The sequence below is a fragment of the Achromobacter sp. ACM02 genome, from assembly GCF_014851605.1.
GTDB classification, from domain to species: Bacteria; Pseudomonadota; Gammaproteobacteria; order Burkholderiales; family Burkholderiaceae_B; genus Achromobacter; species Achromobacter aegrifaciens.
The window spans coordinates 1-56974 of record NZ_JACUZY010000015.1 but is presented as its reverse complement, the minus strand read 5'-3'; the positions used below and the strand labels follow the sequence as shown (position 1 = coordinate 56974).

Here is a 56974-nt window from a genome sequence, read left to right as displayed (position 1 = left end):
TGAATGCGCGACCAGGAACCCTTCCGGGCAGGTCCCTTCTGACTTTTGTTCTTTTTGTGGATCGTCCATGAAACGTACCTACCAACCTTCCGTTACCCGTCGCAAGCGCACCCATGGTTTCCGCGTGCGCATGAAAACCCGCGCTGGCCGCGCCATCCTGAATGCCCGCCGCGCCAAGGGCCGCAAGCGTCTGGCCGTCTAAGTCCTGTTTTTCCGGCTTGTCCGGAAAAACCTGACGCCTGATTTTGCAGTCCATGCCGCGCTCCACGCTTCCGCCGGAGGCGCGGCTGCATCGCCCCTCCGAGTTCGCCGCCGCCCTCAAAGGCCGGCGTCTTGCCCGAGGGGCGTTCTTCATTGTGAGCGCGGCTCCCAATGATCTGCCTCCCGGCCAGGACACCTGTGCGCGTCTCGGCCTGGTGATCGCCAAGCGGTTCGCCGCCCACGCCAGTACGCGCAACGCCATCAAGCGGGTCATCCGCGAGGCGTTCCGCCATCGGCGCCTGGGACTGCCGGCCAAAGATTACGTCGTGCGCCTGCATAGCAAGGTTGCGCCCGCCACGCTTACCGCGCTGAAACGCGCGGCAAGAGCCGAAGTGGACGCTCACTTTGAGCGGATAGCGCGATGATCAAGGCTTTACTCATTGCCCCGATCCGGTTCTACAGGTTTTTCCTGAGCCCCTGGATCGGCAGGCAGTGCCGCTTTACCCCGACCTGCTCGGCGTATGCGATCGAAGCGATCGAGCGCCACGGCGCCTGGCGCGGCTTCTGGCTGGCAGTCCGGCGCATCGGCCGCTGCCACCCTTGGTCGCCGGGCGGATTGGACCCGGTTCCGCCCTCCAAGGGAACCAATGGCCCCTCGTGCTGTTCCCACAGCCACCGCACCGAGCATGATTGACGCTAAACTGGCGGGCTTTGCTGGCCCGTATTCACCTCAGTAGGCACCATGGATATCCGACGAACCGTCCTCTGGATGATTTTTTCCTTCTCGCTGTTGCTCCTATGGAACAACTGGCAGATCCATAACGGCAAGCCGTCGCTGTTCGGCCCCACGCCTGCCGCCACCACGAGCGAGCCGCAGGCCTCTGCCAACAACGCAACGCCTTCGGTGCCCAGCACGCCCGCCCCCGCGGCTGCCGCTGCGTCCGCCGTGCCCGGCGCCGCCGCGCCTGCTGCCGCGCGCTCGGAAGAAGTCGTCATCACGACCGACGTGCTGCGCCTGACGTTCGACACCATGGGCGCCCAGCTGGTGCGCGCCGAACTGCTGAAGTACCCGGCCACCGGCCAGCCCGACAAGCCCACGGTGCTGCTGGACCGCGCCGCTGGCCTGAACTACGTGGTGCAGACCGGCGTGGTCGGCGCCCCCAACGGCCAAAGCTTCCCCACGCACCAGACGCCTTTCCGCGTCGTGTCCTCGGAACGCCAGCTGACCGGCGACAACCTGGTGGTCGCCTTCGAGGGCGAATCCGGCGGCGTGAAGGTCACCAAGACGTTCACCCTGCACCGCGGCCGCTATGACATCGACGTGCGCCACGACCTGGCCAACGTCAGCGCCGGCCCCGTGTCGCCCGCCCTGTACCTGCAGCTCGAACGCGACGGCAACGACCCCGCCGACACGTCCAGCTTCTATCACACCTTCACCGGTTTCGCCGTCTACTCGGAACAGGACAAGTTCCAGAAGATCACCTTCAGCGACATCGAAAAGAAGAAGGCCAGCTACATCAAGCAATCGGACAACGGCTGGATCGCCGTGGTCCAGCACTACTTCGCCACCGCCTGGGTGCCCCCGCAGGGCAAGCCGCGCACCAACGAACTGCTGGAAGTGCAGAAGAACCTGTACGCCGCCCGCAGCATCGAGGCAGTGGGCGAGATCGCCCCAGGCGCCGCCACGCGCGTCGATTCGCACCTGTGGGTCGGTCCGCAAGACCAGAAGGCCATGGCCGCCCTGGCCCCCGGCCTGGAACTGGTGGTCGACTATGGCTGGCTGACCATCATCGCCAAGCCGCTGTTCAAGCTGATGACCTGGCTGCATTCCATCCTGGGCAACTGGGGCTGGACGATCGTGGCGCTGACCGTGCTGATCAAGGCCGTGTTCTACCCCCTGGCCGCCGCCAGCTACCGCTCCATGGCCCGCATGAAGCAGGTGGCTCCGCGCCTGCAGGCCCTGAAGGAAAAGTACGGCGACGACAAGCAGAAACTCAATGCGGCCATGATGGAGATGTACCGCACCGAAAAGATCAACCCGCTGGGCGGCTGCTTGCCCATGCTGGTGCAGATCCCGGTGTTCATCTCGCTGTACTGGGTGCTGCTGGCCAGCGTGGAAATGCGCGGCGCGCCGTGGATCCTGTGGGTGCACGACCTGTCGATCCGCGACCCGTACTTCATTCTGCCCGCCATCATGATGGCCACTATGTTCCTGCAGATCAAACTGAACCCGACGCCCCCGGACCCCGTCCAAGCCAAGGTCATGATGATCATGCCGCTGGTGTTCGGCGGGATGATGTTCTTCTTCCCGGCCGGCCTGGTGCTCTACTGGTGCGTCAACAACACCCTGTCGATCGCCCAGCAGTGGTCCATCACCCGCGCCATGCAGCGCAAGACGGAAGCCGCAGCCAACCGCTGATATCTGCTCCCGCGCAAGAAACCGGTCCCATGCGGACCGGTTTTTTTTCGCCTGACGGCCGCCACCGATGCCGATTCCTGATTTTCTTGATAGTTATTCTTTATCAAGTTTTATAGATCAATCAACTTCACACGGTAAGGCAAGACCCCTATGATGTGTCGGAGATAGCCCCAGGCCGGCAATGCCGGGCTATCCCAGACACGGCGCGGGCCCCTCTGCGGCCCCCGCATTCCAGGCATTTCATAGGGAGTGTGCTATGACCGACAAGAAGACGCATCTGACCACCGCCGCTGGCGCGCCGGTGGCCGACAACAACAACACGCTGACTGCCGGCCCGCGCGGCCCGGCGCTGTTGGAAGACTTCTGGCTGATTGAAAAGCTCGCCCACTTCGACCGCGAACGCATCCCCGAACGCGTGGTGCACGCCAAGGGTTCGGGCGCCTATGGCACCCTCACTGTCACCCACGACATCTCGCGCTACACCCGCGCCAACCTCTTTTCCCAGGTCGGCAAGCAAACCCCGCTGTTCCTGCGTTTCTCGACCGTGGCCGGCGAGCGCGGCGCGGCTGACGCCGAACGCGACGTGCGCGGTTTCGCCATCAAGTTCTACACCGAGGAAGGCAACTGGGACCTGGTCGGCAACAACACGCCGGTCTTCTTCATCCGTGATCCGCTGAAATTCCCGGACTTCATCCACACCCAGAAGCGCGACCCCAAGACCAACCTGCGCAGCGCCACCGCCGCCTGGGACTTCTGGTCGCTCAATCCCGAATCGCTACACCAGGTCACCACCCTGATGAGCGATCGCGGCATTCCCGCCAACCTGCGCCAGCAGCACGGCTTCGGTTCGCACACGTTCAGTTTCATCAACAAGGACGGCGAGCGCTTCTATGTGAAATTCCACTTCAAGTCGCAGCAAGGCATCGCCTGTCTGAGCGACGAGGAAGCGGCGCAAGTGGTCGCCCATGACCGCGAAAGCTCGCAGCGCGACCTGTTCGAGAACATCGAAAAGGGCAACTTCCCGAAGTGGACGCTGAAGGTGCAGATCATGCCCGAGGCCGAAGCCGCGACTTACCATATCAACCCCTTCGACCTGACCAAGGTCTGGCCGCATGGCGACTATCCGCTGATCGAAGTCGGCGTGCTGGAGCTGAACAAGAACCCCGAGAACTACTTTGCCGAGGTCGAGCAGGCCGCCTTCACCCCGGCCAACGTGGTCCCCGGTATCGGATTCTCGCCGGACAAGATGCTGCAAGGCCGGCTGTTCTCCTACGGCGACACGCACCGCTATCGCCTGGGCATCAACCACCACCAGATCCCGGTGAACGCGCCGCGCTGCCCGTTTCACAGCTTCCACCGCGACGGCGCCGGCCGTGTCGACGGCAACGTCGGGGCGACGCTGAACTACGAGCCCAACAGCGCGGGCGAGTGGAAGGAAACCCCGTCGGCAGGCGAGCCGCCGCTGGCGCTGGACGGCCAGGCGGCAGCGCGCTGGAATCACCGCGTGGACGATGACTACTACTCGCAGCCGGGCGCCTTGTTCCGCCTGATGACGCCTGCACAGCAGGAGTTGCTGTTCGGCAACATCGGCCGCCACATGGCCGGCGTCCCGGAAGAAATCCAGCGCCGCCAGCTGGAACACTTCCGCAAAGCCGATCCCGCCTACGCCGCAGGCGTGGCCAAGGCGCTGGGACTGAAGCTGTAATCCGCGACGCGCCTATGCGCAAGGCGGCCCCGAGGGGCCGCCTTTTTTTGGCTGCTGCGCGGCTCTGCGCCGAGACAATCAGCGCTGCATGCCCCAGCGCCTGACCGTGAAACGCTCCACGGTGTCGAACACCAGGTTTTCCACAAGCAGGCCGATGATCACCACCGCCGCCAACCCCGCGAACACGCGGTCTGTGTATAACTCGTTGCGGTTCTGAAAGATGTACCAGCCCAGGCCGCCCTTGCCGCTGGACGCGCCGAACACCAGTTCCGCAGCGATCAATGTGCGCCACGCAAAGGCCCAGCCTATCCTCAGCCCGGCCAGGATGGCGGGCAGGGCGGCAGGCACCAGAATCTGCAACACGTAGCGCAGACCGCTCAATCCATAGTTGCGGCCCGCCATGCGCAAGGTATCCGATACCCCCAGAAAACCCGCGTACATGTTCAGCGCCAGCGCCCACAACACCGAATGGATCAGAACGAACACCAGGCTGCCTTCGCCCAGGCCGAACCACAGCAGCGCCAGCGGCAGCAGCGCAATCGCCGGCAGGGGATTGAACATGGCCGTCAAGGTGGACAGCAGATCGCGACCGAAACGCGTCGACACCGCCAGCGTGGTCAGCACAAAGGCCAGCAGCACGCCCGCCGCATATCCCTGCGCCAGCACGCGCAACGATTGCCCGGCGCGTGCCAGCAGTTCGCCGCCTGCGATGCCCTGCACGAAGGCGACCGCCGTCTGCGATGCGCTGGGCAGCAGCAGATCATTGTCGGTGTAGCGCGCCGCCAGCTCCCAGATGCCGGCCAATAGCGCCAGGATCGCCAGCTTGCGCAGGCTGGCGTGCTGCCACAGGCGTTCATGCCAGGGCAGGGGCGCTTCGCCCGCTTGCGCGGGCAAGGGCGGCAGCTCGTACTCCACTTCGGGACGGATGGGCACGGCGCCTGCGTATGCGTTGTTCATGCGGAAGTCCTTCAGGCCGCGGCCCGTTCAGCGGCAAGTTCAGCGGACTTTTCCGCAGGCGCCACATCGAACAGCAGATCATGGACGCGCCTGGCCGCAGACTGGAACGCAGCCGAGCCCTGGCTATGCAGCCCGTAGGCATGGGCGTTCAGTTCCGCGCGCACGCGGCCCGGATGCGGCGACAGCAGCAGCACGCGGCTGCCCAGCACCAATGCCTCTTCGATGGAATGGGTGACGAACAGCAGCGTGAAACGCACGTCTTCCCACAGCGCCAGCAATTCTTCCTGCATGCGCCGCCGCGTCAACGCGTCCAGTGCCGCGAAGGGCTCGTCCATCAAAAGCACACGCGGCTGCATCGCCAGGGCGCGCGCAATGGCCACGCGCTGCTTCATGCCACCGGACAACGTATGCGGATAGGCATCGGCGAACGCGGACAACCCCACCTTGTCCAGGTAGTGCATGGCGCGCTCGTCGGCCTCGCGCCGGTTGAGCTTGCGTGAAGCCACCAGCGGAAACGCCACGTTCTGCCGCAACGTCTTCCATGGCGGCAGCTGGTCGAATTCCTGGAACACCACGATGCGGTCCGGCCCCGGGCCGCGCACGGCATTGCCATCGATGGCAATGCGGCCTTCGGTCGGTTCGATGAAGCCCGCAATTGCCTTAAGCAGCGTGGATTTGCCGCAACCGGACGCGCCCAGCAGGATGAAACGCTCTGCTTCGTGCACGTCGAAACTGACCTGATGCGTGGCGCGCACGCGCCTTTCGCGCGTCTTGTATTCGATCGACACCTTATCCACAGCCAGCAAAGGCGTGGCCTTTTCGGTGTTATCCACAGGGGAGGCAGCGCTCAATCCCATCTCAACTGCCTTGGGCCGTGACGGGGTCGTCAAAGAAATAATCGCGCCAACTGGCCGGCGCATTCTTGATCGCGCCCACCTTGTGCATGAACTCGGCCAGCGCATAGGTATTCTGCGGTTCCAGCTTGAACTGCACGTCGGGGTTCTTGATCACTTTGATCAGGAAATCGCGGTCCAGCTTTGCGCCGGTAACGCGCAGATAAGTATCCGCGGCCTTTTCCGGGTTGGCGCTGGCGAACTGCGCCGCTTCCTTCAGCGCGGCCTGGAATGCCTTGTAGGTCTTGGGATTTTCCTTGCGGAATTTCTCGGTCGCAAACAACACCGTGGACGAACTGGGCCCGCCCAGCACGTCATAGGAATTGAGCACGATGCGCGCCTTGGGATTCTCGGCCAGCTCCTGCTCCTGGAAGGGCGGGTTGCCGAAATGTCCCGTGATTTCCGTGCCGCCCGCGATGATGGCGGCGGCCGCGTCCGGATGCGGCAGGGCGACGGAAATCTTGTCCAGCTTGTTGAACTGCGCGTCGCCCCACAGTTTGGCCGACGCCAGCTGCAACACGCGAGACTGCACCGACACGCCCACCGCCGGCACCGCGATGCGGTCCTTGTCGGTGAAGTCCGCAATCGTCTTCACGTTGGGATTGTTGCTGACCAGGTAATAGGGAAAATTGCCCAGCGAAGCCACGCCCTTCACGTTCTGCTTGCCGCGCGTGCGGTCCCAGATCGTCAACAGCGGCCCCACGCCTGCCCCCGCGATATCCACAGCCCCGGACAACAGCGCATCGTTCACGGCCGAACCGCCCGACAGCTTGGCCCACTCGACCGAGATATCCACACCATCGGCCTTGCCGTGCTTTTCGATCAGTTGCTGATCGCGCGCCACGTTCAACAGCAGATACACGATGCCGTACTGCTCGGCGATGCGGATGCGGCCCTCCGCCATGGCCGGCGTCGGCGAAGCCAGCGCCAGCACGGCAAGTATCAACGCCAGGCCCGCGCCGGTGGCGGCCTGGACCAAACGATCACGTACAGCGGAGGAAAAACCCATGGCGGACCCTGTGGATAAATGGTTTTGCGCGAAATTAAGGGGCGCGCGACGTCAGAACGGCACGTCGCCTTCGATCGTCGTGCGGTACAGCTTGCGGCGCAGGTGATCCGGCGTACCGCCGGCCAGATGGATCAACGAGCGGTTGTCCCAGAACACCAGATCATGCGGCTGCCATTGGTGGCGGTAGATGTGTTCGGGCCGGATGCTGTGGGCAAACAGTTCGTCCAGGATCTGGCGGCTCTCGTCTTCGGGCAGGCCCTCGATGCGGGTGGTGAAGCCTTCGCTCACGAACAGCGCGCGGCGGCCCGTCTCCGGATGCGTGCGCACGACCGGATGCACCACTTCCTGCACCTGCGCCACCTGTTGCGCGCTGAGATTGGGACGCCACGAGCCTTCCTTCTGCAGCTGGCCGTACTTGGCCAGGTAGGAATGCACGGCACGCTTGCCTTCGATGGCGTCTCGCAATGCGGCGGGCAGAGTGTCGTACGCCACGTGCATGTCGGCGAATAGCGTGTCGCCGCCTTGCGTGGGCAGCTCCTGCGCGTGCAGCAGCGACCCCAGGCTGGGCAATTCCTTGTACGAGATATCCGAATGCCAATACTTGCCGGCATCACCCAGCCCTATCGGCTTGCCGTCTTCAACGATGTTGGAAACGATGAGGATCTCGGGATGCCCGGCCAGATGGAACTGATGCAGCACGTGGATCATCAGACGGCCAAAGCGGCGGCTGAAATCGATGTGCTGCTGCGGCGTGATGCGCTGATCGCGGAACACCAGCAGGTGATGGTCCAGATGGGCGCGATGCACCTGCGCGAAATCGGCCGGGGTCAGCTCGCGCGACAGGTCGATACCGATGATTTCCGCGCCGGTCACGGCTGCCAGCGGGCGGATCGAAAAGGCTTGCGCAGCGGGTTCGGCATACACCTCGGACCGGCGCAGCGCGTTGCTCTGGGACATGGATCGCTCCTTGCGCGAATGCCGGCCAGGCCGGCTCAGGAACGGTCCATTATGAAAACGCGCAACCCCTACGCAAACGAATTATTCGGCCTTTGTTCAAGCCTGCGCGTCATATGGCGCGCCATCGCGTTGTGGCTATAAGCTTATTCGCGCGAGAGGAACTTGCCGCGCACGGAGCCGATGTGCTGCTCCATCTTGCGCACCGCGGCCTTTTTATCGCCACGCTCGACCATCTTGTACAGGTCTTCCAGTTCGGCCACGTTGGGCTTTTCCGCCTTGCCCGCAGGCGGGCGGAACCACAGGCGCATGGAACGGTCCAGCAGGCTGCCGGCAAACTCCGCAAGGATGTCATTGCGGGCGGCTTCGTACAGCGTCTGGTGGAACCTGCGGTCGATCTCCATGCTGCCCAACCGGTCCTGGCGTTCATGGCATTCCCAGCCAGCCGCCACCAACGCTTGCAGGCGTTCCAGCAGCGCCGGGGTGGCATTGTCCACCGCCAGGCCTGTCAGATGCGGTTCGACCAGCAGGCGCGCGGCGATCAGCTCCAGGAAGCTGTCTATGGTTTCCGCTTTGACGAGGATGCCCTTGCGCGGCAGGATGTCCACCAGCCCCTCGCGGTCCAGCCGGTGTATGGCCAGATGGATGGGGCTGCGGCCCAGCGACAGCTGTTCGCTCAGTTGTGCGACATTGATCTGGTCCCCGGCGCGCAGCTCCTGCGTGAGGATCATGCGCTTGATCGCGAGATACGCCTGTTCGCCGAGCGAAGCCGCCGGCGCGGTGTCTTCCTGCTGTCGCTTGGGGGTAGGGGTTTTGGGCATGCGGTGATGGTTGCTGACCACGCGCCGCAACCGGCGCAGACCGCTGCGATTATAGCGACCGGTGCGGGCGGGCCAGCGTTTCCTCAGTCGATGCGCACGTTGCCGTCCTTGATGGCCTGTCCGTACTTGGCGGATTCGGCTTTCATGTATGCCGCGAACGCATCTGGCGTGGAGGCTGCAGCCACCATGCCCTGCTGCGCCAGGATCTGGCGCACGTCGGCATCCTGCAGCGCTTCGGAGTACATCTGGTTCAGACGCTGCACGCGATCGGCGGGCACGCCCGTGCGCGTGAGCAGCCCCATCCAGGTTTGCGATTCGAAGCCCGGCAGGCCGGCCTCGGCAAAGGTCGGCACATCGGGCAGCGCTGGCGTGCGCGCGCTTCCAGCCACTGCCAGGGCGCGCAGCTTGCCCGCCTGGATATGCGGCGCAACCACGCCCACGTCCCCGAGCGTCGCATCCACTTCGCCGCTCAGTACCGCCATGGTCGCTGGCGCCGCGCCCTTGTACGGCACGTGCATCATGCCCACGCCGGCCTGTTTTTTCAGCATCTCGAATCCCAGATGGCCTGATGAGCCATTGCCGAACGAAGAGAAGGTCGCCTTGTCGCCCTGGTCCTTGGCCCAGGCCAGGAACGCCTTGAGATCGCCAGCCGGCACCTTGGGTCCGACCACCAACACATGCGGGTTGGACGCCAGCTGCGTGACCGGCTGGAAGTCCTTCACGCTGTCATAGGGCAGCTGGTTCAACAGATAGGGATTGATGACGAAGCTTGCTGCGATCAGCAGGACCGTGTTGCCGTCAGCCGGCTTGCCCAGCAAGGTCTGTGCGCCGATCACGGTACTGCCGCCGGGACGGTTTTCGACGATGATGTTGGCTCCGGTGTTCTTCGCAATGGCCTTGGTCAGCGCCCGCGCCAGCGCGTCGGAGGAGCCGCCTGCGGTATACGGCACGATCAGCGTCATGGGCTGCGACGGGAACGTGTCGGCGGCGGCGCTCATGCTCGCCAGCGCCAGCGCGGCGGCCAATACGGTTTTCTTCATAATGTTTACCCCTTGATTTGTCATTGGTGCCGCACGGCAGGCGGCTTATTCCGCGTAGCGCAGGCCTGCGCGCACGACGTTGCGCAGTGAACCTATGCCGTCCACCCAACACTCCACGACGTCGCCATCACGCAGGAACAAGGGAGGCTGGCGGGCCGCTCCTATCCCTTCAGGCGTGCCGGTGAGGATGACGTCGCCGGGCAGCAAGGTCAGTCCCTGCGACAGCTCCGCGATCACGCGCGCCACGCTGAAGATCTGATTGCGGGTATGGCCAGCCTGCATGCGCACACCATTGACCTCGCAGCTCAGGGCGAGATTCTGCGGATCGTCGATCTCATCGGCGGTGACCAGGACCGGCCCCATCGGGCAGGTCGCGTCCAGGCTCTTGCCCTTGAACCATTGCGCGCCGTGCGCACGCTGCAGATCGCGTGCACTGAGGTCATTGGCCACCGTGTAGCCGAACACATGTTCCAGGGCATCCTCCTCAGCGATATCGCGTCCTTCCTTGCCGATCACCACGGCCAGCTCGACCTCCCAATCCAGCTTGGACGTATAGGCTTCATGCAACGGCACGCTGTCTTGCGGTCCGGCGACGGTAGTCGGCAGCTTGCTGAAGAAAGTGGGGCGTTCAGGCAGCTCGACCTCTTGGCCTTCGCGCTTGCCTTTGCTTTCGTCGTAGTGTTTCAGGTAATTCCAGCCGACGCAGAACACATTGCGTTGCGGGACGATGGGTGCGAGCAGGCGTACCGAATCCAGTGCCACAGCCGCGCCGCTGGCGTGCGCGACCTGGCTCAACAGCGTCTGTACGTCGGCCACGCCCTGAAAGGGCGTGATAGCTTGGCCGTCCAGCCGGCCCAATACCGGGCCGGATTCGCTGGCATAGCGAACGATTTTCATGGTGTCAGTCCGCAAGACGGGCCTGGCCCTGGATTTCCACCAGGATCTCAGGCTTGGCCAGGGCGGATACCTGCACCAGCGCGCAGGCGGGGAAATCGCCGCTGAAGAATTCGCGACGCGCCTTCCACACTTGCTGGTTGTCGGCCATGTTGGTCAGGAAGATCGTCAGCGTGACCATGTCGTCGATCTGGCCGCCCGCCGCTTCCAGGAGATGCTTCATCTTCGCAAAGATGACCTGGGCTTGTTCGTAGGCATTCGCGCCCTGGATGGTGCTCCCGTCGTTGGCGCGGGCGGTCAGTCCCGACAGGTAGACCGAGTCTTTCACGCGCAGGCAGTTGGACCACAGGCCGGGCTCGGCTTCGGCGACGTGGGGGCTGGTAATGCGGACTTTCTGGACCATGGGATTTCCTGTTCGAAGTTGGGTTGGAATTGCCGGTTAAAAATAACAGTGATATTTCACAGTTATATCAATGCTAGGCTGGCATGCCGGCGTCAGTCAAGGCCGTGCCGGCCTCGCAGGCATACGCATTTACCCTGGGAACGAGCGAATTTCACTGACCAATCGCGCTGCCAAGCCTGTGGATAAGTCTTGGGATAAGCCTGGTGGCAAGCCAGGGAAAAGCGGTGGATTGTCGGGGGATATCCCGGTGGATAGGCGGTGAATAGCAGGTGGACAGCCTGTGTACAACCTTGGCCGGCCATGAAAAAAGGCGCGGTCCGTAGGGAGTCCGCGCCTTTTAAATCAAAGACTTGCGTGGATCAGGACTTCGGCAGAAAAGCCTGAACCAGTTTTACCCAATATGTTGCGCCCACCGGCAGCAAGGCGTCGTTGAAGTCGTAATTCGGGTTGTGCAACTGGCACGGACCCATGCCGTGATAGGTCTCCATGCGATGGTCGCCGTCGCCGTTGCCGAGGAACAGGTAGGTCCCAGGCACCGCTTCCAGGAAGAAGGAAAAGTCCTCCGCCCCCATGAAGGGCGGCATCTCGCGCTGCACGTTTTCGGCGCCGAACGCGTCTTCGGCGACTTGGGCGGCAAAGGCGGTTTCCTTTTCCCAATTCACCAGCGGGGGATATGCGCGCACGAAATCCAGTTCGCCCGTGCCGCCGTAGACCTGCGGCAAGGTGGTCGCGATGCGGCGCATGTCCGCCTCGATCTTGTCCAGGGTCTCCACCGAATAGGTGCGCACGGTGCCGCGCAGCACGGCTTCGCCGGGAATCACGTTGTAGGCGTCGCCCGCGTGGATCTGCGTGATCGAAAGCACGGCCTGCTCCAGCGGATTCTTGCTGCGCGAGATCACCGTCTGCAGGGCATGCACCATGTCGGCCGCGACAATGATGGGGTCCACCGATGCATGCGGCTGCGCCGCGTGGCCGCCCACGCCCTTGATGACGATGTCCCAGCGGTTGCTGGAGGCCATGGTCGGGCCCGCCCGAAAACCGAACTGGTTGACCGGCATGCCGGGCATGTTGTGAATGCCGAACACCGCGTCGCAAGGGAATTTGTCGAACAGGCCGTCCTGCATCATGGCGCGCGCGCCGGCGTTGCCGCCTTCCTCGGCCGGCTGGAAGATAAACACCACCGTGCCATCGAAATCGCGGTGTGTGGACAAGTATTGCGCCGCCCCCAGCAGCATGGTCGTGTGTCCGTCGTGGCCGCAGCCGTGCATGCGTCCGCTGATGGTGGACTTGTGCGCAAAGCGGTTGTGCTCGGGCATGGGCAGCGCGTCCATGTCGGCGCGCAAACCTATGGTTTTCTTGCCGTTGCCGCCGCGCAAAATACCCACCACGCCGGTTTTCCCCAGCCCCGTGTGGACTTCCAGGCCCCAGCCGCGCAAACGCTCCGCGACCAGCGCGGACGTGCGCGTTTCCTGGAAAGCAAGTTCCGGATGGGCGTGGATATCCCGCCGCAGCGCGGTGAGGTCGCCGTGGGCGCGTTCGATTTCGTCTATGGTTTTCATGGCTGTGGATAAGGCGTAAGAGTTGAATTCACGTATCGTTCAGATGGCAGGCGCTGAACTGACCCGGGGCGACTTCACGCAGCAACGGCCGTTCTGCTTTGCAGCGCGGCATCGCATGCGGGCAACGCGGGTGGAAGGCGCAGCCCGTCGGCGGGTCCAGGGGCGACGGCAGTTCGCCCTTGATGGGCTGGTAGGTGCGTCGCCCCGGCTGCAGCGTCGGCAGTTCCTTCAGCAAGGCCTGCGTGTACGGATGGTTGGCCCGCTGAAAGACCGTGTCGGTAGGCGCCAGCTCCACCACGCGGCCCAGATACATGATGGCCACGCGGTCCGAGATGTGGCTGACCACGCTGAGGTTGTGGCTGATGAAAAGATAGGTCAGGTCCAGGTCCGCACGCAACCGTTCGAACAGATTAAGCACCTGGGCCTGGATCGACACGTCCAGCGCGGCGACCGCCTCGTCGCAAACTATGACCGAAGGCTTGAGCGCGAGCGCCCGCGCAATTCCTACGCGCTGCCTCTGGCCGCCAGAGAATTGATGGGGATAACGCTGTGCAAAAGCCGGATCCAGCCCCACCTGGCGCATCAGCCCGGCGACGTACTCGGCTTTGTCGCGCGCGCGGACCAGGCCGTGCGCCACGGGCGCCTCGCCGATGATCTCGCGCACGCGCATACGCGGGTTCAGCGAGGCATAGGGATCCTGGAAGATCATCTGCACGCCCAGCTCATAGGCACGCCGTTCCGGGCCCGCCATGGCCTTCACGGCGCGGCCCTTGTAGCTGACTTCGCCCGCCGTCGGCGGCAGGATGCCTGACACGATACGGCCCAGCGTGGATTTTCCACAGCCGGATTCGCCCACGATGCCTATCACTTCGCCCGGCCGCACATCCAGGTCCACACCCGCCACTGCATGCACGACCTGCGTCTTCAAACCGGCGCCCAGCAGGTTGGCGATTCGGCCGGCCAGGTCCACGGGCTGCACGAAGCGCAGCTCGACCTCGCGCAACGACAGGATAGGGACCGCGGGATCTCGTTCTGCGGCGTTCATTTGGTATCTGGCCCTCCGGCATGCCAGCAACGCACCCATTGCGCCGGGCGCACCTCCACGGGCTGCGGTTCGACCAGACAGGCGTCGGTGGCGCGCGGGCAGCGCCCACGGAACGCACAGCCTTGCGGCAGGTTGAGCAGCGACGGCGTCATGCCGGGGATCGGAACCAGCGGCCTGCCACGGGATTCGGGCGTGGGTATGGAAGCGATCAGGCCATGCGTGTAGGGATGCATGGGATGGCTGATGACCGCCTGCGTGGTGCCGGTTTCGACCACGCGCCCCGCATACATGACCGACACACGGTCCGCCAGGCCCGCGACCACGGCAAGGTCGTGCGTGATCCAGATCAGCGCGGTGCCGGTTTCGCGGCACAGCTTCTGCACTTCGAACAGGATCTGTCCTTGTATGGTCACATCCAGCGCCGTGGTGGGCTCGTCGGCGATGATCAGGCGCGGCGAATTCAAGAGCGCAATCGCGATCGCCACGCGCTGCCGCATGCCGCCTGATAATTGGTGCGGATAGGTGCGCAGACGCTCCTCGGGCGAAGGGATGCCCACCATGGCGAGCGTCTGCAAGGCGCGCTGGCGGGCTTGCTCGCGCGATACCTTGCTGTGCGCCTGCACCGCCTCGATCATCTGCGTATCGACGCGCAGTACCGGGTTCAGCGTCATCATGGGATCCTGGAAGATCATGGCGATCTCCTGGCCCCTGAACTCGCGCCAGCGCGCGGGTGTCGCGTTGCGCAAGTCCTCGCCGTTCAAGCGCAAGGTGCCGTCGACGATGCGGCCCGGCTCATCCAGCAGTCCCATCAGCGAAAAGCCGGTGATGCTCTTGCCCGACCCCGATTCGCCCACCAGTCCCAGGATCTCGCCTTCGGCCAGCGTCAGGTCCACACCATCCACCGCCTTTACCACGCCATTGCGCGTGTAGAAGTGCGTCTTCAGGCCATGCACCTCGAGTATGGGCGTCGCCGGGGACTTTTCCACAAGTGTCTGCATGGCGCCCGCCCTCAATTCGCGTGGCGCGGGTTGAGCACATCGCGCAGGTGGTCGCCCACCAGATTGATGGCGATGATGGCCAGCGCCAGCGCAATGCCGGGGAAGAACGAAATCCAGTACTGACCGGACAGCAGATATTCGAAGCCGTTGTAGATCAACATGCCCAGCGACGGCTCCGTCACCGGCACGCCCACGCCCAGAAACGACAGCGTGGCCTCCAGCGCAATCGCATGCGCCAAGTCGATGGTGGCGATCACGATCAGCGGCGGCATACAGTTGGGCAGCACGTGACGGAACAGCACGCGCCCCCACGACAGCGACATGCAGCGCGCCGCTTCCACGTATTCCTTGCCGCGCTCGACCAGCGCCGCGCCGCGCGCGGCGCGCGCGAAATACGCCCACTGCACCACGATCAGCGCGATGATCACCTTATCCACACCCTTGCCCAGAATCGCCAGCAACATCAGCGCAACCAGGATGGCGGGGAACGACAACTGGATATCCACAACCCGCATCAGCAAAGCGTCGATGCGGCCGCCGAAATAGGCTGCGATCAGGCCCACCGTGGCGCCGATGCCGAAGGCCGCCAGTACCGAAACGCTGGCCACCAACAGGCTGGTGCGCATGCCGTAAAGGATGGCCGAGAACAGGTCGCGCGCCAGGCCGTCTGTGCCCAACCAATAACGCATGCTGCCGTCGCCGCTTTCGCTGCCCGGCTTGAGCTTGGAGTCCATGATGTCCAGCGTCGCCAGGTCGTAAGGATTCTGCGGCGCGATCCAGGGCGCAAGCAGCGCGGCGCCCACGATCACGACCAGCATGATCAAACCCAGCGTGGCCAGCTTGCTGGCGAAGAAGTCCGACAGGAATCGGCGCCAGGGCGTCTGCTCCTTGGCCTGAACCGGGGGCGCGGCGGCGGTGGCGGGTGTGTTCATCGGCGGCTATCCAAGCGTACGCGGGGGTCCAGCACCGTGTAGATGATGTCCACCACCAGATTCAGCATGACCAGGAAGAACACGATCAAGAGCAGATACGCCACCACCACCGGACGGTCCAGGTTGATGATGGAATCGATCAGCAGCTTGCCCATGCCCGGCCAGGAAAACACGGTTTCCGTCACGACGGCGAAGGCCATCACCTGGCCGAACTCCAGGCCCGCCACCGTCACCACGGGAATCAGGATGTTCTTGAGCAGATGCACGCCCAGTACGCGCTTTTCAGACAGGCCCTTGGCGCGCGCGAACTTGATGTAGTCCATGGGCAGGGCTTCGCGCGTGGCGGCACGCGTCACGCGGATGATCATTGCGCATTTGGCGAAGGCGATCGTGGCCGCAGGCAGCGCCAGGCTCAGCCAGCCGTCGAAAGTCAGCACGCTCAACTGCAGCGATCCGATGCTGACGGTCTGGCCGCGCCCACCCGCCGGCACCCAGCCGAGTATCACGGCGAACACCATGATGAGCATCAGGCCAACCCAGAAGTTAGGCAGCGAGAAACCGAGCACCGAGCCCGTCATGATCGCGCGCGAGCCCACTGCCTTGGGCTTGAGGCCGGCCAGGATGCCCAACGGCACGCCGATCAGCACCGACAGCAGCATGGCCACACAAGCCAGTTCCACCGTGGCCGGCATGCGCTCCAGGATCAGCCTCATGGCCGGTTCGCCCGTCAGGAAGCTGTTGCCGAAATCACCGCGCACCGCCTGGCCCATGAAGATCAGGTACTGCCGCCACAGCGGCAGATCCAGGCCCAGCGATGCGCGCACCGCCGCGCGTTGCGCTTCGGTCGCTTCCGGGCTGGCCAGCATCGAGACCGGGTCGCCCACCATGTAGATGCCGGCAAAGACCAGCGCCGACATGACCAGCATGACGACGATGGTCTGCAGCAGCCTTCTTACGATTGTTGCAAGCACTAGCGCCTTACTTCTTCAGCGTTGCAAACTGCGCGAGCGTGACCTGGTCTGGGCGGCCCTGATAGCGGATGTCACTCTTCATCGCCCATACCGACAACTCGAAGTGCACAGGCAGCATGGCGTAGTCATCCATGGCGATGTTGCTGGCCTTGGACAAGAGGTCCGCACGCTTGGCATCGTCCATGGTCGACGAGGCTTCCTTCACCAGCGCGTCCATCTTGGGATTGGAGTAGCGGCTGCGGTTGGTGGTGCCCAAACCTGCTTCGGGATTGCGCGTCACCAGCAGCGAGGTCAGCGCGTTGGACATTTCGCCGCTGGTCACGGACCAGCCCGCCAGATAGGCCGAGAACGCATAGCTGTCGCGGTTCTTGAAGAACACCGGGGGCGCCATCGCATCCACGCTGGTCTTCACGCCGATGCGGGTCCACATCGACGCGATCGCCTGCGCCACCTTCGAATCGTTGACATAGCGGCCCGACGGCGAGCCCAGCGTGATGGAAAAGCCGTTGGGATAACCAGCTTCCTTCAACAAGGCCTTGGCCTTTTCCACGTCGGCCTTGGGAGCCTTCGAATGCTCCTTGCTGGAACCGAACATGGGGTAGGGCAACAGATTTCCCGCGGGCAACGCCACCCCGCCCATCACGCGCTCGACCAGCGCATCGCGGTTGATGGCGAGCGACAGCGCTTCGCGCACGCGCTTGTCCTTCATGGGGTTCTTTTCGGTGCCTTGCACGCCCGGCGAGGGCTCGGCGAACTGGTCCAGCGCCACGTAGACGACACGCACCGACGGCGTTTCCTCTACATAGAGTTTCTTGTCGCCCTTGAGCTTGGGCAGGTCATCGGTTGGGGGATCCTCGATCATGTCGACGTCGCCGGCTAGCAGCGCGGCCACGCGCGCGGCCGCGTTGCTGATGGGACGGTAGACCACGCGATCCCATTCGGGCTTCTTGCCCCAATAGTTGTCGTTGCGCGCCAGCACGAATTCGGCGCCGCGCTTCCAGGACACGAACTTGTAGGGACCGGTGCCTATCAGGCCGTCGCCGCTATTGAGTTCCGTCGTCGTCTTGCCCTCGGCCGCGGGGCCCGACGCCGCTTTCTTGGACATGATGGGCAACTGCGCCAGGTTGACCAGCAGGTTCGGCGCCACGTCCTTGGTGGTGATGCGCACGGTGCTGGGATCGACCGCTTCGGTCTTCTCGACCGAACCCAGATACAGCGTGAACGGCGAGGGACTGTTGGGCACCTTGGGGACGCGCGCATACGTAAAGACCACGTCTTCCGCGGTGAACGGCGTGCCGTCGGAGAACTTCACGTTAGGGCGCAGCTTGAAAGTCCACACCTTGCCGTCCACGGTCCAGGACTCGGCCAGCGCGGGCTGCGGCTTGAGCTGCGCGTCGGTGGCAACCAGGGTATCGAATATGGTCTGGGAGATCTGCGTATTGGGCGTGAGCGCGTGATACTGCGGATCCATCGACGAAGGTTCGGTCTTCAAGGCGATCACCAGATCGCGGGCCATAGCCGAACTGAAGGTGCCGAAGGCCAATATCACCGCGGCTGAGCCGCAGGCCAAGACACGCGAAAACCGAGATGCCATTGTGATCTCCCTGGATTGTTTCGGGTTTTGAACCTCCGGGCCACATTAACCAGCAAACAAGGGACGGCGCAACAGTTATATTCCCTTATTGTTCTCGCCTTGCCTTGCCCGAAATATGTCCGCCTACGCCCCCATCGCCGCCATCGCAACCGCCCCCGGAAGAGGCGGTATCGGCGTCGTCCGCATCTCCGGCACGGACCTGTCCGAACTCGTGCGGCGCCTGTTCCAGCGCGAACTCACGCCGCGACATGCGCACTACCTGCCGTTCAAATCCGGCACGGGCGAATTGCTGGACGAAGGCATCGCCATCTATTTCCGCGCGCCGCATTCCTATACCGGCGAAGACGTGCTGGAACTGCAAGGGCATGGCGGCCCCGCCGTGCTGCGCCGCGTGCTGGAAAGCTGTCTGGCCGCCGGCCGCGATCTTGGCATCCGGCTGGCCGAGCCGGGCGAATTCACGCGCCGCGCCTTCCTCAACGACCGCATGGACCTGGCTCAGGCCGAAGCCGTAGCCGATTTGATCGAGGCCTCGTCGGTAGCGGCCGCGCGCGGCGCCATGGCGTCGCTCTCGGGCGATTTTTCCGCGCGCGTGAACGACCTGTCGGACCGCATCATCCATTTGCGCATGCTGGTCGAAGCGACGCTGGATTTCCCCGAAGAGGAAATCGACTTCCTCGAGAAGTATCAAGCCCGCCCGACCCTGGAAGCGCTGACCACGGACCTCGCCAAACTGATCGCGCAAGCGCGCCAGGGCGTGATTCTGCGCGAAGGCCTGCACGTGGTGCTGGCCGGCCAGCCCAACGTCGGCAAGTCCAGCCTGCTCAATGCGCTGGCCGGCGACGACATCGCCATCGTCACCCCGATCGCGGGCACCACCCGCGACAAGGTAGTGCAGGAGATCCACATCGACGGCGTGCCGCTGCATATCGTCGACACCGCCGGCCTCAGGGAAACCGAGGACACGGTGGAAAGCATAGGCATTGCGCGCACCTGGCAGGAAATCGAGCGCGCCGACGTCATCCTGCATCTGCAGGATGCCACCCAGCCCGGCGACGAGCTGGACGCCCAGATCACCGCGCGCCTGCCGCCGCGCACGCCTGTGCTGAAGGTCTTCAACAAGGTGGATCTGTTGTCCACGCCTTTTGCCGCCGGTCCTCAGGAACTTGGAATCTCGGCCAAGCGCGGTGCGGGCCTGGACGAACTGCGTGCAGAGTTGCTGCGCATCGCAGGCTGGAATCCCGGCGGCGAATCCCCCTGGCTCGCGCGGGAGCGCCACCTGCACGCCTTGCAAGATGCGGCGGAACATCTGGAGTTGGCCGGCGCGCATGCGGAACAGGACGACCGCGTACTGGACTTGTTTGCGGAAGAACTGCGGCTGGCACATGACAGCCTGTCCAGCATCACGGGCAAGTTCACCAGCGACGATCTGCTGGGCGAGATCTTCTCGAGCTTCTGTATCGGGAAATAAGCCTGCGCGGCGGCATGTTGCAGCGCTGCAGCTCAGGGCTTGCGCGCCGCTTCCACCAGGCATTCCGACAAGCGGTCGAAATGCGACAACGCCGCCTGGCTGAGTTCGACCTGCTTGCGGCGCGCGTCCTCGGTATCGACTAGCAGCACCCAGCCTTTCTCGCGCATCGATTTCAAGCGCGCGTGCAAGGTCGCGGGTGACCCTATGCTATCCACCGCCATCACATCGCGCACGGACAAGCGACGTTGTTCCTGCGACGCGCGCGCGATTAGCGTGAGTATGCGTTCTTCCAGGGGATCGAGCGACGGCAGCGCGGGCAGGCCGCGCAGCGCATCGGTCAGGCGCAGAAAGCGCATGTAGATGTCAGCGGGTCTCTTTTTTTCTTTCATGGATAATGGACGCGGCGACTGACAAGCGGCGGAATTCGAGGTATGGGGAACATTCTAGATCAGGGTAAGTGGGCTCTGGTGACGATGGCGCTGTTCCTGGGCAGTCTGGCCGTCAATGAATGGGTGTTCACCAATCTTGAGTTTGTGCGGGGCATCAATTGGATCTATCTGCCGGCGGGCGTGCGCCTGATATGCACCTTGCTGTTTGGCCTGCCTGCGGCGCTCGGGCTGCTGGCCGGATCGTGGATCGCCTGCTTCTGCTACTACTTTCCTGACGACATGCTCCGCTCCGTGGCGGGGGGCATCATGGCCGCTGCCGCTCCCTACCTGGCCTATCGCTGGGCCCGTTCGGCACTGCGATTGCAGCCCGACCTGGCCAACCTTACGGCCTGGCGTCTGCTGATCTGCGCCGTAGTCTATGCGGTAGTGAATACGACCATTCACCATCTCTGGTTCTTTCTCCAGGGAGAGAGAGCCGCGCTCGCCGACGGCTTCATCGCGATGCTGACCGGAGACATTACGGGATCCTTGTTCGTGTTGTATACGCTCAAGGTAATCAGCGCCTTGGGACGCGCGGTCCTGCGCCGGCGCGCTGCCTGACTGCCTGAAGGAACCTGCCTCGGGCTTAGCCCGTCACTGCGGCCGGGTCATCTTCGGACTCGCTGTCTTCCTGTATCGGCGCAAGCGCCGAGGCTGCTTCGGCCTTGCCCAATGCCCGTTCGGCACGCTCAGCCAGCAGGCGCATTTCCCGCGCTCTTTTTCCATGCAGCACCCGGCCGAATGTATTGAGGTTGAGCGCCATGGTTCTCAACTCCGACAACTCACTCTCCGACAAGGCGATGCCGCTATCCCTGTGCTGCTCGACCCGGTCCAGCACGCCTGAACAAGCCTCGAAGAACTTTGCATAGTCGTTCCACAGGTTGTCGGACACGCTGTTCCCCGGGAAAGACGTATTAGGTGCCATCGACACTCCTTTGCGGAATCACTCTGCGACTTTCTGCGGTGATCGCACATCATCTTCGGGGTATACAAGCGAACTATTAGTTATAAATTTTATAACTAATTATAAAAATAATCCTGCGACGGTCCGGACGTCCTATATTTCCGGGAAATCCGCCCACGCCGGGCAGCGCTTCATCCGGACCTCGCATGCACCCTGACATACGCCTCGCCAGCCTCGACGATCTGCCTGACATCGAACGAATCGTCGCGCAAGCCTATGGCCACTATGTTGCGCGCATCGGCGCGACGCCCGGACCGATGCTTGATGATTACCGTGCCCGCGTCACGCAGGGCGTGGTCCATGTGCTGCGTGTACGCGATACCGTGCAAGCTGTGCTGGTCCTGATTCCGGAAGCCGATTGCCTGCTGCTGGACAACATCGCGGTGGATCCGCAAGCGCAGGGAAAAGGCTATGGCCGCGACCTGATGCAGTTCGCGGAAACCGCGGCGCGCCAGGCCGGCTATGCCAGCATCCGGTTGTACACGCAGGAGAAAATGACCGAGAACATCGCGATCTACACGCGATACGGTTATGTGGAAACCCATCGCGCCGAGGAAATCGGTCTGAAGCGAGTTTTCATGAAAAAGCCCCTTATTTAAGGGTTATTTTCCCTATTTCACTAATGCGAGTATTCACTCGTATTAGTGAAATACCATCATTCCTCACTTTCCTTGACAACGACGCGCTGCGCGCGCCGATTGCTGGCCAACGATTTCGAATAGACTGAATCCGGCCTTATCCGATGCGCAATCACGTAGCCTGTGATGCAGGCCAGCATGAGCGGCAGCATGACTTCGTAGCTGAGTGTCATCTCGAAAATCATCAGGATGGACATCAATGGCGCATAGGTGGTGGCGGCCAGCAACGCCCCCATGCCCACCACCGCATAGCTCGATACCGCCGACAGATCCCCAGCGGGGAACAGAGCCTGCAGGCCGGTCCCGTACAAGGCGCCCAGCGCCGCCCCCACGAATAACGTCGGCGTGAAAACGCCGCCTACCGCGCCCGATCCCACGCTGGCGGCGGTGGCCAGCGTTTTCAACAGCAGAATGGCGGCCACCGCCTGCCAGGCCCACTGCGTATGCAACATGCTGTTGACCACGCTGTAGCCATTGCCCCAGACCTCGGGATTCACGACTGACAAGGCGCCGACAATCAGGCCGCCCAAGGCCATGCGTACCCACAACGGCGCGGGTACGCGGCCGAACGCGGCGCGTGCAGTGTCCAGGAAGCGCAGGAATTGCGGCGCCGCCAGGCCGGCGATCACCCCCAATCCCAGATAGTTGATGACTTCCCACCCGGACACGAAAGTGAAGGGCGGCATATGAAAAACCGCGTCGTAATGCAGGATCTGGCGCGTCACAATGTTCGCAACGACCGACGATACGACCAGCGGCACCAGCGTGGCTGAAGCTATCGCGCCATAAACGATCTCGGAAATGAACAGGGCTCCGGCGATGGGCGCGTTGTAGGCGGAAGTAATCCCCGCCGTGGCGCCACAGGCGACCAGCAGACGCAGATGCCTGGGAGGCAGCACCAGATAGCGGCCGGTCAGGGATGACAACATCGCTGCCAACTGCACCATGGGACCTTCCCGGCCAATCGAGGCGCCGGAGCCGATGGAAAAAATCGATGACAGGCTGCGCGCGACGGTCTGGCGAAAGCCGATAACCCCGCGGCCGATGGAAATCGCCTCCATGTAGTCCGCCGCGCCGCGCTTGGGCAACCACCTGGCCGCCATTTGCAGGACCGCGCCCGCGATGGCGCCGCCTATGGCCGGCATCAGGAAGCGTTGCCAGGGACTCAGCCCGCGCGCCAAAGACACCATGCCGTGGGGAGTGTCCTCGCCGCCCAGCACGATTTGTGTCCAGGCCAGCATTTCGCGAAAGACCACGGTGGCCAGCGCCCCCAAGAGGCCCATCAGCGCCGCCGCGCAAAGCGTGGCCGGCAAATTGTCCGCCAACAAACGGCTTCTCAGCCAGATTGCCCAACCTGATTTCTTGATTCTGATTTCTGTCGCCATGGCGGAATTCTACGGCGGAACCTGCTCACTTTTTGTTCAGTTCCCAGTCAAGAATGGCTGCGCGCCTCCCCTCGAATGCCCCTTTCCGCGAACGTCCTGGAGGGCCTCTAAAGGCCCCTGGAAGGGCAAAAAAGCAGGGTGGCAACCGGACGTTTTTCGGGGTAAAAGTGCCGTTTTTGGAACCCGTCCGGCAGAAATGCCCTGTGGATAACTCCTAAGTAGACGCCTTGTGCACATTTTGTGGAGGCAAGTTGAACAAGCAGGGATTTCGGACAGGGTCCAAAATCTTGTCCAACTTCAGCTTTTTTCCCACACAGAGTTCTTGCACAGCCAAAAACGGTCGCAAGCTGATGAAAAAAAAGAGGTTTTCAAGGTTAAGGTAGTTATCCACAGGCCTTATTAATCATTAGTCTTTATATAAAGAGAAATAAAGGAAAAGCCAAACATGCTCTCCCATTCCGCCCAGCCATCCCCCCCCGGACTCCGTCCATGCGAATCCTTCTGATAGAAGACGAAGCCGAACTTGCACGCTGGCTTTCAAGAAGCCTGGCCAGGCACGCTGGTTTCGTCGTTGAATGGGCTGATGACGGGCTGGTCGCCGAAAGAAGGCTGGCGATGGAAGAATTCGATGCCGTCATCCTCGATCTGGGACTGCCGGGCATGGATGGCCATGCTTTGCTCGCGAAGATTCGCGCGCGGGACGACCGTACGCCGGTGCTGGTCTTGACCGCGCGCGATTCGCTGGCCGAAAAAATCGGGACGCTCCACCAGGGAGCGGACGATTTCCTGCCGAAACCGTTTGTTGTGGAAGAGTTGGAAGCGCGGCTGATCGCGCTCATCCGTCGCAGCCGCGGGAGAGAGCACCCGCGGCTCACGCTGGGAAACCTGGCCTTCGAAACTTCCGCTCAAAAATTCACGGTCAACGGACAGCCCTTGCAGTTATCCCCACGTGAACACTCGGTTCTGCGGGTACTGATCCAAAAAAGCGGCGAACCCATCAACAAGCAGCAGATCCTGGATCGCATCCTGACGGACGATGCAGACATCAACCTGGAGGCCATCGAGGTCCTGGTGCACCGTTTGCGCAAAAAATTGGCGGATACCGGTGTGCAGATCGTGACCATGCGAGGCATGGGCTACTGCCTGGAGAACCTTGTTGATAACTAGAAGTGCGGAAAAAAAGGGGTTTTTCGCGGCAAAAAAACGTAATCGCACGCTGAAAAGCCAGCTCCTCTGGTGGCTGATCCCCACCCTGGTCTTCGTGATGATGGGCGCCTTGTGGCTGTCGAACCACCAGCTGCGCAACCAGGTCGACATTGCCTACGACCGTTCGCTCTCTGGAGCGCTGCGCGCGATCGACCACAACATATCCACAGCCAGCGGTGGATTAGCCATGGAGCAGCCATACCTGATGCTGGAATTTTTCGAGCTGACGGCCAATGGCAGCGTGTTCTACCGGGTTGCCACGGAGGACGGACTGGCCGAAATCGGCAGTCCTGGCCTGCCGATGCCTGCCGAGCCGCTGGTTTCGGGGGAACCGCGGTTTTTCTATGCCGACTACCAGGGCACGCCCGTGCGCGTTGCGGCGCTGGCGCGCCCCATGGATCCTCCGCTATACGCCAACAAAGGGGGACGGGTTATCGTGCAGGTGGCCGAAGGCCTGGATACCCGGCAGGCCTTCCTGCACCAAGTGCTGGTACGCTCGGTGGAACGGGACCTGGCCGTGATCCTGATAAGCGTCCTGGTGATCGTCCTGGGCGTTTTCATGGCCCTGCGTCCCCTGGCCAGGCTGCGTCAGGAGGTGGAAGGGCGTTCTGCGGACGATTTAAGCCCCGTGAGCGCGTCGGACATGCCAGGGGAGGTCCTACCCCTAGTCGCGGCCGTAAACCTCCACATGGCCCGTTTTGCGGCTCAGGCGAGGGTCCAGAGCCAGTTCCTGGACGACGCCTCGCACCAGTTGCGCACCCCTTTGTCGGTTTTGCGGACCCAGACGGCCTATGCCTTGCGTGAAACAGACCCCCAGGAGGTCCGTACAGCCCTTCTGGCGATGCAAGAGGGGTTGGACAGGGCGGTACGCACCACCAACCAAATGCTCGCGCTGGCGCGCGCTAAAGACGCCTCGCTGGCCGAGGGCGGTTTCAGCCCCGAGCCAGTGGATCTGGTGGAGCTGGCTGATGGGGTCATCCGCAGCCTGCTGCCGACCGCCCGAGCCCGCCAGCTCGACATAGGCCTGGAAGCCGAGATCCGCCCGGTGGTGGTCCAGGGGGCGGACTGGCTGCTGAGGGAGGCGGTCAGCAACCTGGTGGACAACGCCATCCGTTACACCTCGTCTGCGGGAGAAGTCACGGTAAGGGTCCAGATCGACACTGGCCAGGCCAGGCTGGTGGTCGAGGACAGCGGCCCGGGTATGTCGGCGGAGGACATTGCCCGCGCCTGCATCCGCTTTCGCCGGGGCGCCGCCGGCAAGAACAAGCCCGGGGCCGGTTTGGGGCTTGCCATTGTCGGGACGATTGCCGAAATCCTGGGGGCGCGGCTGGTCCTGGAGAATCGGGTGCCCTTGCCGGGCCTGAGAGCGGCATTGGTGTTTACCCTGGAACGCCCGGAAGATGCTGCGCCGCACCAGAAAAACGGCGGAATTTGAAAGCTTTTGGAAAGCTTCATTTTTGTACGGTTGCGTCCACTGGGGCCGTTATTGCGGAAAGAACCGTCTGAGCAGAGCTTCCAGCCATACCTAGACCTATAAATCTCGGAGACGCAAAAAATGCAGACTAGTCTGAAACTGCGCCTGGCCGCCGTCGCGGCGCTGGGCACGATTACCTTGTCCCTGGGCGCCGCCCACGCGGCCGACGAGCCGCGCCGCCCGGAATGCATCGCGCCCGCCCAGCCTGGCGGCGGTTTCGACCTGACCTGCCGCCTGGCCACCGAAGGCTTGAAGCAAAGCGGCGCGCTCAAGAGCGCCATGCGCATCGTCTACATGCCTGGCGGCATCGGCGCAGTGGCCTACAACAACATCGTGGCCCAGCACCCGAACGAACCGGGCACCATCGTGGCGTTCTCGGGCGGTTCGCTCTTGAACCTGGCCCAGGGCAAGTTCGGCAAGTACAACGTCAACGACGTGCGCTGGCTGGCTGCCATCGGCACCGACTACGGCGTGGCCGTGGTTCGCAACGATTCCCCGTACACCGACCTGAAGAGCCTGATGGACGCCTTCAAGCAGGATCCGACCAAAATCGTGCTGGGCGCCGGCGGCACCGTGGGTAGCCAGGACTGGATGAAGGCCGCGCTGACCGCCAAGGCGGCTGGCGTGGATTTCAAGAAGATGCGTTTCGTGGCATTTGAAGGTGGCGGCGAAGCCGTCACGGCCCTGCGCGGCGGCCACATCCAGGCCTACATGGGCGATGCGGCAGAAGCCTTCACCATGCTCGAAGGCGGCGCACCCATCCGTGTGCTGGCCGTATTCAACGATCAGCGCCTGCCGGGCAAGCTGGGCACCGTGCCTACCGCCAAGGAGCAGGGCTATGACATCGTCTGGCCGATCATCCGCGGCTTCTATGTCGGCCCGAAGGTGTCGGACAGCGACTACCAGTTTTGGGTCGACGCCTTCAACAAGACCGCGGCCTCGCCCGAGTTCGACAAGCTGCGCCAGCAGCAGGGCCTGTTCCCCTTCAACAAGACGGGTCCCGAGCTGGACGCCTACGTGAAGAACCAGGTCAAGGTCTACGGCGAACTGGCCGATTCGTTCGGCCTCGTCAAGAAGTAAGCCGCAAGGCTCCCCCTTATCGCGTTTTTCAGGATTCCCCGCCGCCGGCATTGCCGCGGCGGCAGGGGAGCGCTGCGCCGCGCGATGCGACTACAACGGAAAAGTGATCATGAACGATCGAATATTGGGCGTGGCGGCGCTAGCGCTGGCCGCCTTCATGACCGCGGCGGGTTGGGGAATCGAAGCCCCGTTCGCCTATGAGCCTGTGGGCCCGCGCGCCTTTCCCTTGCTGCTGGCCTTGATCATTGGCCTGTGCGGCCTGTGGCTGGTCTACAAGGGCGGTCATCAGGTCGAGGCCAATCCGCCCGGCGCCAATGCGCGCATCGCGCTGATGATGGCGTTTGTGGTGGCCTATGCCTTCCTGTTCCAGTGGCTGGGTTTCGTGATTGCGACAACCCTGATGACGATATTCGTCGGCCGCCTGTTCGGGGGCGGTTGGGTCAAGTGCGCCATCGGCGGCGCCATCATGAGCATTCTGTTTTTCTTGCTGTTCGACAAGGTGCTGGACGTGGTCCTGCCTACCGGTTTGTTGGAGACCCTGATATGAGCGGCATTCTTGATCACCTGGCGATAGGCTTTGGCGTCGCCTTTTCGCTGACCAACCTGCTGGTGGCCATGATCGGTTCGTTCATCGGGACCATGGTGGGCGTGTTGCCCGGCCTGGGACCGGTCAACGGCGTGGCGATGCTGATTCCGATCGCGTTCGCGATGAACCTGCCGCCCGAGACCGCGCTGATCCTGCTGGCTGCCGTGTACGTGGGCGCCGAATACGGCGGCCGCATCACCGCCATTCTGCTGAACGTGCCGGGCGAGGCCAGCGCCATCATGACGACGCTGGACGGTTATCCGCTGGCGCGGCAGGGCATGGCCAGCGTGGCGCTGTCGCTCTCCGCCTGGTCCGCGTTCTTCGGCGCCATCGTGTCGGTGGTGGGCATCATCCTGCTCGCGCCGTTGCTGGCCAAGTGGGCGTTGGCCTTCGGCCCCGCCGAGTATTTCGTGCTGATGATTTTCGCGTTCTGCTGCCTGACCAGCTTGCTGGGCAAGCAGCCCGTCAAAGGCGTGCTGGCAGCGATGATCGGCCTGTCGATTTCGGTGGTGGGCGTGGACGCGAACTCCGGCGTGTATCGCTACACCTTCGAATCGGTGCATCTGGCCGATGGCATCGAGTTCGTGGTGGTGGTGATTGCGCTGTTCGCGGTCAGCGAGATGCTGGAAATGCTGGAAAAGGTGATGTCCGGTCATAGCGTCGAGGTCAAGCCCAGCGGCCGCAAACTTTTCAACTTGAAGGAAATGGCGCTCACCTGGTGGAGCGTGGTGCGCAGCTCGCTGGTGGGTTTTGGCGTGGGCGTGTTGCCTGGCGCCGGCGCCAGCGTGGCCGCGGCCGTGGCGTACTCGCAGGAAAAGCGCATCATCGAAGCCAAGGATCCGGACGCAAAGTTTGGCAAGGGCGACATGCGCGGCCTGGTCGCGCCGGAAGCCGCCGCCACGGCGTCGGCCATCGGCTCGTTCGTGCCCATGCTGACGCTGGGCGTGCCCGGTTCGGGTACCACTGCCGTGATGATGGGCGCGCTGACGCTCTACAACATCACACCGGGTCCGGTGCTGTTCGACTCCAAGCCCGAACTGGTGTGGGGCTTGATCGCCTCACTGTTCGTGGCCAACGTGCTGCTGTTCGTCATGAACGTGCCGCTGGTGCGCTTCTTCGCCAAGGTGCTGTCGGTGCCGGGATGGCTGATGGTGCCGGGCATCCTGTGCATCAGCTACATCGGCGTCTATGCCATCAACGCGGGCACTTTCGATCTGCTGCTGGTGGCGGGCATAGGCGCGCTGGGCTACTTCCTGCGCAAGTTCGGCGTGCCGATGGCGCCGCTGGTGCTGGGCGTGGTGTTGGGCAACATGATGGAGCAGAACCTGCGCCGCGCCTTGTCGATGACTGATGGTGACGTCGGCGTGCTGTTCGCCAGCCCGGTGTCGATCTCGATGTGGGTGGGGGCGGCTGCGGTCGTAATCGTGCCGCAGATCATGCGCCGCATGCGCAAAGCGAAAAAGCTTGCCGCTGGTCCGGCCTGATTCCCGGCAGCGCGGCTGTTGTAAAGAGCAGCAGCCCCGCTGCAGACCCTGGGCCGGAAATTGCAAAGGGCGCCTTTTTTATGGGCGCCCTTTTTTTGTTTGTGAATTCGCTTTGGATGGTCTCTATTTTTATTGCGAGCTTTTATTCATGTTTTTCAATAAAAGCGCTTGTATAGAGAGGCAAAGGAAAAGTGAAGTCACTATGTGGCAATCAGTAGAGGGCGTCAGACCTGCGCCAGGCGCTCCAAGGCCGCATCGAGTGTCGCGTCTTTTTTCGCGAAGCAGAAGCGCACGATGCGATGGTTGGATTCCGCCGCGTCGGGCTGTCGATAGAACGCCGATACCGGTATCACCGTGACGCCATGATTCACCGTCAGGTCACGTGCGAAGTCGGCCTCGTTCTGCTTGGAAATCTGGCTGTAGTCCGCCAGCAGGAAAAATGTGCCCGGACTGGGCAGAGGGCGGAAGCGGGTCTTGGCCAGCCCCTGCGCGAGGCGGTCGCGCTTGGCCTGATAGAACGCCGGCAGATCGAGGTAAGGCTTGGGATCGCGCATGAATTCGGCCAACGCGAACTGCATGGGCGAGGGCACGGTGAACACCATGAACTGATGCACCTTGCGCAGTTCAGCGCTGAGCTGGCGCGGTGCGCAGCAGTAGCCGATCTTCCAGCCGGTGGTGTGATAAGTCTTGCCGAAGGACGAGATCACGAAGGCATGCTGTGCCAGCAACGGGCGACGCGCCACGCTGGCATGTGGCTTGCCATCGAACACGATATGTTCATAGACCTCGTCGGACACCAGCAGCACGCCAGTGTCGCGCACGATCGCCTCCAGCGCGTCCAGGTCGCTGTCATCCAACACGGCGCCGGTGGGGTTGTGCGGAAAGTTCAGCATCAAGAGACGGGTCTTGGACGTGATGGCATCGCGCACACGCTGCCAGTCAATGCGGTAGTAGGGATCGGCTTCTGTGGGCGCGCGCAGCGGCACCGGCACGGCGGTGCCGCCTGCCAGGCGGATCGCCGGCAGGTAGGAGTCGTAGCAAGGTTCGATGACGACGACTTCGTCGCCGCTGCCAACGGCGGCCAGCACGGTTGCCATCAGCGCTTCGGTTGCGCCGCTGGTGACGGTGATCTCGGTTTCTGGATCGTAGGCATGGCCATAGAGTTCGCGTGTCTTGGCGGCGATGGCTTCGCGCAAGGGGGCCACGCCCGGCATGTAGGGATACTGGTTGTGGCCGTCGGCCATGGCCTTGGATACGAGGGCGCACAAGGCGGGATCGGGATCGAAGTCGGGAAAGCCCTGGCCCAGGTTGATGGCTTTGTGTTCGATGGCCAGGCGGCTCATCACGGTAAAGATGGTGGTGCCAACGTCGGGAAGTTTGGATCGGATCATGGTGGACGCGAGAGTGAACGTTGCTAGCAGAGAGAGTTTTCGTAAGTATCCCACTAACTCATAATTCGGTTTTCACATGAGCTTAAGGCGCGGCGGTATCGTGGGTCAGAACATGTTGTGGAGGGTGTTGGGCGGTTTGGCGCTTGCATTGGCGGGCGCGTTGTTGGCGGTGTGGGCGCACATCCCGTTGCCGTGGATGCTGGGCGCGTTGCTGGTGACCGCGGCGACACGCATTGCGGGCTTGGGCACCGCGTGCCCCAGGCCGGCGCGCAATGCTGGCCAGTGGGTGATCGGTACTTCGTTGGGGCTTTACTTCACGCCGCAGGTGATAGGTCACATTGGCAGCAATGCGGGACCCATCATCGTCGGCATGTTGTTCGCATTGGGCCTGGCTTTCATGGGCACGGCGATCCTGCGCCGCTACACCGATGTGGATTTCAAGACGGCCTGGTTTTCTTCCGCCATCGGCGGAGCCAGCGAAATGGCGAACCTGGCAGAGCGTCATGGGGCGCGCATAGACCGGGTGGCCACGGCGCATAGCGTGCGTGTGCTGATGGTGGTGGTTGCCGTGCCCTTCATCTTCCAGTGGTGGGGCGTGGCGGGACTGGATCCCACGGTTCCTGGACCCAAGGTGGTCCATGCTTGGGGGCTGGCGGCGCTGGTCGCGCTGACCTGCGTCGGCGGCGCCGCCTTCATGAAGCTGCGGTTGCCGAATCCCTGGGTGCTGGGCCCGATGTCGGTCGCCATGATCCTTACGGCCAACGGCATCGAGCTGTCGGCCCTGCCGGACTACGTTCCGAAGATAGGCCAATTGCTGATCGGCTGGTCGCTGGGCGACCGCTATCGGCCGGATTTCTTTCGGGCCGCGCCGCGTTTTATTGCCGCTGTGGCGAGCTTCACGGTGGCCGCATTGGCGCTGGCGTTCGGTCTGGGCGCCTTGCTGTCGCTATGGTCCGCCGCGCCCATACCCACCTTGATTCTTGGCACTACGCCGGGTGGCATTGCAGAGATGGCAATCACCGCCAAAGTGCTGCAGCTAGGGGTCCCAGTGGTCACCGCCTTCCATGTCACACGCATGGTTTTTGTGGTGATAGTGACTGGCCCGATCTACGCATTTATGGCGCGTCGGCAGGGCCTCAAGCCCTAGCGGAACGAGACCCAGTATTAAAAATACGACATTGGGGTAAACAACTATATGAGTCTGTAATGTGTGCTGAGTATGCTGATTACGCAGTTGATTCAAGCAGCGCGCGGACTCGTTCTGCAGCTAGGCGGCAAGCGGGAACGCAGCAGCAACGCAGGTACTTCTACCGGTCGTTCAGTTCTCACGGCGTCCTTGATTCATTGCATTTCGAGTTAATTACAGGACGCTAGAAAAAATGGCTCAGAAGGGCAAAGTTAAGTGGTTCAACGCTGACAAGGGTTACGGTTTCATCACGCCGGACGTTGGTGGTACCGATGTTTTCGCACACTTTTCCGCCATCCAGGGCCGCGGCTATCGCAGCCTGAACGAAGGCCAGGAAGTCGAATTCGAAGTCAAGGATGGTCCGAAAGGACCTCAAGCGGCCGAAATTCGCCCGCTCTAAATCGGGAAATCCCAATTTCCCGTCCGCCAGGCTCGGCCTGGCTACAACGCCCCAAGACCGGAAGGTCTGGGGCGTTGTTTCATTTGGGCGACCGACGCCTGATCAGCTAGTTCTGCGTGAATAGTTAGTATTCACTAACATATTCTCCGGCCGTGGATAAGTTTGTGGATAATTATTTTTGGGCATGAGCATTTTGATGCTCAGCAATGAAGCAATTGCTTATCCGTAGCCAGGTTTTGCACAGTTATCCCGTCCTTCTTGGAACGGCATCGGGGGCCAGCTAGGCTGCTTGGGTTTATTCGGCTTTGCTGTGATGTTCGCGTTTCTATATGGCCTTTCCCTAGGGAATACAGGCATTTAACGCAATATTGAGCAGATCTCAGCCGGAATAAGGGCGACGCGGCCGTAATGTCCTGAGGCCGATCTGGCCCGTTTTTGATTGCACGGCGGCCGGTTGTTCACAAAGATATCCCCATCCCGGTTATGCACAGAATTACACCCTTTGGCGCCCTGAGATGGCTCAAACGCCTGTGGATAGAAATGGGGATAGGGTCCGGAAGTAGGGGGCCTGAGTGAAGATATCCGAAGTGGTGCACGCGACTTTGGACCACGTGGACGGAACCGGATCGTGGACGCCGCGGTCAATCATAGGTGAGCCCGAATCGCGCTCGGCGAGTTTTCCACAGGGTTTCACATGAAAGGCTGGATCTCACCCATAAGGATGATGGCGCGGGTTGCGGCAGACGGGCAAGATAATTGTCTGGTCAATGAATCCGTGCGACCTGACCAACGGTGTCCGCGTAGTGGCGGACCGCAGGATTCAATGTGTGGATAGGTCTGTGAATAATCCGTCTCCACGTTTTTTGCGGTGTTAAGAGCAGGATGCGACGGCAGAGTTCCTCGCTATATTCAGAGGCGAGGGTTGTCATGGTGGGTTTTCGAGAATTCATTGTGGCAGTGACGACGATCTTATCCACATAGTTTTCCACGGTTTTTTGCGTCGTTATCAAGTTGGTTTGAAAGCCGAGTTTCCTCAGTTTGGTAAGCATCCAAAATAGAAATAATCGATTGCTGCCATAGGGAAGACAGTTGGGCATTTGTGCTTTTTCACGCTTCTTGGCACTTTGCGAAGTCGGTCACACTGCGCCGTTTTATGGCACGCCAGGCATTGGCCTTCAATGACTTATCCCCAGAGTTGTTCCACGTGAAACCGCGAATGTCGGTAGCTATCGGATCTGCTAGCTGTTGATAACACTGTGCAGGACTTAATAGCTCTGCTGCGAGAGTTCTTTGTCCGTCTGATTTCCCGCTTCTGAGTTATCCCAAATTTCTGCGGCATAGACTCGCCTTGAGCGGCAGGTATCGCCTCGGCGTGAGGTGCGGGCTTGGACAAGAGGAACTTTCCAAATTGGCGGGTTTGGACATTTCAGGTCCTAGCCAGTTTGGCGCAGGGCGGATAAGAAGAAATCTTATGTTGGTTGCGCTGCGTTAGGGCTGACGAGATAGTTCGAGTTCCGTACGTGTGGATTTGACTCTCCACGACTACAGCTGTTTCGCCGCACTTATCAACACTCAAGTTCCACGTGAAACGCAAAAAATGCTCTGTTTCGGGTAAGGGGTAGGGTAGGGGTTGGAAAATCGCCTTTTTTTTGGATGAACCTTCATGGGATTGAAATCATAAGGTTTCATGAGACGAGATGACTTGGTACGGATCTTGAGCGACGAGGCTCAAGCGGATGCCGGTATTCCTATCTCTGCCGGCCTTTGGAGTGCTGCGTTCGTGTTTCACGTGGAACATTCTTGGGTGTGAAACAGGCCTCTTTTTCTTTTGCTCGCCCGCTGCATGCTCAACGTTTCACGTGAAACATTGATCATCTGCTGCGTATAGGCAACGATGTTTCACGTGAAACATCGATAGTGCGGATGGTCAAAATTGACATCCTGGCGTCCTCAAATGGCGCAAAGGCTCATGACGATATGGCATGCGACGCTTGGTCGTGGTTGGACTGTAGTTGGAGTATGCAATCGTGATTGGTATTGAGCGCGGCCACTTTACCAGCCGAACGAGCTCTCCATGCCGCGGTAGGGGGGATGTTTCACGTGGAACATCCGGGGATTCAGCATATGGGCGAGAGGACGAATCACTCTAGGCAGGGAATAGGGTGTTCATATACGCGGGCGACACCACGGAGATCCGACATGTTTCACGTGGAACATACCTCACTCACCCGTACTCGCATATGGCGAATTGAGGGCAACGGGCGGGTAAGCGCAAGGCAAATGGGGGCTTTGAGGAACGGTAATGCAGCAGTAAGGACGTGACTTGGCCAGATAGGTACGACGTTTCACGTGAAACATGGTGCGGCAAAGCAGTGGCACTTGCCGACATATTCATGCCTTAGAAGTCTGTGAAGCTGTTTTTTCCCGACGGCGCTTTCGGCTTTATCAGGTTCTTGCTGCGCCGAAGCATGTTTCACGTGAAACATGCAATCCCTGCCTCTATAATGAGCACCGAACGCTCTCTCTTACCTCCCCCCATCATGGACTATCCCCGCGAATTCGATGTCATCGTCGTCGGTGGCGGCCACGCCGGCACCGAAGCTGCGCTGGCTGCTGCCCGCACCGGCGCCCAGACGCTGCTGCTGACGCACAACATCGAAACCCTAGGTCAAATGTCTTGCAATCCCTCCATTGGCGGGATCGGCAAGGGCCACCTTGTCAAAGAAGTCGACGCCCTGGGCGGCGCGATGGCCTTGGCGACGGATGAGTCGGGGATTCAATTCCGCATCCTTAATGGATCGAAGGGACCAGCAGTCCGCGCTACGCGCGCCCAGGCTGACCGCGTCCTCTATCGCAAGGCCATCCGTGGCCGCTTGGAAAACCAGCCAAACCTCTGGCTCTTCCAACAAGCGGTCGAGGATCTGATGGTGGAGGGCGACCGTGTGGTCGGCGCCGTTACCCAGATCGGTTTGAAGTTTCGCGCCAAGTCCGTGGTGTTGACCGCAGGCACGTTCCTGAACGGCCTGATTCACGTGGGCCTGCAGAACTATTCGGGCGGCCGTGCCGGCGACCCTCCTGCGATCTCCCTGGGGCAACGCCTGAAGGAACTGGCCTTGCCGCAAGGACGTTTGAAGACCGGCACGCCGCCGCGCATCGACGGCCGCTCGATCAACTACAGCATCCTGGAAGAGCAGCCTGGCGATCTGGATCCGATTCCCGTGTTTTCCTACATGGGCAATGTCGCCATGCACCCGCGCCAGCTGCCTTGCTGGATCACGCATACCAACGCCCGTACCCATGACATCATCCGCGGCGGCCTGGACCGCTCGCCGATGTACAGCGGCGTGATCGAGGGGGTGGGGCCGCGTTACTGCCCGTCCATCGAAGACAAGATCCATCGCTTTGCCGACAAAGAGTCGCACCAGGTCTTCCTGGAACCGGAAGGGCTGGATACCCACGAGGTTTATCCGAACGGCGTGTCGACGAGTTTGCCGTTCGATGTGCAGCTGGCGTTGATCCATTCCCTGCCCGGCCTGGAAAACGCGCACATCTTGCGCCCCGGCTACGCTATCGAGTACGACTACTTCGATCCACGTGGATTGAAGAGCACCCTGGAAACCAAGGCGATCACGGGCCTGTACTTTGCCGGACAGATCAACGGCACCACCGGCTACGAAGAAGCGGCCGCCCAAGGGCTACTGGCTGGCGTCAACGCCGCGCTGTTCTCGCTGGAGCGCGAGCAATGGACTCCGCGCCGCGACGAGGCTTATCTGGGCGTGTTGGTGGACGACCTGGTCACGCGTGGCGTGACTGAGCCGTACCGCATGTTTACGTCCCGGGCCGAATACCGGCTTAGCCTGCGCGAAGACAATGCCGACCTACGTCTGACCGAAATCGGTCGCCGCCTGGGAATTGTGGATGACGCCCGCTGGGATGCCTTCAATCGCAAGCGCGACGCGGTGTCCGCGGAAGTCGAACGTTTGAAATCCTCCTGGGTGAATCCGCGTATACTGCCCGCCGAAGTTGCGGAACCGCTGCTGGGCAAGGCAATTGAACGTGAGTACTCACTTTCAGATCTGCTGAAACGACCCAATGTTTCCTATGAAGCCTTGATGGCTGCCCGCAATGCCGACGGCTCGCTCCTGGCCGGCCCCGGGGTGATGGAAGACGAAGTGCTGGCCGAGCAGGTCGAGATCCAGGTGAAGTACGCCGGCTACATCGACCGCCAGCAGGTTGAAGTCCAGAAGCAGATCGCGCATGAACAGCAGGCCATACCTGCCGATGTCGACTACGACGCGGTGACCAGCCTGTCGTTTGAAGTGCGCCAGAAGCTCAAGGCGCATCGCCCGGAAACCATCGGCCAGGCCGCGCGCATTTCCGGCGTCACTCCCGCTGCAATCTCATTGCTGCTGATCCATCTGAAGCGCCTGCATTACGGCTCGCGCAAGCAAGCGGCATGAGCGCGCACGCCGATACGGCCGGCGCGGACATGGCCGGCCGCCTGTCTCGCGCCTGCGAGCAACTGGGGCTGGAGGCCGATGCCGCCACGATGGCCAAGCTGCTGAACTATCTGTCGCAGATGCAGCGCTGGAACCGGACCTATAACCTCACCGCCATCCGCGATCCGCAGCAGATGCTGATCCAGCACCTGTTCGACAGCCTGGCCGCTGTGGGGCCGTTCAGCGAGGCGCTGGGCGCTTCTGGTACGCCGGCCAAGGTCTACGACGTCGGATCGGGCGGCGGCCTGCCAGGCGTCGTTCTGGCGATCATGCGGCCCCACTGGTCGGTGACCTGCGTGGACGCAGTTGAAAAGAAGACGGCCTTCGTGCGGCAGATGAGTGGCGTGCTGGCCTTGCCCAATCTGCAGGCCAGCCACGCGCGCATTGAAACGCTGACTCCGGCCGAGTGCAACATCGTGACGTCGCGCGCCTTCGCTTCCTTGGACGATTTTGCGCAACTCGCAGGTCGCCATGTACGCAACGATGGTACCCTCGTCGCCATGAAGGGCAAGGTCCCCGAGGACGAAATACAGGCGCTGCATGCGCGCGGAGAATGGCAAGTCGATCACATCCAGCAGTTGCGCGTGCCTGAATTGCAGGCCGAACGCTGCCTGATCTGGATGCGCCGTAGTCAAGGAACCCTATGAAGAACATACCCCCCAGCACCTCCGCCCGCGTTTTCTGCATTGCCAACCAGAAGGGCGGTGTGGGCAAGACGACGACCGCCATCAATCTGGCGGCGGGCCTTGCCACGCACAACCAACGTGTGCTGCTGGTGGACCTGGACCCGCAAGGCAATGCCACGATGGGCAGCGGCATCGACAAGAACTCGCTCGAGTCGAACCTGTACCAGGTGCTGATCGGTGAATCCAACATCGAGCAGGCTCGCGTGAAGTCCGAGTCTGGCGGCTACGACGTGCTGCCCGCCAACCGCGAACTGTCCGGCGCCGAGATCGACCTGGTGCAGATGGAACAACGCGAGCGCCAATTGAAGGCCGCGATCGACACGGTCGCCACGCAGTACGACTTCGTGCTGATCGATTGCCCGCCCACGCTGTCGCTGCTGACCTTGAACGGCCTGGCCGCCGCCCATGGCGTCATCATTCCGATGCAGTGCGAGTACTTCGCGCTGGAAGGCCTGTCCGACCTGGTCAATACCATCAAGCGCGTGCACCGGAACATCAACGACGATCTGCGCGTCATTGGATTGTTGCGCGTCATGTTCGATCCGCGCATGACCCTGCAACAGCAGGTCTCCGCGCAACTAGAGGCGCATTTCGGCGACAAGGTTTTCAAGACCGTAGTGCCGCGCAACGTGCGTCTGGCCGAAGCCCCCAGCTACGGCATGCCTGGCGTGGTGTACGACCGCGGCTCGCGCGGTGCGCAGGCCTACATCTCGTTTGGCGCTGAAATGATCGAGCGCGTGAAGAAGGATCTGAAGTAGGCCACAACCATGTCCGCCGTCCCGCTCTTTTCCCAGACCGAAATGCCAGTCGCCGGTATGCCGCGCATCGATGCGCGCGACAGCCTGCGCACGCGTCTGGAAGAGGCAGCGTTGAACGCGACCGCGGTCGGCGCGCAGGTGCTTTTCGATGGCTGGCTGGTGCGATTCGCGCCCTCGTCGGCCAAGCGCGCACGCAGTATCAATGTGCTGGGGTTATCCACACGTCCGTTGGACGAGCGGCTGGCGTATTGTTCATCGTTGTATGCGCGCCATGGCTTGCCCATGGTGCTGCGCATTACCTCCATCGGTCCCGATTTTTCCCTCGACGCCGAACTGGAGTCCCGCGGTTATACCTTTACCGACGAGACCCGAGTCATGTGCATGCCGCTCGCTCCCAGGCCCAGCGTCCGGGGCGATCTGCTTTTCAATATTGTCGATACCGGGCGCTTCGCGGCGGCGGTCGGGGCAATGCGCAACTCGGAATCCGCACACATCGCCGAACATCGGACGCGCTTGCAAGGACTGGCTGTGGATATCTCGCCGGTGCTGGCAACGGACACGGCGGGGCAGTGCGTTGCCGCGGGCCTGGCTGTCCGCGACGGTGACTTGCTGGGCCTGTTCGATATCGTCACCGACCCGGGGCAGCGGCGCAAAGGCTACGCAGCCGCCCTGATTGAACACTTGTTGGCAACAGGCGCCACCGGCGGCGCCACGACAGCCTATTTGCAGGTTGAGCCGGAGAATACCGCCGCGCGCGCCTTGTATGGCCGCTACGGTTTCAAAGACTGTTACGCGTATTGGTACCGCCTGCCCGCCGAGCAGACGGACGCCTGAGCCAGGCTCGGGATACAAAAACAGAAGGAAAGAGGATTTAATTATGGCCACCAAGAAACCCAAGGGATTGGGCCGCGGACTGGACGCCTTGCTCGGCGCCGACGCGCCAGCCATCGAGAACATCGGCAAGGCTGCTGCCGCCGCCAAGCCCGAGGGTCCGCCGTCCACCTTGCCCGTCTCGAAGATGCGCGCCGGCAAGTATCAGCCGCGCACGCGCATGGACGAGGGCGCTTTGGGCGAACTGGCCGAATCGATCCGCACACAAGGCATCATGCAACCCATTCTTGTGCGCGCACTGGGCGAAGCCGCGCCCGGCCACTATGAGATCATCGCCGGCGAACGGCGCTTCCGCGCTGCGCAGATTGCGGGCCTGAAGGAAGTGCCGGTGCTGGTGCGTGAAGTGGCCGACGAGAACGCGGCCGTCATGGCGTTGATTGAAAACATCCAGCGCGAAGACCTGAATCCGCTGGAAGAAGCGCAGGGCGTGCGCCGGCTGCTGGATGAATTCGGCCTGACGCATGAGCAGGCCGCGCAAGCAATCGGCCGTTCGCGTTCGGCCACCAGCAACCTGTTGCGCCTCTTGAACCTGGCGGCGGCCGTGCAGACCATGCTGCTGGCGGGCGACGTGGACATGGGCCATGCCCGCGCGCTGCTCGCCGTTGATGCGGCCACGCAGATCCAGCTGGCCAATCAAATCATCGCGCGTCGCCTGTCGGTGCGTGAAGCCGAAAAGCTGGTCGCCAAGACCGCCAAGGAAACCGAGTCGTCCGCCGCGCCCAAGAAGAAGGCCAACGGCGTGTCGCGCGACCTGACCCGCCTGGAAGAGGCGCTGTCCGACCATCTGGGTACGCGCGTCGCGCTGAAAGTGGGCGCCAAGGAAAAGGGCCAGATCGTCATCGACTTCCATGGCTGGGAACACCTGAATTCCCTGCTCGAGCGCCAGGGCCTGTCCGGGGTAGTGGATGCCTGAGCGCGCGCTGCCTGTCATCGCGGTACTGGCGACGGGCGGCACGATCGCCGGCGCCCAGGCTGACGCGACCTCCGCCGGCTATAAGGCAGGCTCGTTTTCCGTCGATGACTTGCTGGCCGCCGTGCCGCAACTGGCGAACATCGCCGAGATCCGCGCCGAGCAGGTCGCCAACGTTGGCAGCCAGAACATGACGCACGCCGTGTGGCGCGCGCTGGCGGAGCGCGTGGATGCGCTGAGCCGCGACGCCTCGGTGGCGGGCATCGTCATCACGCATGGCACGGATACGCTGGAAGAAACGGCGTACTTCCTGAGCCTGGTGATACGCCACGACCAGCCCGTAGTGATGGTGGGCGCCATGCGTCCGGCCACCGCGCTGGGCGCCGAAGGCCCGGCCAATCTGTACAACGCGGTGGCGCTGGCGCGCCATCCCGAGGCGCGTGGCCGCGGGCCGCTTGTCGTCATGAACGAAGATGTGCACTACGCCCGCGAAATCCAGAAGATCGCCAGCGCCGGCCTCTGCGCGTTCGCGTCGCCCAATCGCGGCCGCGCCGGAGTCATGCACGGCGGTGTTCCATGCTTCTATTCGCGCAACACCACGACGCATACCACTGAAAGCGAGTTTTCACTCGCATTGCTGGAAAAGGCCCGCTGGCCCCGCGTGGATGTTGTCTATGCCCATGCCAACCTGCAGGGCGATCTGATCGATTTTCTGGCCGATGCCGCCGATGGCATCGTGCTGGCCGGCGTCGGCGACGGCAACGCTACGGATCTGGCCATTGAAAGCCTGAGCCGCGCCGCGGCCAACGGCGTGGCGGTCGTGCGGTCCAGCCGCACGGGCAGCGGGTTCGTGGCGCGCGACGTCGAACTCGATGACGCCCGTCTGGGGTTTGTTGCCGCGCGCGACCTGAACCCCCAGAAAGCCCGCATCCTGCTGATGCTGGGCCTATCCGTCACGCGCGATCCGGCAGCCCTGCAGGATCTGTTCGACCGCTATTGATGCGCGGCGGCTGGGCCGCCGCATCGCCTTGCTGAGCCAGCCCCAGGCTGGTCTTGAGCATGTCGTAGACCTGTCGTGTCAGCGGATTTATCAGGTCAGGCCTTATCCACAGGAAGTACGTCACGTCGGGCAAGGGCGGCAATCCTTCCTTTTCACCCAACACGCGCATTTCCGGCCCCAGCAGCTCCACGCTGCGCGCAGTGACGCCCAAGCCGGCGCGCAGCGCGGCCTTTATCCCCACCAGCGTCGGCGCCACATAGTTGGTGTGCCAGCGCACGCGCGCCTGTTCCAGCGCCGTGAGCGCCAGCCGGCGGAAGATGCTGGGTTCGTCGGCAAGCACCAGCGGCACTGGCGCATGCATGTCGTGCACGTAGTCGGCCGAAGCCAGCCACACTGTGGGCGAAGTGCGCAGCGCCACGCCCTCGAAGTCCTGGTCGAAGCGCGTGGATATCGTCAGGTCGAGCTCCCCGGCGCGCAGAGCGTCCATCAGGAAGGGACTGCGGTCGGTGCGAATTTCCAGTTTCACGCGCGGCGCCGAGCGCGCGATGTGCGTCAGCAGCGTGGGCAGGATCGAGTCCGCCACGTCCAGCGGCGCGCCCAGCTTCAGGTCGCCTTCCAACGGCCCGTCCTGCAGGGCGCGCAGCGCCTCATCGTTGATGGCCAGCATGTGGCGGGCATATTCCACCAGACGCCGCCCATGCGACGAAAGCACCTTGTTGCGGCCCTGCTTTTCGAACAAGGGCTGGCCGATAAGGGATTCCAGCCGCTGCATCTGTTGCGTCACGGCGGACTGTGTCTTGTGCAGGCGGTTGGCGGCTTCCGAAAAGGTGTCGTGCCGGGCGATGGCCGTCAGCGTGCGGAGCAGGTCCAGATCCAGGTTGCGCATGGGTGTGTAGAAAGTATTAGCGACGCTAATGGAATCTTAAGGCAATTTAAATTGTTCCACGCCAGCAGGGGGGATACATTCAATGGCATAACTCATGAAAATAGGGAAAACGTAAAGTGAGCAACGCACATCCTCACCAAGCCGGCATCGCTAACGCCATCGGAAATATTAAAAAAACTGTAGGAAATAAGGGGCTGAACCGCGACAGTCTCCAGGCCGTACTCGACGAGTTGATCGGCTTGGCCGGCCACACCGACTGGTGGGCAGCCGACCGCTATCCCGCGCCGGAAGACGGCGAACGCCAGGCCCGCTACCTGATCGCCGAGGACGCCGACAAAAGCTACGCGCTCTATCTGAACGTCATGCGTCCCGGCAAGCAGATCGTTCCACACAACCACACGACCTGGGCCTGTATCGCGGCCGTGGAAGGCGTGGAATACAACTACGTCTATGACCGCAGCGACGACGGCTCCGTGCCCGGCGTGGGCCGGCTCGAAAAGACCGGCACCGTGGTGGTTGGCCCCGGCACCGGCATCGCGCTGATGCCGGACGATATCCACGCCGTGGAAATCCAGGGCGACAGCGTCATCCGCCACCTGCACATGTACGGCCGCGCACTGGAAACGCTGACCGAACGCCTGGCGTTCGACCTGCAAGCCGGCACCTGCAAAGTCATGCCGATCGGCGTGCAGACGCGCCGCTGATCATGGACAAGCCCTATCGGTCCGCCACGCGCCTCCTGCGCGCCGGCCGCCCTCATCGCGGCTGGGTCAATACGCCCGTCACGCGCGCCAGCACCTACGTCTTCGATAGTGTGCAGGCCTGGCGCGAAACGCGCAGCCGCCGCGACCAGGAACGCCTGCCGTCCTACGGCGCGCGCGGCACCGATAGCACGCACGCGCTCGAAGACGCGTTGGTCGAGCTGGAAGAAGGCTATCGCGCCAAGCTGTATCCCACCGGCCAGGCCGCCATCGCCACCGTGCTGCTGGCTTACTTGCGCGCCGGGGACCACGTACTGATCACGGATGCGGTGTACGAGCCCGTGCGCCGCTTCTGCGCGGAACATCTGGCGCGGCTGGGCATCGCGTATACGTACTACCAACCCGACGGCACGGGCATCGAAGCGCTCATCCGTCCTCAAACCCGCATGATCTACGCGGAGTCGCCGGGCTCGCTGACTTATGAGATGCCAGATCTGCCGGCGTTGGCCGCTTTGGCCCGCGCGCATGATTGCTGGCTGGCTGTGGATAACACCTGGGCCTCCGGATTGCTGCATCAACCCCTGACATTGGGCGCCGACATTTCGATCCTGGCGGCCACCAAGTATCTGGGCGGACATGCCGATGTGATGATGGGCGCGGTGATCTCCAATGCGCGGGCCTGGAATGCGCTGGAGCGCGCCACCGTGGATCTGGGGCAGACCGTTGGCGCCGATGACGCCTATCTGGTGTTGCGCGGCATGCGCACGCTGCCTTTGCGCATGGCGCAGCACGCCCGCAGCGCCTTGCGTGTGGCGGACTTTCTGTTGAGCCGTCCGGAAGTGGCGCGTGTCCTGTGTCCGGCCTTGCCCGGCGATCCTTCCCACGCGTTGTGGCAGCGCGATTGCACCGGCGCGAATGGCCTCCTGACGGTGGAGTTCGCCGGCGCGGTCGGCGTCGACGCCGTCGAGCGACTTATCAACAGCCTGCAGCTATTCGGCATCGGCGCATCGTGGGGCGGTTTCGAAAGCCTCGTGATACCGGTGAATCTTGCCGCGGCGCGGTCTTTGCCGGATCCCGAGCCGCGCGGCGCCATGCTGCGCCTGCATGTGGGCCTGGAGGACCCCGACGACCTCATCGCCGACCTGAAACAAGCGCTATCCCGACTTTCTCCGTCTTCGCTGAACACCATGATGCACCCCACTCAAGACCCGTCCGCCATCGACATCGATCCGCACACGCTCAAGCAATGGCTGCATGATGGCGCTGAAATCGCGCTGCTGGACGTGCGCGAGCATGGCCAGTATGGCGAGGGCCATCTGTTCTACGCCGCGCCCGTGCCCTACAGCCGGCTGGAAGTGGATATCGTGCGCCTGGCGCCGCGGCGCGATGTGCGCATCGCGCTCTACGACAACGGCGGCGCCGATGACACGGCGGCGCGCGCCGCGCAGGCCCTGACAGCGCTTGGGTACTGCAATGTCCATCGCCTGAGCGGCGGCATCGCGCAATGGCAGCGCGACGGCTATGCCGTCTTCGCGGGCGTGAACGTGCCCAGCAAAACCTTCGGCGAACTGGCCGAAGAAGTTTTCCACACCCCGCGTATCGGCGCGCGCGACCTGGCCGAACGCCAGCGCCGCGGCGACGACCTGATCGTGCTGGACGGCAGGCCTTATGCGGAATACCAGAAGATGAGCATCCCGGGCGGCATCTGCTGCCCCAACGGGGAACTGGCGCTGCGCGCCCACACGCTGGCGAGCAATCCGCAGACCACCATTGTGGTGAACTGCGCCGGCCGCACACGCAGCATCATCGGGGCGCAGACGCTGATCAACCTGGGCGTGCCCAATCCTGTCTACGCGCTGGAGAACGGCACGCAAGGCTGGTACCTCGAGGATCTGCAGCTTGAACACGGCGCGCGCCGCCGCTACGACGATGGCGTTGCACCACAAGACCTGCCCGCGCTGGCACAGCGTTCCGCGCGACTGGCCGAAAGCCATGGCGTGCCTACGGTGAGTGCGCAAGCGGTGCAAGCATGGTTGCGCGACAAGAACCGCAGCACCTTCCTGTGCGATGTGCGCAGCGCCGAAGAGCACGCCCAAGGTTCGCTGCCCGGTGCGCAGCACACGCCTGGCGGCCAGTTGATCCAGGCCACCGACCAGTACCTGGCCGTGCGCGGCGCGCGCATCGTCGTGTTCGATGCCGAAGGCGTGCGCGCGCCGGTGGTCGCCAGCTGGCTGCGGCAGATGGGCTGGGACGCCAGCGTGCTGCGCGAAGGCGTGCAGGCGCATTTGGACAACCCTGTGGAAAAGGCGCTGGCGCCGCAATTGCCCTTGCTGGATGATGCGCAGCTTGCAGCCGCGCGCGCGCAGGGCGCGCAGCTGATCGATCTTCGTCCCAGCATGCGCTATCGCGCCAGCCATATTGCAGGCGCGCGCTGGTCCATTCGCCCGCGTCTCGCCAGCCTGCCCCTGGACGCCACGCGTCCGGTAGTGTTGCTGGCCGAGGATGCGGCCCTGGCCGCCTGGGCCGCGCAGGACTTGCGGGCGCTGGGAGTGAACGACATCCATGCCAACACCGGAGATCCCTCTGGCTGGGCCGCGCAGGGCATCGCACTGGCGTCCACGCCGGCCGAGCCCGCCGACGCCGACTGCATCGACTATCTGTTTTTTGTGCATGACCGCCACGACGGCAACAAGGCCGCCGCGCGCCAGTACCTGGCCTGGGAGACCAATCTGGTCAAGCAGATCGACGAACGCGAACTGGCGGGCTACCGCTTTCCGGCCCGCTGACACCGGAGCCGCCGCGCTCGCCTGATCCGGCCTCGCGGCACAGCAGACGCATCAATCCGAAAAGTACGCCCCGGCCTGCACGGCCGGGGTGCGGACGGTTCATGCCGAACCGGAATGCAAAGGACGGCCGAGTATCCGGCCGCCAATCACAAGGGGAACTCAGATGAAGCACCATGCATCGCACATACGCAAGGCCGCTGCCGCGGCGCTGGCCGGTTTGCTGTGGGGGACCGTCGTCCACGCCGAGGCGCCCGCGCCTCTACCCGACTATCCCAGGCAGGCCATCACGGTCGTGTCGCCGTTTCCTCCGGGGGGCGGTAATGACGGCGTCGCACGCCTGATCGCGCAGGAACTGGGCGCCATCACGGGCCAGAGTGTGGTGGTGGAAAACCGCTCGGGCGCGGGCGGCAACGTCGGCACGGCGCAGGTGGCGCGCGCCAAGCCCGATGGCTATACCCTGGTGATGTCGCAGACCAGCGTCATGGCCGTCAATCCGCGCCTGTACAAGAACGTGGGCTTTGATCCCGTCAAGGACTTCACGCCCATCTCGCAGATCACTTCCGCGCCGCTGGTGCTGGTGGCGCGCAGCGAGGGCCCGTACCGCACGCTGAACGACTATCTGGACGCCGCGCGCAAGCAGCCCGGCGTGGTCACCTATGCGACGCCCGGCAACGGCACCATGAGCCATCTGATGGGCGCGCTGCTGTCGCAGAAGGCCGATGTGAAACTGGTGCATGTGCCGTATCGCGGTGCAGCGCCCGCCATCACCGATCTCATGGGAGGCACGGTGGACATGTTGATAACTTCACCGGCCTCGGCCGAACCCATGGTCGCCGCCGGCAAGCTGCGCATCCTGGCGCTCAGCCACGAGAACAGCATCGGCATCTTCAAGGGGGCGCCCACACTCAAGCAGGCAGGCATGGAGGGCATTACCGCCGATGACTGGTACGGACTGTTCGCGCCCGCCGGCACCCCGCCCGAGCGCGTCGCCTACCTGGCGCAAGCAGTGGGGCAGGCGATGAAATCGCCCGCCGTGATCGCCAAGATCAACAGCGGCGGCAGCTGGGCGGTGGGCAGCCAGCCCGCCGCATTCAAGACGCGGCTGCAGGAAGACACCGTGTACTGGGCCGACATGGTGAAAACTGCGGGCGTGTCGCTGGACTGACGCGTGGCCGACGCTTGCGCTACACCGCCAGGATTTTGCCGACGGCGGATTTCAAGGCGGCGTAGGCGGGCGACTTCTGCGCGCTGGTGTTGGTGACCAGATGGTCGATGCGGTCCGCGCTGCAGTACGACACGCGGCTGCACAGGCCGATCTTGCTGAAGTCGGCCAGCAGCACCAGCTGCTTGGCGCTTGCCGCCATGGCGCGCGCGACTTCGGCTTCGCGCAGGTCATAATTGGTGGCGCCGAATTCGGCGTCCACGCCTACCGGAGACAGCAGCGCCAAGTCCGCGCGATACCGGTGGATCTCGGCGATCGTGATGTCGCCGGCCGTGGCGCATACCGGGCCGCCCACGGAGCCGCCCAGCATGATGAGCTGGTTCGCGCCATTGCCGGCCGCGCCTACCTTCAAGGCCACGTCGAACGAGTTGGTGATGACGGTCAGGCCCGACAGCTTGGCCAGTTCGTCGGCCAGCACGCTGGTGGTGCTGCCGGCGTCCAGGAACAGGGTCTGTCCGTTGGATACCAGCCCCGCGGCCGCGCGCGCGATGGCGCGCTTGTATTTGACGCGCGTATGCACGCGTTCCGCGATGGGCGGCTCGCTGTGCACCGGCACGGCGCCGCCGTGCACCCGGCGTAATTCGCCCATGGCCTCCAGTTCCAGCAGGTCACGCCTGACTGTTTCCCTCGACACCCCTAGTTCGCCGACGATACGGTCGGTCGATACCTGCTGCAATGAAGACAGCAGGGCGCGGATTCTCTGATACCGCTCTTCTTGCCACATGTCCGATGTTTCCTAATCTATGTCCGGCGCCGCGCGGCTGCGGCGATCAGCGCGCGCAATGCCAGCAGGGAGCCCCCCACGACCAGCATGATAAGGGTTGAATAGGCGGCAGCCTGCGAGACGAACCCCGCTTCGTCCAGGCGCAGGACGGAAACGGGCGCCACGCTCACGGATGGCGTGACCAGGAAGATCACCGCTGACAGCGTCACCATGGACCGCATGAACAGGAAGAAGAACACGCCGAGCACGGTCGGGCCGATCAGCGGCAGCACCGCGTCGCGCAGCACCCGCAGCGTGCCGCCGCCCAGGCAGCTGACCGCCTCCTCCAGCGCCTGCGGCACGGCGCGCATGCCGGTCATCATCGTCAGGAAACCCTGCGTGTGGTAGTGGTAGAAGTTGCACAAGGCGATCAGCGCGGCGCTGCCATACAGCGCATACAGCGGCGTGCCGGGGGCGTTGAAGGCGAAGATGTACGACAAGCCCAGCACCAGGCCAGGAACTCCCACCGGCAGCACCGAGACCAGGTACACCAGCTTGGCCCACGCGCGTGGAATGCGGCACACCCCGAAGCTCAGGAAGAACAGCAGCAGCACGCCGCCGCCTGCCGCCGCCAGCGAAAGGTACAAGGACGTCCAGAGCGGCGTGTAGCCGCCGCTGACCGTGATGTCGTAATGCTTCAGCGTCCATTCCATGCGATAGGGCCATAGCCGCATGAAGCTGGCGAAGATCACCGTGGCCACGGTCAGGATGATGGTGCCGCTGGCCAGCAGCACGCCGGCGGTGAACGCCGCATCGCGTCCGCGAGCCGGCTGCGGCGTGACCCGCAATCCGCTGGGCGAGGCCGAGCCGAACTGGCGCTGCGAGGCGACGCGTTCGATCTGCACCGAAATCAGTGAGGGCAGCAACAGCAGGATGCCGACCACCGAGCCCATGCCGAAGTTCATCTGCCCGGACACCTGGCTGTAGATCTCCGTGGCCAGCACCCGGTAGTTGCCGCCGATCACGGCGGCGTTGCCGAAGTCGGTAATGGTGATGACGAACACCACGAAAGCTGCGCTCAGCAGGCCGAACTTGCAGTTGGGCAGCGTGATGTCGAAGAACTGGCGCGAGCCGGACGCGCCCATGACTTCGGCCGCGTCGTAGTAGCGCGCGTCCATGTTGCGCAGGGCCGCCTGCAGGATCAGCACGGCCTGGGGCAGGGCGTAGAACACGTTGGAGATCAACAGACCCCAGAAGCCGTAGATATCGATCTCCCAGCCCGTCCAGCGGTGTACCAGCCCGTTGCGGCCCAGCAGGAAAATGAGTCCCAGGCCCTGCACCAGCGAAGGCGCCAGCAGCGGCAGCACCAGCGCCAGCCGCACGGCGGCCTTGCCGCGCATGCAGCTGCGATCCAGGCCATAGGCGATGGCAAAGCCCAGCCCGACGCTCACCACCGTGGTGGCGGTGCTCATGACCAGGCTGTTGAGCGTGGCGGTGAGCACGCCGCGCGTGGCGAAGACCTCGGCATAGTTGCCCAGGCCGACCGAGCCGTCTTTCTCGACCAGGCTGCGCCACGCCACGGTCGCCAGCGGATAGAGGAAGAACAGCGCCAGGCCGGCAAGTGGGATGCCGACGCAGCTCCACAGCAGCACGCGGTCGGCGGACCAGGGGGCGCGGCCGGTTGGCGCCGCGATGGCCGGGCTGGCGTGGGCGGCGCTCAAGCGGCGGCTCCGGTTTGCGTGGCGCGATCCGTCATACGCTGACCCAGGCGCAATGGCCCGGCTCCATGTCCAGCCGTACGGGGGCGCCGCGCGACAGGCCGGCGGCGCCATGTTGCTCCACCAGCAGTTCGCGTCCCTGCCAGGCGATGCGCAGGCGGGTGAGGTTGCCCATGAACGTCATGTCCTGCACGCGGCCAGGCCCGCGATCGTCCGCGGCGATGCGCAGGTTCTCGGGCCGCAGGCAGGCCTCGTAGCGCTCGCTGGCTCCCTCGGGCCGCGTCGCCAGCAGCTGGGGCATGGCCTCGCGTACCCAGTCGGTGGGCAGCAGATTGCTCAGGCCCACGAAGTTCGCCACGAAACGGGTGCGCGGGCGCAGGTACAGATCTGACGGCGAGCCTACCTGTTCGATGCGGCCGTCGTTCATGCACACGATCTTGTCGGCCAGCGTCAGCGCTTCCTCCTGATCGTGCGTCACCATTACCGTGGGGATCTTCAGGCGCCGCTGCACGTCGTGGATTTCGGCGCGCATGTCGGTGCGTACGCGCGCGTCCAGCGCGGACAGCGGTTCGTCCAGCAGGATCAGCGCCGGATCCACCGCCAGCGCGCGCGCCAGCGCAACGCGCTGCTGCTGGCCGCCGGACAGCTGGTGCGGATAGCGTTCGGCATGCTCGGGCAGCTTGATCAGCGCCAGCAGTTCCTTCACGCGCGCGCCGATGCGTTCGCGCGATTCGCCGCGGATGCGCAGGCCGTAACCCACGTTCTGCGCCACCGTCATGTTGGGGAACAGGGAATACGACTGGAACACGATGCCGAAGCCGCGCTTGCGCGCCGGCAGCGCGCTCAGGTCGCGCCCGCCCAGCGTGATGGTGCCGCGGTCAAAGGGCAGCAGGCCCGCCACGATGCGCAGCAAGGTGGTCTTGCCGCAGCCGCTGGGGCCGAGCAGGCAGACGAATTCATGTTCGCCCACGGACAGGTCGATGTCTTGCAGCGCTACCGACGCATCGAACGTCTTGCGGATTCCGCGCAATTCCAGATACATGGCGTCTCCAGGACAGGCGGCAGCCGGCTGTGCGCCGGCCGCGGCACCGTCAACGCTTGATGGTTTCCTGCCAGGTCTTGATGGTGGCGTCCCGTTCCGCGGCGGACTTGGGGAAGTCCACGGGGTACAGCACGGCGGTCAGGTCCTTGGGCAGGCCGGCGGCTTCGGCGGCCTTGTTGGGCGTGGCGCCGGGGATGGTCACCAGTTCCTTGTACTTGCTGTACAGGCCGCCCGCCTGCGCCGATAGCGTCCAATCGAGGAAACGTTTGGCGTCGGTGGGATTCTTGGCCGTTTTCATCAGACCCGAGGCTTCCAGCTCGTAACCCACCCATTTGGACGGAATCACCATCTTGATGGGGAATCCTTCCTCTATGGATTGCATGGCGGGAAAGGCGAAGGACACGCCGATGGCGTACTCGCCGGCGCGCGCCATCTTGCAGGGGCGCGAGCCCGACGGCGTGTACTGCGCCACGTTCTTGTCCAGGTCCTTGAGCAGCGCCCAGCCTTTCTCCTTGCCCATGCCCTGCAGCAGCGCGACGATCTGCAGATAGCCGGTGCCCGAGGCCGCGGGGCTGGGGATAACTATTTCGCCCTTGTAGACGGGCTTGGTCAGGTCTTCCCAGGAGGTCGGCATGGGCAGGTTCTTGGACTTGAGCCTGTCCGTGTTCACACAGAATGCGGCCACGTAGCCAGTGGCTGCGAACCACTTCTGGTCGGCGCCCTTGTACTGCGCGGGCAGGGCGTCCATGCCTTTGGCCGCGTACGGCTCCAGCAGGTTCTGCAGGCGCGGATCCAGCATGTTGCTGACGGCGAACCCCCAGATCACGTCCTGCTGCGGGTTGGAAGCCTCGGCGATCAGGCGCGCGCCCAGATCGCCGGTGGACAGCCGCAGCACGTTGACCTTCACGTCCGGCATGGCGGCGTTGGCGGCTTTCAGGTAGGCCGCGATTTCGTCTTCTTCGAGGGCGGTGTAGACGGTGATGGCGCCGGCGTGAGCCTGCGTCCAACCTAGGGAAATTACTGCAACCACAAGGCTAAGCTTCTTCATACATTGCATGATGGGACTCCGGTTGGAATACACGGCAACGGTGGCGAGCTACGTAGTTGGACAGCCTTCTGCAACAAATCCGGCAAGTTGCAGTTTTATGTATGTTTGCAAATTTGTGGCAACGTGTCTAGACTGGAAAAACCAGTATTCAAGGGTTTTTTTGGCGTAGGCGCATCCTCCCGCGCCACGCCTGGAGCTCATCGATGCAAACTTCACCGCCGTTATCCGCGCAGCAGCTGGCCGCGTACTCCTCGTTCGCCCAAACGCTGGCGGACCGCGTGCGTCCCTTGTCGCGCAAGTGGTTCCGGCATCCGCTGGACGTGGACACCAAGGCGGACGAAAGCCCGGTCACGCAGGCTGACTGCGAAGTCGAGGCTGCCCTGCGCGAGGCCATCGCCCAGCACTATCCCGAGCACGGCATTTTTGGTGAGGAGTTCGGCGCTTCGCATGCCGAAGCCGAATTCGTGTGGTCGCTGGATCCCATCGACGGCACGCGCGCCTTCATTTCCGGCAACCCGCTGTGGGGCACGCTGCTGGCGCTGCTGCATCGGGGCAAGCCCGTGCTCGGGGTGATCGACATACCCATGCTGGATGAGCGCTGGGTCGGTGCGGCAGGCGCGGCCGCGCAGTTGAATGGCGCCGCCTGTCGCGCCAGCGCTTGCGCCGAACTGCGCCAGGCCATTCTGTACGCCACCTCGCCCGACATCTTTGCCGGCGCGGAACTGGCCGCCTTCGAGGCGCTGACGCAGGCCGCGCGCATGCGCCGCTACGGCGGCGATTGCTACAGCTACGGCCTCCTGGCCAGCGGACACGTCGACCTGGTGGTCGAGTCCGGCCTGCAGCCGTATGACTATCTGGCGCTGATGCCCGTGATCGAAGGGGCGGGCGGCGTCATTACCGATTGGTCGGGGCAGCCGCTCAGTCTCGAATCGCAGGGCCGCGTCGTCGCGGCCGCCACGCCGCAGCTGCATCGCCAGGCGATGCGGGTGCTGGGGGCGGCCATGACCTGAACGCCGCGCCGCCCGCCCGCAGTCCAACGCAACGCTTCAGTCACAAGGTGAAAGAGCATGCATGCACTAGGGGTAGCAACGGTGGAAGACGCGGAGCGGCTGGTGCAAGCCAGCCAGCTCTCGCACATCAAGGTAGGCTTGTCCGACGTCGATGGCGTCATGCTGGGCAAATACCTGCGGCGCGACAAGTTTTTGGGCGCGCTGCGCTCGGGGCTGGCGTTTTGCGACGTGGTGTTCGGCTGGGATCTGGACGACCAGCTGTACGACAACACCAAGTACACGGGTTGGCACACGGCCTATCCCGATGCCAAGCTCAGGATCATCCCCCAAAGCGGCCGCAGGCTGCCGCTGGAGCAGGGGCCGGGCGGCGAAGACATGCTGCTGTTCCTGGCGGAATTCGAAGGCGACGCGGGCGCCATCTGTCCGCGGCGCCTGTTGCACCGGACGCTGGACCGGGCCGCCAGCATGGGCTATGACGTCTATGCGGCGCTGGAGTACGAGTTCTTCATGTTCCGCGAAACGCCGCATTCCGTGCGCGCCAAGAACTACCGCAACATGGAGAACTGGACGCCGGGAAATTTCGGCTACTCGGTGCTGCGCAGCACGGTCGAGGGCGACTTCTACCGCAAGCTGCTGGACATGTGCGAACGCATGGACATGCCCATCGAAGGCCTGCACACCGAAACGGGGCCCGGCGTGCTGGAAGCGGCACTGGCGGTGGACCTGGCCGCGGCCGCGGGCGACAAGGCCTTTCTCTTCAAGACCTTCACCAAGGCGCTGGCGCAGCAGAACGGGCTGATGGCGACCTTCATGGCGAAATGGTCGCATGATCATCCCGGCCAGAGCGGCCACATCCATCTGTCGCTGCGCGATCACAAGACCAACCGCTCCGCCTTCTACGACGAATCCCGGCCGCATGGCATGAGCGCGACGCAAGCCTCCTTCATGGCCGGCGTACAGCGCTACCTGCCGGAATTCATGGCCCTGTATGCGCAGACCATCAACAGCTATTCGCGCCTGGTGCCCGGATACTGGGCGCCGCTGGATGCCACCTGGGGCATGGAAAACCGTACCACCGCGCTGCGGCTGATTCCAGGCAGCGACAAATCGCAGCGCGTCGAGGTGCGCATCGGATCAGCCGACGCCAATCCTTACCTGGCCTTGTCCGCCGCCCTGGCTTCGGGCCTGTATGGCATCGAACAGGGCCTGGAACCCGAGCCGATGGTGCAGGGCAATGCCTACACGCAGCAGTTTCCAGCGCATCTGCGCCTGCCCACCACGCTGTGGGAATCCGCGCAGCGGCTGCGCGAATCCGAGGCCGCGCGGCATCTGTTCGGCGATGCCTTCGTCGAACACTACGCCGCCACGCGCGAATGGGAAGAACGGCAGTTCCGCCGCCACGTGACCGATTGGGAACTGGCGCGCTACTTCGAAATCATCTGAATCCAAACCACATCGCTTGCGCAGGGCAGACATGACCCAGGAACTCATTACCATCAGTCCCATCGACGGGCGCGAGGTCGTGCGCCGACCCTATGCCAGCGAGGCGCAGATCGCGCAGGCACTCGCTGACGCCCAAGCCGCGCAGGGCGCGTGGCAGGCGCTGGGCGTGCAGGAGCGGGGGCGCATCGTGTCCGCGGCCGTCGACCGCTTCGTTGCCGCCAAGGAAGAGATCGCGCGCGCCATCACCATCCAGATGGGACGGCCATTGCGCTACACGCCGGGCGAAGTGGCAGGCTTCGAGGCGCGCGCCCGTCACATGATCGCCATCGCGGGCGAGGCGCTGGCGCCCATCCAGGTACCGGAGCAAACCGGTTTCACACGCTTCATCAGCCGCGAGCCGATAGGTGTCGCGTTGACCATCGCGCCGTGGAACTACCCCTTGCTGACGGCCGTGAACAGCATCGTGCCCGCTCTGATGGCGGGCAATACGGTCATCCTCAAGCATTCCGACCAGACGCCCTTGTGCGCGGAATTTATCGAACGCGCGTTCCGCGAGGTCGGGGCGCCCAAAGGCGTATTCCAGTATCTGCATGCCAACCACGACATCGTGCACCGGCTGATCCGCGCGCCGGAGGTCGGCTACGTGTCGTTCACCGGGTCCGTGCGCGGAGGGCATGCGGTCGAGGAAAGCGCGGCGGGGCGCTTTATCGGCATGGGCCTGGAGCTAGGCGGCAATGATCCGGCCTATGTGCGGGCCGACGCCAAGATCGAACACGCGGTCGAAACCCTGGTGGACGGCGCGTACTTCAATTCGGGCCAGTCCTGCTGCGGCATCCAGCGCATCTACGTGGCGCGCACCAGATACGATGAATTCGTCGATCGCGCCGTTGAGTTGACGCGCGGCTATGTCCTGGGGAATCCGCTGCACGCCGACACTACCTTGGGTCCGGTCGTGCGCGCCAAGGCCGCCGCCGAGATCCGGGCCATCATCGACGAAGCGGTTTCGGCGGGCGCCAGGAATATGATTGATAGCTCGCATTTCAAGGAAGCGAGCATAGGCTCGCCTTATGTCGCGCCGGCGTTGCTCACGCAGGTCGATCACCGCATGCGCATCATGAGCGATGAATGCTTCGGGCCGGCCGTCGGAATCATGGCGGTAGACAGCGACGAGGAAGCCATCGGTCTGATGAACGACAGTCCCTATGGCCTGACGGCGGCGGCATTCACGCAGGACGAGGAAGCGGCCTTGCATATCGGTCGCCAGGTCCGCACGGGAACCTTTTTCATGAACCGCTGCGATTACCTGGATCCCGCGCTGGCCTGGACCGGCGTCAAGAATTCCGGCCGCGGCGTGTCCCTGTCGGTTGTTGGCTACGAACAGCTCACGCAAGCCAAATCCTTTCATCTGCGCAGCGTCTGACACGGCGCCATCAGGAAACCAACCATGACCTTGCCCAGCGTTAATTGGAACTATCCCACGGCCATCAAGGCCGGCCCTGGCCGCATCAAGGAATTGCCGGCGCTGTGCCGCGGGCTGGGCATGGCGCGGCCATTGCTTGTGACGGATCCCGGGCTGGCCGCCTTGCCCATGGTCGCGGGCGCCGTGCAGGGCTGCCGTGACGCCGGCCTGGAGTGCGGCCTGTTCCACGAAATCAAAGGCAACCCCACGGGCCGCAACGTCGACGACGGCGTGCGTGCTTACAAGCAGGGCGGCCACGACGGCGTGATCGCATTCGGCGGAGGTTCTGCGCTGGACGCGGCCAAAGCCATTGCGTTGATGGCGGGCCAGACGCGGCCGCTATGGGATTTCGAGGACATCGGCGACAACTACTTGCGCGTCGACGTGGCCGGCATGGCGCCGGTGGTGGCGGTGCCGACCACTGCGGGCACCGGTTCCGAAGTCGGGCGCGCCTCCGTCATCACCGACGAGGCCGCTGAAGTAAAGCGCATCATCTTCCATGCGCGCATGCTGCCCTCGGTCGTGATCCTGGACCCTGAACTGACGGTAGGCCTGCCGCCAAAGATCACGGCGGCGACGGGCATGGACGCGCTGTCGCACAATCTGGAGGCCTACTGTTCGCCGTTCTTCCATCCCATGGCGGCGGGCATCGCGATCGAAGGCATGCGCCTGGTGAAGGAGTACCTGCCGCAGGCGGTCGCCCATGGCGATGACCAGCAGGCGCGCCTGCAGATGCTGGTGGCGTCCAGCATGGGCGCGACGGCATTCCAGCGCGGGCTGGGCGCCATGCATGCGCTGGCGCACCCGCTGGGCGCGCTGTACGACGCGCATCACGGCATGCTCAACGCCATCCTCATGCCGTATGTGCTGAAAGCCAACGAACACGCGGTGGCGCCGCGGCTGCAGGCCTTGGCGCGCTATCTGGATCTGCCGGATTCCGGCCCTGGCGCGGTGCTGGACTGGGTGTTGCGCCTGCGCGAAACCGTGGGCATTCCGCATACCCTGGCCGAAATCGGCATCGACGAGGCTCAGGCCGAACGAATAGGGCGCATGGCGGCCGAGGATCCTTCGGCCGGCACCAACCCCGTCAACTACACGCCCGAGCAGTATTCCGATCTTTTCCGTGCAGCAATTCGCGGAAACCTGTAAGCTTCGCCCCCTCTGCGCGGAAACGCTGCGGTGGTTGAAGAAGAATTTTGAATATTTCGTCCGAAGCGTTTGACAGCGGATTTGAAAGTGTTCATAATCTCGAATTCTCCTCTGGAGGAGTGCCCGAGTGGTTAAAGGGGGCAGACTGTAAATCTGTTGGCCTTGCGCCTACGTTGGTTCGAATCCAACCTCCTCCACCAGAGACCCATTCCTAAATCCAGGCGCGGTTTGCCTGGATTTACAATGTGAAGCTCAGAAAGCTGAGCAGCCTTCGCAAAGAAGGTTGTAAGGTTTTCCAGGGCTTCGGATTGAAAAGGTTTGGGAAAGAGAAGGTGAAAGGGTATGCCGCGGGTGTAGCTCAATGGTAGAGCAGAAGCCTTCCAAGCTTACGACGAGGGTTCGATTCCCTTCACCCGCTCCAAGATTTATTTGCCCATGTGGCTCAGTGGTAGAGCACTCCCTTGGTAAGGGAGAGGTCGCGCGTTCGATCCGCGCCATGGGCACCACTAATTCCTCTTTTCTTCAGTCAGAAGCGCAATCCAGGTCAGGAGTCAGCCATGGCAAAAGGCAAGTTTGAACGTACCAAGCCGCACGTGAACGTGGGTACGATTGGTCACGTTGACCACGGCAAAACGACGTTGACGGCGGCCATCACGACCGTTCTGTCGAACAAGTTCGGCGGCGAAGCCAAGGGCTACGACCAGATCGACGCGACTCCTGAAGAAAAGGCTCGCGGCATCACGATCAACACGGCTCACGTCGAGTACGAAACGGAAGCGCGTCACTACGCGCACGTTGACTGCCCGGGCCACGCTGACTATGTGAAGAACATGATCACGGGCGCCGCCCAGATGGACGGCGCGATCCTGGTCGTGTCGGCCGCTGACGGCCCGATGCCGCAAACCCGCGAACACATCCTGCTGTCGCGCCAGGTTGGCGTGCCGTACATCATCGTCTTCCTGAACAAGGCTGACATGG

52 protein-coding genes, 3 tRNA genes and 1 pseudogene are annotated in these 56974 nt (G+C 63.2%); 33 read left to right on the top strand and 23 right to left on the bottom strand.

Going from position 1 to position 56974, the window contains the following annotated elements; all coding sequences use genetic code 11:
• The first annotated feature begins 67 nt into the window (after window positions 1–67).
• The 5 genes from rpmH (at window position 68) to IB258_RS29675 (ending at window position 4325) form a co-directional block, all read left to right on the top strand.
• Window positions 68–202, top strand: coding sequence for a 50S ribosomal protein L34 (gene rpmH / locus IB258_RS29695; RefSeq protein ID WP_003816025.1), 135 nt, complete (start codon window positions 68–70; stop codon window positions 200–202).
• Window positions 203–254: 52 nt separating this feature from the next.
• Complete coding sequence (locus IB258_RS29690; RefSeq protein ID WP_192353574.1) at window positions 255–626, top strand: ribonuclease P protein component; 372 nt, start codon at window positions 255–257, stop codon at window positions 624–626.
• The gene (yidD, locus tag IB258_RS29685; RefSeq protein ID WP_059376344.1) at window positions 623–895 is read left to right on the top strand and encodes a membrane protein insertion efficiency factor YidD; all 273 of its coding nucleotides are present in this window, start codon (window positions 623–625) and stop codon (window positions 893–895) included. Before IB258_RS29690 ends, yidD begins: the two co-directional genes overlap by 4 nt.
• 48 nt (window positions 896–943) lie before the next feature.
• Entirely contained in the window at window positions 944–2620 is a 1677-nt protein-coding gene (yidC, locus tag IB258_RS29680; RefSeq protein WP_119449781.1) for a membrane protein insertase YidC, read from the top strand.
• A 256-nt stretch (window positions 2621–2876) separates the two neighbouring features.
• Entirely contained in the window at window positions 2877–4325 is a 1449-nt protein-coding gene (locus IB258_RS29675) for a catalase (protein ID WP_054455792.1), read from the top strand.
• 78 nt (window positions 4326–4403) lie between these two features.
• Here IB258_RS29675 and IB258_RS29670 read toward each other — a convergent pair whose 3' ends face one another.
• The 14 genes from IB258_RS29670 to IB258_RS29605 all read right to left on the bottom strand — a co-directional run bounded on the left by IB258_RS29670 (window position 4404) and on the right by IB258_RS29605 (window position 18395).
• On the bottom strand, window positions 4404–5282 hold the full coding sequence (locus IB258_RS29670; protein ID WP_054455794.1) for an ABC transporter permease: 879 nt from the start codon (window positions 5280–5282) through the stop codon (window positions 4404–4406).
• 11 nt (window positions 5283–5293) lie between these two features.
• On the bottom strand, window positions 5294–6139 hold the full coding sequence (locus tag IB258_RS29665; RefSeq protein ID WP_054455795.1) for an ABC transporter ATP-binding protein: 846 nt from the start codon (window positions 6137–6139) through the stop codon (window positions 5294–5296).
• 1 nt (window position 6140) lies between these two features.
• The gene (locus IB258_RS29660) at window positions 6141–7184 is read right to left on the bottom strand and encodes an ABC transporter substrate-binding protein (RefSeq protein ID WP_054455796.1); all 1044 of its coding nucleotides are present in this window, start codon (window positions 7182–7184) and stop codon (window positions 6141–6143) included.
• Between the two features lie 51 nt (window positions 7185–7235).
• Entirely contained in the window at window positions 7236–8141 is a 906-nt protein-coding gene (locus IB258_RS29655) for a TauD/TfdA family dioxygenase (RefSeq protein ID WP_175181609.1), read from the bottom strand.
• A gap of 143 nt (window positions 8142–8284) precedes the next feature.
• Window positions 8285–8959 carry a GntR family transcriptional regulator gene (locus IB258_RS29650; RefSeq protein WP_054455801.1) on the bottom strand — a complete coding sequence of 225 codons (675 nt, stop codon included), beginning with the start codon at window positions 8957–8959 and terminating at the stop codon, window positions 8285–8287.
• An 83-nt stretch (window positions 8960–9042) separates the two neighbouring features.
• A complete protein-coding gene (locus tag IB258_RS29645; protein ID WP_054455803.1) occupies window positions 9043–9999 on the bottom strand; it encodes a tripartite tricarboxylate transporter substrate binding protein in 957 nt (318 codons plus the stop codon).
• Window positions 10000–10044: 45 nt separating this feature from the next.
• Complete coding sequence (locus tag IB258_RS29640) at window positions 10045–10896, bottom strand: fumarylacetoacetate hydrolase family protein (RefSeq protein ID WP_054455805.1); 852 nt, start codon at window positions 10894–10896, stop codon at window positions 10045–10047.
• Window positions 10897–10900: 4 nt separating this feature from the next.
• Window positions 10901–11296 (bottom strand): RidA family protein, encoded by a 396-nt coding sequence (locus IB258_RS29635; RefSeq protein WP_054455807.1) that lies wholly within the window; start codon window positions 11294–11296, stop codon window positions 10901–10903.
• A 359-nt stretch (window positions 11297–11655) separates the two neighbouring features.
• On the bottom strand, window positions 11656–12855 hold the full coding sequence (locus IB258_RS29630) for a M20 aminoacylase family protein (RefSeq protein WP_054455809.1): 1200 nt from the start codon (window positions 12853–12855) through the stop codon (window positions 11656–11658).
• A gap of 28 nt (window positions 12856–12883) precedes the next feature.
• A complete protein-coding gene (locus IB258_RS29625; RefSeq protein WP_175181607.1) occupies window positions 12884–13900 on the bottom strand; it encodes an ABC transporter ATP-binding protein in 1017 nt (338 codons plus the stop codon).
• A complete protein-coding gene (locus IB258_RS29620; protein ID WP_192353573.1) occupies window positions 13897–14898 on the bottom strand; it encodes an ABC transporter ATP-binding protein in 1002 nt (333 codons plus the stop codon). Before IB258_RS29620 ends, IB258_RS29625 begins: the two co-directional genes overlap by 4 nt.
• A gap of 11 nt (window positions 14899–14909) precedes the next feature.
• The gene (locus tag IB258_RS29615) at window positions 14910–15830 is read right to left on the bottom strand and encodes an ABC transporter permease (protein WP_054455815.1); all 921 of its coding nucleotides are present in this window, start codon (window positions 15828–15830) and stop codon (window positions 14910–14912) included.
• A complete protein-coding gene (locus IB258_RS29610; protein WP_042795861.1) occupies window positions 15827–16801 on the bottom strand; it encodes an ABC transporter permease in 975 nt (324 codons plus the stop codon). Before IB258_RS29610 ends, IB258_RS29615 begins: the two co-directional genes overlap by 4 nt.
• A 7-nt stretch (window positions 16802–16808) precedes the next feature.
• Complete coding sequence (locus IB258_RS29605) at window positions 16809–18395, bottom strand: ABC transporter substrate-binding protein (RefSeq protein ID WP_054455818.1); 1587 nt, start codon at window positions 18393–18395, stop codon at window positions 16809–16811.
• Window positions 18396–18510: 115 nt separating this feature from the next.
• Between IB258_RS29605 and mnmE the strand changes: the two genes are divergently transcribed.
• A complete protein-coding gene (mnmE, locus tag IB258_RS29600; protein WP_192353572.1) occupies window positions 18511–19863 on the top strand; it encodes a tRNA uridine-5-carboxymethylaminomethyl(34) synthesis GTPase MnmE in 1353 nt (450 codons plus the stop codon).
• A 32-nt stretch (window positions 19864–19895) separates the two neighbouring features.
• Here the strand turns inward: mnmE and IB258_RS29595 are convergent, their stop codons facing one another.
• Window positions 19896–20252 (bottom strand): transcriptional regulator, encoded by a 357-nt coding sequence (locus tag IB258_RS29595; protein ID WP_054455821.1) that lies wholly within the window; start codon window positions 20250–20252, stop codon window positions 19896–19898.
• Window positions 20253–20294: 42 nt separating this feature from the next.
• Between IB258_RS29595 and IB258_RS29590 the strand changes: the two genes are divergently transcribed.
• Window positions 20295–20852 (top strand): hypothetical protein, encoded by a 558-nt coding sequence (locus IB258_RS29590; protein WP_054455823.1) that lies wholly within the window; start codon window positions 20295–20297, stop codon window positions 20850–20852.
• A 25-nt stretch (window positions 20853–20877) separates the two neighbouring features.
• Here the strand turns inward: IB258_RS29590 and IB258_RS29585 are convergent, their stop codons facing one another.
• Window positions 20878–21183, bottom strand: coding sequence for a hypothetical protein (locus tag IB258_RS29585; RefSeq protein WP_125470748.1), 306 nt, complete (start codon window positions 21181–21183; stop codon window positions 20878–20880).
• Between the two features lie 218 nt (window positions 21184–21401).
• Here IB258_RS29585 and IB258_RS29580 point away from each other — a divergent pair, with 218 nt between their 5' ends.
• Complete coding sequence (locus IB258_RS29580; protein WP_054455825.1) at window positions 21402–21854, top strand: GNAT family N-acetyltransferase; 453 nt, start codon at window positions 21402–21404, stop codon at window positions 21852–21854.
• A 56-nt stretch (window positions 21855–21910) separates the two neighbouring features.
• Here IB258_RS29580 and IB258_RS29575 read toward each other — a convergent pair whose 3' ends face one another.
• Window positions 21911–23278, bottom strand: coding sequence for a ClcB-like voltage-gated chloride channel protein (locus IB258_RS29575; RefSeq protein ID WP_192353571.1), 1368 nt, complete (start codon window positions 23276–23278; stop codon window positions 21911–21913).
• A gap of 489 nt (window positions 23279–23767) precedes the next feature.
• Here IB258_RS29575 and IB258_RS29570 point away from each other — a divergent pair, with 489 nt between their 5' ends.
• From IB258_RS29570 to IB258_RS29550, 5 genes are all read left to right on the top strand, one after another.
• Entirely contained in the window at window positions 23768–24445 is a 678-nt protein-coding gene (locus IB258_RS29570; RefSeq protein ID WP_054455828.1) for a response regulator, read from the top strand.
• Window positions 24446–24542: 97 nt separating this feature from the next.
• Window positions 24543–25919 carry a sensor histidine kinase gene (locus IB258_RS29565; protein ID WP_054455950.1) on the top strand — a complete coding sequence of 459 codons (1377 nt, stop codon included), beginning with the start codon at window positions 24543–24545 and terminating at the stop codon, window positions 25917–25919.
• Between the two features lie 120 nt (window positions 25920–26039).
• Window positions 26040–27038 carry a tripartite tricarboxylate transporter substrate binding protein gene (locus IB258_RS29560; protein ID WP_054455831.1) on the top strand — a complete coding sequence of 333 codons (999 nt, stop codon included), beginning with the start codon at window positions 26040–26042 and terminating at the stop codon, window positions 27036–27038.
• Window positions 27039–27147: 109 nt separating this feature from the next.
• Entirely contained in the window at window positions 27148–27585 is a 438-nt protein-coding gene (locus IB258_RS29555; RefSeq protein ID WP_119449769.1) for a tripartite tricarboxylate transporter TctB family protein, read from the top strand.
• Window positions 27582–29108 carry a tripartite tricarboxylate transporter permease gene (locus IB258_RS29550; RefSeq protein WP_125470751.1) on the top strand — a complete coding sequence of 509 codons (1527 nt, stop codon included), beginning with the start codon at window positions 27582–27584 and terminating at the stop codon, window positions 29106–29108. Before IB258_RS29555 ends, IB258_RS29550 begins: the two co-directional genes overlap by 4 nt.
• Before the next feature lie 224 nt (window positions 29109–29332).
• Here IB258_RS29550 and IB258_RS29545 read toward each other — a convergent pair whose 3' ends face one another.
• Window positions 29333–30499 (bottom strand): pyridoxal phosphate-dependent aminotransferase, encoded by a 1167-nt coding sequence (locus IB258_RS29545; protein ID WP_119449767.1) that lies wholly within the window; start codon window positions 30497–30499, stop codon window positions 29333–29335.
• 76 nt (window positions 30500–30575) lie between these two features.
• On the opposite strand from IB258_RS29545, the gene IB258_RS29540 reads away from it, so the two are divergent.
• The 8 genes from IB258_RS29540 (at window position 30576) to IB258_RS29505 (ending at window position 40829) form a co-directional block, all read left to right on the top strand.
• Complete coding sequence (locus tag IB258_RS29540) at window positions 30576–31646, top strand: AbrB family transcriptional regulator (protein WP_119449766.1); 1071 nt, start codon at window positions 30576–30578, stop codon at window positions 31644–31646.
• Window positions 31647–31878: 232 nt separating this feature from the next.
• On the top strand, window positions 31879–32085 hold the full coding sequence (locus IB258_RS29535; protein WP_006216596.1) for a cold-shock protein: 207 nt from the start codon (window positions 31879–31881) through the stop codon (window positions 32083–32085).
• Between the two features lie 2540 nt (window positions 32086–34625).
• Window positions 34626–36545 (top strand): tRNA uridine-5-carboxymethylaminomethyl(34) synthesis enzyme MnmG, encoded by a 1920-nt coding sequence (mnmG, locus tag IB258_RS29530; protein WP_054455843.1) that lies wholly within the window; start codon window positions 34626–34628, stop codon window positions 36543–36545.
• Complete coding sequence (gene rsmG / locus IB258_RS29525) at window positions 36542–37231, top strand: 16S rRNA (guanine(527)-N(7))-methyltransferase RsmG (RefSeq protein ID WP_119449765.1); 690 nt, start codon at window positions 36542–36544, stop codon at window positions 37229–37231. The genes mnmG and rsmG overlap by 4 nt, the downstream gene beginning before the upstream one ends.
• Window positions 37228–38028 carry a ParA family protein gene (locus IB258_RS29520; RefSeq protein WP_054455845.1) on the top strand — a complete coding sequence of 267 codons (801 nt, stop codon included), beginning with the start codon at window positions 37228–37230 and terminating at the stop codon, window positions 38026–38028. The genes rsmG and IB258_RS29520 overlap by 4 nt, the downstream gene beginning before the upstream one ends.
• A 9-nt stretch (window positions 38029–38037) precedes the next feature.
• Entirely contained in the window at window positions 38038–38862 is an 825-nt protein-coding gene (locus IB258_RS29515) for an N-acetyltransferase (protein WP_192353569.1), read from the top strand.
• 43 nt (window positions 38863–38905) lie between these two features.
• Window positions 38906–39832 (top strand): ParB/RepB/Spo0J family partition protein, encoded by a 927-nt coding sequence (locus IB258_RS29510; RefSeq protein WP_054455848.1) that lies wholly within the window; start codon window positions 38906–38908, stop codon window positions 39830–39832.
• A complete protein-coding gene (locus tag IB258_RS29505; protein ID WP_192353568.1) occupies window positions 39825–40829 on the top strand; it encodes an asparaginase in 1005 nt (334 codons plus the stop codon). The genes IB258_RS29510 and IB258_RS29505 overlap by 8 nt, the downstream gene beginning before the upstream one ends.
• Here the strand turns inward: IB258_RS29505 and IB258_RS29500 are convergent.
• On the bottom strand, window positions 40783–41715 hold the full coding sequence (locus IB258_RS29500) for a LysR substrate-binding domain-containing protein (RefSeq protein WP_054455850.1): 933 nt from the start codon (window positions 41713–41715) through the stop codon (window positions 40783–40785). The two genes, IB258_RS29505 and IB258_RS29500, sit on opposite strands and share 47 nt — an antisense overlap.
• A 116-nt stretch (window positions 41716–41831) precedes the next feature.
• Here IB258_RS29500 and IB258_RS29495 point away from each other — a divergent pair, with 116 nt between their 5' ends.
• The 4 genes and pseudogenes from IB258_RS29495 to IB258_RS29480 all read left to right on the top strand — a co-directional run bounded on the left by IB258_RS29495 (window position 41832) and on the right by IB258_RS29480 (window position 46367).
• Window positions 41832–42419, top strand: a complete 588-nt coding sequence (locus IB258_RS29495; protein ID WP_119449761.1) for a cysteine dioxygenase family protein — start codon at window positions 41832–41834, stop codon at window positions 42417–42419.
• A gap of 2 nt (window positions 42420–42421) precedes the next feature.
• Window positions 42422–43567, top strand: a pseudogene (gene metC, locus IB258_RS29490) (cystathionine beta-lyase); the annotation flags it as partial.
• A 36-nt stretch (window positions 43568–43603) separates the two neighbouring features.
• Window positions 43604–45202 carry a rhodanese-like domain-containing protein gene (locus IB258_RS29485; protein WP_192353576.1) on the top strand — a complete coding sequence of 533 codons (1599 nt, stop codon included), beginning with the start codon at window positions 43604–43606 and terminating at the stop codon, window positions 45200–45202.
• A 163-nt stretch (window positions 45203–45365) separates the two neighbouring features.
• Window positions 45366–46367 carry a tripartite tricarboxylate transporter substrate binding protein gene (locus IB258_RS29480; RefSeq protein WP_125470756.1) on the top strand — a complete coding sequence of 334 codons (1002 nt, stop codon included), beginning with the start codon at window positions 45366–45368 and terminating at the stop codon, window positions 46365–46367.
• A gap of 19 nt (window positions 46368–46386) precedes the next feature.
• Here IB258_RS29480 and IB258_RS29475 read toward each other — a convergent pair whose 3' ends face one another.
• The 4 genes from IB258_RS29475 to IB258_RS29460 are packed head-to-tail and all read right to left on the bottom strand — an operon-like array spanning window position 46387 to window position 50944.
• On the bottom strand, window positions 46387–47148 hold the full coding sequence (locus IB258_RS29475) for a DeoR/GlpR family DNA-binding transcription regulator (protein ID WP_192353567.1): 762 nt from the start codon (window positions 47146–47148) through the stop codon (window positions 46387–46389).
• A 17-nt stretch (window positions 47149–47165) separates the two neighbouring features.
• Complete coding sequence (locus tag IB258_RS29470; RefSeq protein WP_119449759.1) at window positions 47166–48848, bottom strand: ABC transporter permease subunit; 1683 nt, start codon at window positions 48846–48848, stop codon at window positions 47166–47168.
• Window positions 48849–48879: 31 nt separating this feature from the next.
• Entirely contained in the window at window positions 48880–49887 is a 1008-nt protein-coding gene (locus IB258_RS29465) for an ABC transporter ATP-binding protein (RefSeq protein WP_192353566.1), read from the bottom strand.
• Between the two features lie 49 nt (window positions 49888–49936).
• Window positions 49937–50944 (bottom strand): ABC transporter substrate-binding protein, encoded by a 1008-nt coding sequence (locus IB258_RS29460; protein WP_119449757.1) that lies wholly within the window; start codon window positions 50942–50944, stop codon window positions 49937–49939.
• 194 nt (window positions 50945–51138) lie between these two features.
• Here IB258_RS29460 and hisN point away from each other — a divergent pair, with 194 nt between their 5' ends.
• The 8 genes from hisN to IB258_RS29420 form a co-directional block, all read left to right on the top strand.
• Window positions 51139–51945 (top strand): histidinol-phosphatase, encoded by an 807-nt coding sequence (hisN, locus tag IB258_RS29455; protein WP_192353565.1) that lies wholly within the window; start codon window positions 51139–51141, stop codon window positions 51943–51945.
• Between the two features lie 57 nt (window positions 51946–52002).
• On the top strand, window positions 52003–53388 hold the full coding sequence (locus IB258_RS29450) for a glutamine synthetase family protein (protein WP_192353564.1): 1386 nt from the start codon (window positions 52003–52005) through the stop codon (window positions 53386–53388).
• 31 nt (window positions 53389–53419) lie between these two features.
• Window positions 53420–54808, top strand: a complete 1389-nt coding sequence (locus tag IB258_RS29445) for an aldehyde dehydrogenase family protein (protein WP_125470759.1) — start codon at window positions 53420–53422, stop codon at window positions 54806–54808.
• A 24-nt stretch (window positions 54809–54832) separates the two neighbouring features.
• A complete protein-coding gene (locus IB258_RS29440) occupies window positions 54833–55996 on the top strand; it encodes an iron-containing alcohol dehydrogenase (RefSeq protein WP_192353563.1) in 1164 nt (387 codons plus the stop codon).
• Between the two features lie 113 nt (window positions 55997–56109).
• Window positions 56110–56196, top strand: a tRNA-Tyr gene (locus IB258_RS29435).
• A 147-nt stretch (window positions 56197–56343) separates the two neighbouring features.
• Window positions 56344–56417, top strand: a tRNA-Gly gene (locus tag IB258_RS29430).
• 10 nt (window positions 56418–56427) lie between these two features.
• Window positions 56428–56502 (top strand) — tRNA-Thr (locus IB258_RS29425).
• A 51-nt stretch (window positions 56503–56553) separates the two neighbouring features.
• Window positions 56554–56974: GTP-binding protein (locus IB258_RS29420; protein ID WP_192330729.1), on the top strand; the 421-nt coding region annotated here is incomplete at its 3' end.

Bases quoted from the DNA above. Each gene is read 5' to 3' on its own strand.
- IB258_RS29630 (WP_054455809.1), bottom strand. From the start codon at position 12,855: ATGAAAACCATAGACGAAATCGAACGCGCCCACGGCGACCTCACCGCG.
- mnmE (WP_192353572.1), top strand. From the start codon at position 18,511: ATGTCCGCCTACGCCCCCATCGCCGCCATCGCAACCGCCCCCGGAAGA.
- IB258_RS29520 (WP_054455845.1), top strand. From the start codon at position 37,228: ATGAAGAACATACCCCCCAGCACCTCCGCCCGCGTTTTCTGCATTGCC.
- rsmG (WP_119449765.1), top strand. From the start codon at position 36,542: ATGAGCGCGCACGCCGATACGGCCGGCGCGGACATGGCCGGCCGCCTG.
- IB258_RS29550 (WP_125470751.1), top strand. From the start codon at position 27,582: ATGAGCGGCATTCTTGATCACCTGGCGATAGGCTTTGGCGTCGCCTTT.
- IB258_RS29605 (WP_054455818.1), bottom strand. From the start codon at position 18,395: ATGGCATCTCGGTTTTCGCGTGTCTTGGCCTGCGGCTCAGCCGCGGTG.
- IB258_RS29620 (WP_192353573.1), bottom strand. From the start codon at position 14,898: ATGCAGACACTTGTGGAAAAGTCCCCGGCGACGCCCATACTCGAGGTG.
- IB258_RS29445 (WP_125470759.1), top strand. From the start codon at position 53,420: ATGACCCAGGAACTCATTACCATCAGTCCCATCGACGGGCGCGAGGTC.
- IB258_RS29560 (WP_054455831.1), top strand. From the start codon at position 26,040: ATGCAGACTAGTCTGAAACTGCGCCTGGCCGCCGTCGCGGCGCTGGGC.
- IB258_RS29625 (WP_175181607.1), bottom strand. From the start codon at position 13,900: ATGAACGCCGCAGAACGAGATCCCGCGGTCCCTATCCTGTCGTTGCGC.
- IB258_RS29670 (WP_054455794.1), bottom strand. From the start codon at position 5,282: ATGAACAACGCATACGCAGGCGCCGTGCCCATCCGTCCCGAAGTGGAG.
- IB258_RS29500 (WP_054455850.1), bottom strand. From the start codon at position 41,715: ATGCGCAACCTGGATCTGGACCTGCTCCGCACGCTGACGGCCATCGCC.
- IB258_RS29565 (WP_054455950.1), top strand. From the start codon at position 24,543: ATGATGGGCGCCTTGTGGCTGTCGAACCACCAGCTGCGCAACCAGGTC.
- IB258_RS29575 (WP_192353571.1), bottom strand. From the start codon at position 23,278: ATGGCGACAGAAATCAGAATCAAGAAATCAGGTTGGGCAATCTGGCTG.
- IB258_RS29485 (WP_192353576.1), top strand. From the start codon at position 43,604: ATGATGCACCCCACTCAAGACCCGTCCGCCATCGACATCGATCCGCAC.
- IB258_RS29640 (WP_054455805.1), bottom strand. From the start codon at position 10,896: ATGAAAATCGTTCGCTATGCCAGCGAATCCGGCCCGGTATTGGGCCGG.
- IB258_RS29580 (WP_054455825.1), top strand. From the start codon at position 21,402: ATGCACCCTGACATACGCCTCGCCAGCCTCGACGATCTGCCTGACATC.
- IB258_RS29635 (WP_054455807.1), bottom strand. From the start codon at position 11,296: ATGGTCCAGAAAGTCCGCATTACCAGCCCCCACGTCGCCGAAGCCGAG.
- IB258_RS29535 (WP_006216596.1), top strand. From the start codon at position 31,879: ATGGCTCAGAAGGGCAAAGTTAAGTGGTTCAACGCTGACAAGGGTTAC.
- IB258_RS29650 (WP_054455801.1), bottom strand. From the start codon at position 8,959: ATGCCCAAAACCCCTACCCCCAAGCGACAGCAGGAAGACACCGCGCCG.
- IB258_RS29595 (WP_054455821.1), bottom strand. From the start codon at position 20,252: ATGAAAGAAAAAAAGAGACCCGCTGACATCTACATGCGCTTTCTGCGC.
- IB258_RS29665 (WP_054455795.1), bottom strand. From the start codon at position 6,139: ATGGGATTGAGCGCTGCCTCCCCTGTGGATAACACCGAAAAGGCCACG.
- IB258_RS29655 (WP_175181609.1), bottom strand. From the start codon at position 8,141: ATGTCCCAGAGCAACGCGCTGCGCCGGTCCGAGGTGTATGCCGAACCC.
- IB258_RS29480 (WP_125470756.1), top strand. From the start codon at position 45,366: ATGAAGCACCATGCATCGCACATACGCAAGGCCGCTGCCGCGGCGCTG.
- IB258_RS29675 (WP_054455792.1), top strand. From the start codon at position 2,877: ATGACCGACAAGAAGACGCATCTGACCACCGCCGCTGGCGCGCCGGTG.
- IB258_RS29690 (WP_192353574.1), top strand. From the start codon at position 255: ATGCCGCGCTCCACGCTTCCGCCGGAGGCGCGGCTGCATCGCCCCTCC.
- yidC (WP_119449781.1), top strand. From the start codon at position 944: ATGGATATCCGACGAACCGTCCTCTGGATGATTTTTTCCTTCTCGCTG.
- IB258_RS29545 (WP_119449767.1), bottom strand. From the start codon at position 30,499: ATGATCCGATCCAAACTTCCCGACGTTGGCACCACCATCTTTACCGTG.
- IB258_RS29540 (WP_119449766.1), top strand. From the start codon at position 30,576: ATGAGCTTAAGGCGCGGCGGTATCGTGGGTCAGAACATGTTGTGGAGG.
- IB258_RS29555 (WP_119449769.1), top strand. From the start codon at position 27,148: ATGAACGATCGAATATTGGGCGTGGCGGCGCTAGCGCTGGCCGCCTTC.
- hisN (WP_192353565.1), top strand. From the start codon at position 51,139: ATGCAAACTTCACCGCCGTTATCCGCGCAGCAGCTGGCCGCGTACTCC.
- rpmH (WP_003816025.1), top strand. From the start codon at position 68: ATGAAACGTACCTACCAACCTTCCGTTACCCGTCGCAAGCGCACCCAT.
- IB258_RS29460 (WP_119449757.1), bottom strand. From the start codon at position 50,944: ATGCAATGTATGAAGAAGCTTAGCCTTGTGGTTGCAGTAATTTCCCTA.
- IB258_RS29450 (WP_192353564.1), top strand. From the start codon at position 52,003: ATGCATGCACTAGGGGTAGCAACGGTGGAAGACGCGGAGCGGCTGGTG.
- IB258_RS29515 (WP_192353569.1), top strand. From the start codon at position 38,038: ATGTCCGCCGTCCCGCTCTTTTCCCAGACCGAAATGCCAGTCGCCGGT.
- IB258_RS29510 (WP_054455848.1), top strand. From the start codon at position 38,906: ATGGCCACCAAGAAACCCAAGGGATTGGGCCGCGGACTGGACGCCTTG.
- IB258_RS29645 (WP_054455803.1), bottom strand. From the start codon at position 9,999: ATGAAGAAAACCGTATTGGCCGCCGCGCTGGCGCTGGCGAGCATGAGC.
- IB258_RS29660 (WP_054455796.1), bottom strand. From the start codon at position 7,184: ATGGGTTTTTCCTCCGCTGTACGTGATCGTTTGGTCCAGGCCGCCACC.
- mnmG (WP_054455843.1), top strand. From the start codon at position 34,626: ATGGACTATCCCCGCGAATTCGATGTCATCGTCGTCGGTGGCGGCCAC.
- IB258_RS29505 (WP_192353568.1), top strand. From the start codon at position 39,825: ATGCCTGAGCGCGCGCTGCCTGTCATCGCGGTACTGGCGACGGGCGGC.
- IB258_RS29475 (WP_192353567.1), bottom strand. From the start codon at position 47,148: ATGTGGCAAGAAGAGCGGTATCAGAGAATCCGCGCCCTGCTGTCTTCA.
- yidD (WP_059376344.1), top strand. From the start codon at position 623: ATGATCAAGGCTTTACTCATTGCCCCGATCCGGTTCTACAGGTTTTTC.
- IB258_RS29615 (WP_054455815.1), bottom strand. From the start codon at position 15,830: ATGAACACACCCGCCACCGCCGCCGCGCCCCCGGTTCAGGCCAAGGAG.
- IB258_RS29570 (WP_054455828.1), top strand. From the start codon at position 23,768: ATGCGAATCCTTCTGATAGAAGACGAAGCCGAACTTGCACGCTGGCTT.
- IB258_RS29465 (WP_192353566.1), bottom strand. From the start codon at position 49,887: ATGTATCTGGAATTGCGCGGAATCCGCAAGACGTTCGATGCGTCGGTA.
- IB258_RS29590 (WP_054455823.1), top strand. From the start codon at position 20,295: ATGGGGAACATTCTAGATCAGGGTAAGTGGGCTCTGGTGACGATGGCG.
- IB258_RS29440 (WP_192353563.1), top strand. From the start codon at position 54,833: ATGACCTTGCCCAGCGTTAATTGGAACTATCCCACGGCCATCAAGGCC.